The 56,122-nt window shown below is 65.4% G+C and carries 53 protein-coding genes and 1 riboswitch; of the genes, 16 read left to right on the forward strand and 37 right to left on the reverse strand.

Annotation, left to right across the window (positions count from 1 at the left end):
• Positions 1-627: sulfurtransferase (locus tag ABT24_RS02295; RefSeq protein WP_286737307.1), on the reverse strand; the 627-nt coding region annotated here is incomplete at its 3' end.
• A 206-nt stretch (positions 628-833) separates the two neighbouring features.
• Between ABT24_RS02295 and ABT24_RS02300 the strand changes: the two genes are divergently transcribed.
• Complete coding sequence (locus ABT24_RS02300) at positions 834-2,096, forward strand: sensor domain-containing diguanylate cyclase (RefSeq protein ID WP_276729611.1); 1,263 nt, start codon at positions 834-836, stop codon at positions 2,094-2,096.
• Between the two features lie 75 nt (positions 2,097-2,171).
• Here ABT24_RS02300 and clsB read toward each other — a convergent pair whose 3' ends face one another.
• The 14 genes from clsB to ABT24_RS02370 all read right to left on the reverse strand — a co-directional run bounded on the left by clsB (position 2,172) and on the right by ABT24_RS02370 (position 16,535).
• Positions 2,172-3,536 (reverse strand): cardiolipin synthase ClsB, encoded by a 1,365-nt coding sequence (gene clsB, locus ABT24_RS02305; protein WP_276729608.1) that lies wholly within the window; start codon positions 3,534-3,536, stop codon positions 2,172-2,174.
• A 23-nt stretch (positions 3,537-3,559) separates the two neighbouring features.
• Entirely contained in the window at positions 3,560-4,396 is an 837-nt protein-coding gene (locus ABT24_RS02310) for an endonuclease/exonuclease/phosphatase family protein (RefSeq protein WP_276729605.1), read from the reverse strand.
• A 12-nt stretch (positions 4,397-4,408) separates the two neighbouring features.
• On the reverse strand, positions 4,409-4,912 hold the full coding sequence (gene nudB / locus ABT24_RS02315; protein ID WP_286737308.1) for a dihydroneopterin triphosphate diphosphatase: 504 nt from the start codon (positions 4,910-4,912) through the stop codon (positions 4,409-4,411).
• 141 nt (positions 4,913-5,053) lie between these two features.
• Positions 5,054-5,713 carry a peroxiredoxin gene (locus ABT24_RS02320; protein ID WP_276729598.1) on the reverse strand — a complete coding sequence of 220 codons (660 nt, stop codon included), beginning with the start codon at positions 5,711-5,713 and terminating at the stop codon, positions 5,054-5,056.
• A 219-nt stretch (positions 5,714-5,932) separates the two neighbouring features.
• Positions 5,933-8,188 (reverse strand): sensor histidine kinase, encoded by a 2,256-nt coding sequence (locus tag ABT24_RS02325; protein ID WP_276729595.1) that lies wholly within the window; start codon positions 8,186-8,188, stop codon positions 5,933-5,935.
• Between the two features lie 36 nt (positions 8,189-8,224).
• Entirely contained in the window at positions 8,225-9,301 is a 1,077-nt protein-coding gene (gshB, locus tag ABT24_RS02330; RefSeq protein WP_276729592.1) for a glutathione synthase, read from the reverse strand.
• 19 nt (positions 9,302-9,320) lie between these two features.
• Entirely contained in the window at positions 9,321-10,613 is a 1,293-nt protein-coding gene (gshA, locus tag ABT24_RS02335) for a glutamate--cysteine ligase (protein WP_013107220.1), read from the reverse strand.
• Positions 10,614-10,694: 81 nt separating this feature from the next.
• Positions 10,695-11,465, reverse strand: a complete 771-nt coding sequence (locus tag ABT24_RS02340; RefSeq protein WP_276729693.1) for an extracellular solute-binding protein — start codon at positions 11,463-11,465, stop codon at positions 10,695-10,697.
• Positions 11,466-11,621: 156 nt separating this feature from the next.
• A complete protein-coding gene (locus ABT24_RS02345; RefSeq protein ID WP_276729589.1) occupies positions 11,622-12,494 on the reverse strand; it encodes an anti-sigma factor family protein in 873 nt (290 codons plus the stop codon).
• Positions 12,491-13,030 carry an RNA polymerase sigma factor gene (locus ABT24_RS02350; protein ID WP_276729586.1) on the reverse strand — a complete coding sequence of 180 codons (540 nt, stop codon included), beginning with the start codon at positions 13,028-13,030 and terminating at the stop codon, positions 12,491-12,493. Before ABT24_RS02350 ends, ABT24_RS02345 begins: the two co-directional genes overlap by 4 nt.
• Before the next feature lie 45 nt (positions 13,031-13,075).
• On the reverse strand, positions 13,076-13,534 hold the full coding sequence (locus tag ABT24_RS02355) for a nuclear transport factor 2 family protein (RefSeq protein WP_276729583.1): 459 nt from the start codon (positions 13,532-13,534) through the stop codon (positions 13,076-13,078).
• A gap of 168 nt (positions 13,535-13,702) precedes the next feature.
• Positions 13,703-15,103, reverse strand: coding sequence for an ammonium transporter (locus ABT24_RS02360; protein WP_276729691.1), 1,401 nt, complete (start codon positions 15,101-15,103; stop codon positions 13,703-13,705).
• Positions 15,045-15,383 carry a P-II family nitrogen regulator gene (locus tag ABT24_RS02365; protein ID WP_013124270.1) on the reverse strand — a complete coding sequence of 113 codons (339 nt, stop codon included), beginning with the start codon at positions 15,381-15,383 and terminating at the stop codon, positions 15,045-15,047. Before ABT24_RS02365 ends, ABT24_RS02360 begins: the two co-directional genes overlap by 59 nt.
• A gap of 36 nt (positions 15,384-15,419) precedes the next feature.
• Positions 15,420-16,535 (reverse strand): outer membrane beta-barrel protein, encoded by a 1,116-nt coding sequence (locus ABT24_RS02370; protein WP_276729579.1) that lies wholly within the window; start codon positions 16,533-16,535, stop codon positions 15,420-15,422.
• Between the two features lie 295 nt (positions 16,536-16,830).
• Here ABT24_RS02370 and ABT24_RS02375 point away from each other — a divergent pair, with 295 nt between their 5' ends.
• Both ABT24_RS02375 and ABT24_RS02380 read left to right on the forward strand, forming a co-directional pair.
• Positions 16,831-17,118: an accessory factor UbiK family protein gene (locus ABT24_RS02375; RefSeq protein WP_013107212.1), complete on the forward strand. Its 288-nt coding sequence runs from the start codon at positions 16,831-16,833 to the stop codon at positions 17,116-17,118.
• 9 nt (positions 17,119-17,127) lie between these two features.
• Positions 17,128-18,654 (forward strand): YifB family Mg chelatase-like AAA ATPase, encoded by a 1,527-nt coding sequence (locus ABT24_RS02380; protein WP_286737309.1) that lies wholly within the window; start codon positions 17,128-17,130, stop codon positions 18,652-18,654.
• Between the two features lie 273 nt (positions 18,655-18,927).
• Here the strand turns inward: ABT24_RS02380 and ABT24_RS02385 are convergent, their stop codons facing one another.
• The 3 genes from ABT24_RS02385 to ABT24_RS02395 all read right to left on the reverse strand — a co-directional run bounded on the left by ABT24_RS02385 (position 18,928) and on the right by ABT24_RS02395 (position 22,011).
• Entirely contained in the window at positions 18,928-19,689 is a 762-nt protein-coding gene (locus tag ABT24_RS02385) for a glycine zipper 2TM domain-containing protein (RefSeq protein ID WP_276729571.1), read from the reverse strand.
• 87 nt (positions 19,690-19,776) lie between these two features.
• On the reverse strand, positions 19,777-21,054 hold the full coding sequence (locus ABT24_RS02390) for an O-acetylhomoserine aminocarboxypropyltransferase/cysteine synthase family protein (RefSeq protein WP_276729568.1): 1,278 nt from the start codon (positions 21,052-21,054) through the stop codon (positions 19,777-19,779).
• 93 nt (positions 21,055-21,147) lie between these two features.
• On the reverse strand, positions 21,148-22,011 hold the full coding sequence (locus ABT24_RS02395) for an AraC family transcriptional regulator (RefSeq protein WP_276729565.1): 864 nt from the start codon (positions 22,009-22,011) through the stop codon (positions 21,148-21,150).
• 246 nt (positions 22,012-22,257) lie between these two features.
• Here ABT24_RS02395 and ABT24_RS02400 point away from each other — a divergent pair, with 246 nt between their 5' ends.
• The 3 genes from ABT24_RS02400 (at position 22,258) to ABT24_RS02410 (ending at position 28,155) form a co-directional block, all read left to right on the forward strand.
• Positions 22,258-23,760, forward strand: coding sequence for an efflux transporter outer membrane subunit (locus tag ABT24_RS02400; protein ID WP_276729562.1), 1,503 nt, complete (start codon positions 22,258-22,260; stop codon positions 23,758-23,760).
• Positions 23,761-23,826: 66 nt separating this feature from the next.
• A complete protein-coding gene (locus tag ABT24_RS02405) occupies positions 23,827-25,011 on the forward strand; it encodes an efflux RND transporter periplasmic adaptor subunit (RefSeq protein WP_276729559.1) in 1,185 nt (394 codons plus the stop codon).
• Between the two features lie 15 nt (positions 25,012-25,026).
• A complete protein-coding gene (locus ABT24_RS02410; RefSeq protein WP_013124262.1) occupies positions 25,027-28,155 on the forward strand; it encodes an efflux RND transporter permease subunit in 3,129 nt (1,042 codons plus the stop codon).
• Between the two features lie 259 nt (positions 28,156-28,414).
• Here ABT24_RS02410 and metH read toward each other — a convergent pair whose 3' ends face one another.
• A complete protein-coding gene (metH, locus tag ABT24_RS02415) occupies positions 28,415-31,153 on the reverse strand; it encodes a methionine synthase (protein ID WP_276729556.1) in 2,739 nt (912 codons plus the stop codon).
• Between the two features lie 44 nt (positions 31,154-31,197).
• A riboswitch (S-adenosyl-L-homocysteine riboswitch) is annotated at positions 31,198-31,277 on the reverse strand.
• Positions 31,278-31,347: 70 nt separating this feature from the next.
• On the opposite strand from metH, the gene ABT24_RS02420 reads away from it, so the two are divergent.
• The gene (locus ABT24_RS02420; RefSeq protein WP_276729554.1) at positions 31,348-31,947 is read left to right on the forward strand and encodes a Crp/Fnr family transcriptional regulator; all 600 of its coding nucleotides are present in this window, start codon (positions 31,348-31,350) and stop codon (positions 31,945-31,947) included.
• A 1-nt stretch (position 31,948) separates the two neighbouring features.
• On the opposite strand, the gene ABT24_RS02425 is transcribed toward ABT24_RS02420, so the two are convergent.
• The gene (locus ABT24_RS02425; protein ID WP_013107202.1) at positions 31,949-32,113 is read right to left on the reverse strand and encodes a hypothetical protein; all 165 of its coding nucleotides are present in this window, start codon (positions 32,111-32,113) and stop codon (positions 31,949-31,951) included.
• A gap of 27 nt (positions 32,114-32,140) precedes the next feature.
• A complete protein-coding gene (locus tag ABT24_RS02430) occupies positions 32,141-32,815 on the reverse strand; it encodes a class I SAM-dependent methyltransferase (RefSeq protein WP_013107201.1) in 675 nt (224 codons plus the stop codon).
• A 180-nt stretch (positions 32,816-32,995) separates the two neighbouring features.
• On the opposite strand from ABT24_RS02430, the gene lipB reads away from it, so the two are divergent.
• The 3 genes from lipB (at position 32,996) to ABT24_RS02445 (ending at position 35,206) form a co-directional block, all read left to right on the forward strand.
• Positions 32,996-33,667 carry a lipoyl(octanoyl) transferase LipB gene (lipB, locus tag ABT24_RS02435; RefSeq protein ID WP_276729550.1) on the forward strand — a complete coding sequence of 224 codons (672 nt, stop codon included), beginning with the start codon at positions 32,996-32,998 and terminating at the stop codon, positions 33,665-33,667.
• Positions 33,668-33,697: 30 nt separating this feature from the next.
• On the forward strand, positions 33,698-34,663 hold the full coding sequence (gene lipA / locus ABT24_RS02440; protein ID WP_276729547.1) for a lipoyl synthase: 966 nt from the start codon (positions 33,698-33,700) through the stop codon (positions 34,661-34,663).
• Positions 34,664-34,750: 87 nt separating this feature from the next.
• Positions 34,751-35,206 carry a DUF3429 domain-containing protein gene (locus ABT24_RS02445; RefSeq protein WP_013107198.1) on the forward strand — a complete coding sequence of 152 codons (456 nt, stop codon included), beginning with the start codon at positions 34,751-34,753 and terminating at the stop codon, positions 35,204-35,206.
• A 7-nt stretch (positions 35,207-35,213) separates the two neighbouring features.
• Here ABT24_RS02445 and ABT24_RS02450 read toward each other — a convergent pair whose 3' ends face one another.
• The 5 genes from ABT24_RS02450 to aceB form a co-directional block, all read right to left on the reverse strand.
• Positions 35,214-35,690 (reverse strand): transcriptional repressor, encoded by a 477-nt coding sequence (locus ABT24_RS02450; protein ID WP_276729545.1) that lies wholly within the window; start codon positions 35,688-35,690, stop codon positions 35,214-35,216.
• A gap of 38 nt (positions 35,691-35,728) precedes the next feature.
• On the reverse strand, positions 35,729-36,421 hold the full coding sequence (locus tag ABT24_RS02455; RefSeq protein WP_276729542.1) for a cupin domain-containing protein: 693 nt from the start codon (positions 36,419-36,421) through the stop codon (positions 35,729-35,731).
• A complete protein-coding gene (locus ABT24_RS02460; RefSeq protein WP_276729539.1) occupies positions 36,418-37,152 on the reverse strand; it encodes an SDR family oxidoreductase in 735 nt (244 codons plus the stop codon). The genes ABT24_RS02455 and ABT24_RS02460 overlap by 4 nt, the downstream gene beginning before the upstream one ends.
• Positions 37,153-37,281: 129 nt before the next feature.
• On the reverse strand, positions 37,282-38,484 hold the full coding sequence (locus tag ABT24_RS02465) for a GGDEF domain-containing protein (RefSeq protein WP_276729537.1): 1,203 nt from the start codon (positions 38,482-38,484) through the stop codon (positions 37,282-37,284).
• A gap of 231 nt (positions 38,485-38,715) precedes the next feature.
• Entirely contained in the window at positions 38,716-40,302 is a 1,587-nt protein-coding gene (aceB, locus tag ABT24_RS02470; RefSeq protein WP_276729534.1) for a malate synthase A, read from the reverse strand.
• A gap of 188 nt (positions 40,303-40,490) precedes the next feature.
• Here aceB and ABT24_RS02475 point away from each other — a divergent pair, with 188 nt between their 5' ends.
• Positions 40,491-41,396, forward strand: coding sequence for a LysR family transcriptional regulator (locus ABT24_RS02475; protein WP_276729531.1), 906 nt, complete (start codon positions 40,491-40,493; stop codon positions 41,394-41,396).
• 9 nt (positions 41,397-41,405) lie between these two features.
• Here ABT24_RS02475 and ABT24_RS02480 read toward each other — a convergent pair whose 3' ends face one another.
• The 3 genes from ABT24_RS02480 to ABT24_RS02490 form a co-directional block, all read right to left on the reverse strand.
• Positions 41,406-41,921 (reverse strand): peroxiredoxin family protein, encoded by a 516-nt coding sequence (locus ABT24_RS02480; protein WP_013107191.1) that lies wholly within the window; start codon positions 41,919-41,921, stop codon positions 41,406-41,408.
• A gap of 122 nt (positions 41,922-42,043) precedes the next feature.
• Positions 42,044-42,640 carry a phospholipase D family nuclease gene (locus ABT24_RS02485; protein ID WP_276729527.1) on the reverse strand — a complete coding sequence of 199 codons (597 nt, stop codon included), beginning with the start codon at positions 42,638-42,640 and terminating at the stop codon, positions 42,044-42,046.
• A gap of 74 nt (positions 42,641-42,714) precedes the next feature.
• Entirely contained in the window at positions 42,715-43,014 is a 300-nt protein-coding gene (locus ABT24_RS02490; RefSeq protein ID WP_013107189.1) for an SWIB/MDM2 domain-containing protein, read from the reverse strand.
• 663 nt (positions 43,015-43,677) lie between these two features.
• Here ABT24_RS02490 and ABT24_RS02495 point away from each other — a divergent pair.
• Positions 43,678-44,151 (forward strand): c-type cytochrome, encoded by a 474-nt coding sequence (locus ABT24_RS02495; RefSeq protein ID WP_013107188.1) that lies wholly within the window; start codon positions 43,678-43,680, stop codon positions 44,149-44,151.
• Positions 44,152-44,207: 56 nt separating this feature from the next.
• Here the strand turns inward: ABT24_RS02495 and ABT24_RS02500 are convergent, their stop codons facing one another.
• The 3 genes from ABT24_RS02500 to ABT24_RS02510 are packed head-to-tail and all read right to left on the reverse strand — an operon-like array spanning position 44,208 to position 47,241.
• Positions 44,208-45,065, reverse strand: coding sequence for a PhzF family phenazine biosynthesis protein (locus tag ABT24_RS02500; RefSeq protein ID WP_276729519.1), 858 nt, complete (start codon positions 45,063-45,065; stop codon positions 44,208-44,210).
• Positions 45,040-46,251: an aminotransferase-like domain-containing protein gene (locus ABT24_RS02505; protein ID WP_276729517.1), complete on the reverse strand. Its 1,212-nt coding sequence runs from the start codon at positions 46,249-46,251 to the stop codon at positions 45,040-45,042. The genes ABT24_RS02500 and ABT24_RS02505 overlap by 26 nt, the downstream gene beginning before the upstream one ends.
• Positions 46,252-46,254: 3 nt before the next feature.
• A complete protein-coding gene (locus tag ABT24_RS02510; RefSeq protein ID WP_276729514.1) occupies positions 46,255-47,241 on the reverse strand; it encodes a DMT family transporter in 987 nt (328 codons plus the stop codon).
• 67 nt (positions 47,242-47,308) lie between these two features.
• Between ABT24_RS02510 and ABT24_RS02515 the strand changes: the two genes are divergently transcribed.
• From ABT24_RS02515 to ABT24_RS02530, 4 genes are all read left to right on the forward strand, one after another.
• Positions 47,309-48,778 (forward strand): aminotransferase-like domain-containing protein, encoded by a 1,470-nt coding sequence (locus ABT24_RS02515; protein ID WP_276729512.1) that lies wholly within the window; start codon positions 47,309-47,311, stop codon positions 48,776-48,778.
• A 102-nt stretch (positions 48,779-48,880) separates the two neighbouring features.
• Positions 48,881-49,576 carry an ABC transporter permease gene (locus ABT24_RS02520; RefSeq protein WP_276729510.1) on the forward strand — a complete coding sequence of 232 codons (696 nt, stop codon included), beginning with the start codon at positions 48,881-48,883 and terminating at the stop codon, positions 49,574-49,576.
• Complete coding sequence (locus ABT24_RS02525; RefSeq protein ID WP_286737310.1) at positions 49,573-50,331, forward strand: ATP-binding cassette domain-containing protein; 759 nt, start codon at positions 49,573-49,575, stop codon at positions 50,329-50,331. Before ABT24_RS02520 ends, ABT24_RS02525 begins: the two co-directional genes overlap by 4 nt.
• Entirely contained in the window at positions 50,295-51,137 is an 843-nt protein-coding gene (locus tag ABT24_RS02530; protein ID WP_276729507.1) for an ABC transporter substrate-binding protein, read from the forward strand. Before ABT24_RS02525 ends, ABT24_RS02530 begins: the two co-directional genes overlap by 37 nt.
• 3 nt (positions 51,138-51,140) lie before the next feature.
• Here ABT24_RS02530 and ABT24_RS02535 read toward each other — a convergent pair whose 3' ends face one another.
• From ABT24_RS02535 to ABT24_RS02555, 5 genes are all read right to left on the reverse strand, one after another.
• Positions 51,141-52,256, reverse strand: coding sequence for a 3-deoxy-7-phosphoheptulonate synthase (locus tag ABT24_RS02535; RefSeq protein WP_276729503.1), 1,116 nt, complete (start codon positions 52,254-52,256; stop codon positions 51,141-51,143).
• Between the two features lie 3 nt (positions 52,257-52,259).
• The gene (locus tag ABT24_RS02540) at positions 52,260-53,183 is read right to left on the reverse strand and encodes a restriction endonuclease (RefSeq protein WP_013107180.1); all 924 of its coding nucleotides are present in this window, start codon (positions 53,181-53,183) and stop codon (positions 52,260-52,262) included.
• Positions 53,184-53,189: 6 nt separating this feature from the next.
• Positions 53,190-54,989: an aspartate--tRNA ligase gene (gene aspS, locus ABT24_RS02545; RefSeq protein WP_276729499.1), complete on the reverse strand. Its 1,800-nt coding sequence runs from the start codon at positions 54,987-54,989 to the stop codon at positions 53,190-53,192.
• Positions 54,990-55,070: 81 nt separating this feature from the next.
• On the reverse strand, positions 55,071-55,709 hold the full coding sequence (locus ABT24_RS02550; protein ID WP_013107178.1) for a DUF502 domain-containing protein: 639 nt from the start codon (positions 55,707-55,709) through the stop codon (positions 55,071-55,073).
• 87 nt (positions 55,710-55,796) lie between these two features.
• Positions 55,797-56,069: an FmdB family zinc ribbon protein gene (locus tag ABT24_RS02555; RefSeq protein WP_276729496.1), complete on the reverse strand. Its 273-nt coding sequence runs from the start codon at positions 56,067-56,069 to the stop codon at positions 55,797-55,799.
• Positions 56,070-56,122: the final 53 nt, after the last annotated feature.

Genomic DNA, 56,122 nt, shown 5'->3' on the forward strand with positions numbered 1-56,122 from the left:
GTGCGCCACTTCGGGTCGGGTGGCGAGCAGGGCGTCGTCGAGTTGCGGGGTGAACGTGCTGGGCGTCGGCGCGGGCGTGGGCTGGCGGGTGAGCGGCAGGGCGGCGGCCTGCCAGGCGGTCATGCCGCCGTTGAGAATGGCAAGATGCTTCAGTCCCAGCCATTTGAGCGTCCAGTAAACGCGGGCGGGCGCGCCGAAATCGCTGGGGTCATCCCCGCTGGCGACGAGCACTACGGGTGTTTCGGCGTTCAGGCCCAGTCGCCGGACGAGAGCGGTGAACCGAGGCAGCGGCAGGAGCTGGCCCGGATTGCTGGAGGGGCCACGCCAGTCGGCATAGGGAGCGGCAAGTGCTCCGGGAATGTGCGCCACGTTGGCCGCTGCCGCATCGTCGCGAAGGTCGATGATGCGCACCTGCGTAGGTTGAGTGGCCAGGGCTTGCGCCGAGATCAGCGGGCCGAAAGTCTGCGCCGTGCCCGGCGCGGATGGCGCGGATGGCGCTGCGCTGACGCCTTGTTGCAAGGCCCAGGCGGCGAGCAGCCAGCCCAGGGCGCAGATGCGGCACAGACGTGACCAGGCGGAACGGCGAGGGGGGTGAAGAGAAGAAGGGGCGGGGGACGGCGTGTTCATGCACCGCATTCTGGAAGTCCGGCGGCGAAAACGGAAATACAGAGTTGTCATGCGCATCCAACCGCAGGGCATATGAGATCAGCCCGCCGGACCATGCGCTCTGCGCAGTGCTAACCTGTTTTCTCATACCCATCGCAGAGTGGAACCCATCATGCACGCCCCAAGCCATCCAGACCGGGTTACGCATCCGGCGCCTGAAGTTCGTCATGGCTGACCCCGACCAGGCGGATCGCCCCAGCGCAGAATGGATCGACCAGTTGCCAGCCTGTGTAGCGATGCTGGTGGGCGATACCGTGCGTTACGCCAACCCCGCGGCGCTGCGGCTGTTGCGGGCGCGCCAGCCGTCCGACGTCATCGGGCGTGAGGTCGATGTTTTCATTCACCCGCTCGACCTGCACCGCGCGCTAGCGCGGCTGCGTCACGCCGAGGGTGGCGGCATCAACCCGGTCACTGAAATTCGCGCCTACACCTGCGACGGCCAGCCGCTAATGCTGGCCATGAGCAGCGCCATCGTGGTGGTGGACGATGAACGCGCGGTGCTGGCGACCTTTCTCGACATGACCGAGCGCGCCGCGATGGAGCAGCGCCTGCGCCAGACCGACGAAGATTTCCAGCGCATGATGAACACCATGCAGGATGTGTTCTACCGCACCGATGCGCAGGGCATTACCCGCTACGTCTGCCCGGCGGTGAAAAACGTGCTGGGCTACACCGCCGAGGAAATCATCGGCCTGCCCGCTGCGGCCTTCTATCCCGACTTGTCAGAGCGCGACGCCCTGGTGGCCGAGATCCGCAAGCACGGTGCGGTGCATGATTTTCCGGGGCGCATGCGGCGCAAGGACGGGGTGATCATCGACATCTCCATCAGCACCCAGGCCTTGCGCGACGAGCAGGGCAACTACGCCGGGGTCGAAGGCATCTGGCGCGACATCAGCGAGCGCAAGGCGCTGGAGCGTCGGCTCGAACATCTGGCGACCTTCGACAGCCTGACCGGCATCCACAACCGCTCCAGCATTCTGGGCATTCTCGAGCGGTTGTTGCAGCGCAGGGCGCCGCTGTCGGTGCTGTTGCTCGATCTCGACTATTTCAAGCGTATCAACGATGGATTCGGCCACGCCGCGGGCGACCGGGTGCTGTGTCGCTTCGTCCGGATCATCGAGGGCGAAAAGCGCAGCCGCGACTTTTTCGGACGGCTGGGCGGCGAGGAGTTTCTGTTGATTCTCGACGGCGCGGATGAGGCCGAGGCGGGGCAGATCGCCGAGCGTCTGCGCGCTTCGGTCAGCGCCGAGGCCATCGCCTTGGCCGAGGGCGAGGCGGTGGCGCTCACCGTCAGCATCGGCATGACCCAGTCGCGCCCGGGCGATCAGCGCACCGCCGATGTGCTGGTGCGCGCCGACCGAGCGCTCTACCGCGCCAAGCAGATGGGGCGCAACTGCGTGTGCGGCGAATCGTCCCAAGGGGGCGCCTAAGAAACACGCCGGGCCGCCCCAAGTGTTTCGTTGCCCCCTGGGGGAGAGCCGCGTGCAGCGCGGCTTTCGGGGGGGCTAATATTCGTTTTTCACCCCGCCGGCCAGGGCGACAAAGGCCCGCGCGGCGACGGCCACGAACGGCCGCAGCCACCACGGCGCCCGCGTGCGCAGACGGTCGGGCGTGTTGATGGGCAGCGACTGCGCGATCTGGCTTTCGATATGCGCGCCCAGTTCCAGCGCGAAGGCGCGGTCGAGCACGGCGAGATTGGCTTCGAGATTGACCAGCAGCGATAGCGGGTCGATGTTGGAGCTGCCGACCGTGGCCCAGTCGGCATCGACCACGGCGACCTTGGCGTGCAGATAGGCGGGGGTGTATTCATAGATATGCACCCCGGCGCGCAGCATTTCGCCGTAGAGCGCGCGCGCCGCCCACGCCGCCATGCGGTAATCGATACGGCCTTGCAGCAGCAGCTCGACGCGCACGCCGCGTGCCGCCGCATTTTTCAGCGCCTGGCGAAACTCCAGCCCCGGATAGAAGTAGGGGCTGACGATGAGCACGCGGTTGTGGGCGCGGTTGATGGCGCGGATGTAGCTGTGCTCGATGGCGCGGCGCTGCGAGAAGTTGTCGCGCACCACCAACGCGGCCAGGCTTTGCGCGAGGGTCTGCGGAGTGGGGCGGGGTGCGGGTGTGCGGGGCGCGGCCGCTGTGGCGCTGCTGGGCGGCAGTGGCGCGCCGTCTTCGTCGGCCACGGGCATGTCGCTGCCCCAGTCCAGCAGTTCCTGCCAGTAGGCGCGGCGGTTGGGTGAGGTGTCGAACACGCCGGGGCCGGGCAGTTTGCGCAGGCGGCGCTGCAGGCTGCCGGTGAGCACGGTGCGCAGCCATAGTCGCTGCATCACCCACTGCGTCTGGCGCGCGAGATGGCCGTGGTATTGCACCGCATAGTCGAGCCGGGGCTGCGCGCTCCAGCCATGGTGAATATCGAGTCGGTCGTCGATGAGGTTGATGCCGCCGATGAAGGCGGTGTGCGCGTCCACCACGCACAGCTTGCGGTGCAGCCGCCGCCAGCGTCCGCGCTGCACCACATCGAGCCATTTGCGCCAGGGACGAAACACCATGAACTCCACCCCGGCTTCGGTGAAGAGGCCGGAGAGCGCCTCGACACTGCGGCTCGAACCCAGCCCGTCCACCAGCACCCGCACCTGCACGCCGCGCCGCGCGGCGTCGCACAGCGCGCTGGCCAGAGTCATCGCGGCCTCGTCGGTATGAAAAATGTAGGTCTGCAGCCAGATGCTTTCGCGGGCCTGTTCGATGGCCTGTTGCATGGCCGGGAATAGCGCGCTGCCGTAGGGCAGCAGCCGCGGGGCGGCGCCGCCGGTCCAGCGCAGCGGTTCATCGAGAGGGTGGGGCAGCGAGTCGGCTTGCAAGGACGGGGCAGGCAAGGGGCTGCGCTCGGGCTACGCGCTCACGCGGCGATGGGCGCGGACGCAGCGGCGGCCGGGTCGTGCAGGGGCGACTCGGGGCAGTCTGGCTGGTCGCAGCGCAGCGAGGCCAGCAGCGGCGCGTGGTCGGACAGCCGCGCCCAGGCGCGACCCCAGCCCAGACCGATTTCGCTGGCACTGAAGGCCCGGGCGTAGATGCGGTCGAGCGGCATCAGCGGCAGCCGCGCGGGATAGGTGCGCACGCGCTTGCGCCACGAGGTCTTGCCATTGGTCTTGAGTGGCGGCTCGCTCACATCGACCAGGCCTTGCTGCAGCAGTTGCGGGCCGATGCGGCCGTGCCAGTCGTTGAAATCGCCCGCGACGATGAGCGCCGCCTGCGCGGGCACCCGCGCCGCGATGTAGTCGAGCAGGCGATCGGTCTGGCGCTGTCGGCTGGCGGCAAACAGCCCGAAATGCACCACGATGCAGTGCAGCGGCCCGCCCTTGGGCAGCGCCACCTGCACATGCAGCAGGCCGCGTTGCTCGAAGCGGTGGTCCGATACATCGCAGTGGGCGATGTCGATGATGGGATAGCGCGAGAGCAGCGCATTGCCATGTTCGCCATGCCGGGTGCAGGCATTGGTGCGGTAGGCCGCGTGCATGTTCAGCGCCTGCGCCAGAAAGTCGTGCTGCGGCAGCGCGGGCCAACCGCTCAGTCGGCGCGCGTTGCGCTGATGCAAAAACTGCACCTCCTGTAGAAAAACCAGATCGGGCTCAAGCCCCTGCAGCGCCGTCTGCAACTCCAGAATGCTGGCGCGCTTGGCCGGGCCGTGGCCGAGCACGCCTTTGTGGATGTTGTAGGAGGCGACGCGCAGTTCCATGACCGGGCCTGTTCAGCGCGAAGGAAAGCGCCGCGGCAACTGGCGGATCGCGTCGGCGTTCGAGGCCGAAAAGCAGCGCTTGGCCGCCTCCTGCCACGGCAGCCAGGCCCATGCGCGGTGTTCGCGTGCGGCCAGGGTGACGGGAGTGCCTGCGGGCACTTCGAGGCTGAACACATGCTCGGTGTTTTTCCAGATGCCCGCCGGGTAGCGATGCCGCCACAGCGGATAGATTTCGTACACATTGGCCAGCCGCCAATCGCGCAGCGCGGATGACGGCACGGCGCTGCCGCCTACCTGGATGCCGGTTTCTTCGGCCACTTCGCGCAGGGCGGTGTCCATCAGGGGTTCGCCAGGGGCGTCGATGCTGCCCGTCACGCTTTGCCAGAAGCCGGGCTGCAGCGCGCGCTCGATCAGCAGCACATCGAGTACGGGAGTGTGAATCACCACCAGCACCGAGACCGGAATCTTGCGTCCGGTCTCGGACGGGGAGAAGGGGGACTGAGTCGTTGCATCCATGACCCGCATCTTAAGGAAGTCAGGCTGCAAACGCTTGCTTGCCGCGCCCTCGTTTCTTGCGACCTTTGCGCAAGACAAAAACCCAAGCCCCGGCGGGCAGGGGCTTGGGTCTTCAGGCAACGGGGAGTTCCCGTTGATGAATTACAGCGTCTTCTTGGAGAAGTACCAGTCGGTCACTTCCATGCCCAGGGAAGCGCCCTTGGCCACGCGCTCTTCAGCGGCGGCGGAGGTCTTCGGCGGGGGCACGATGACCTTGTCGCCCGGGCACCAGGCTTCCGGCGTGGCCACGCCGTGCTTGTCGCTGGTCTGCAAGGCTTGCAGCAGACGCACGAACTCGTTGATCGAGCGGCCGTTGCTCATCGGGTAGTACACCATGGCGCGCAGGATGCCGTTGGGGTCGATGAAGAAGGTGGCGCGCACGGCCTGGGTGTCGGCGGCGCCGGGGTGGATCATGCCGTAAGCACGGGCCACGTCCATCTTCAGGTCTTCGATGATGGGGAAGGGAATGTCCACGCCGAAGTGCTGCTTGATCGAACGCACCCAGGCCAGGTGGGCGAAGATCGAGTCGATCGACAGGCCGAGCAGCTCGCAGTTCATCGACTTGAAGGTCTCGGCTTCACGGGCGAAGCCCATGAACTCGGTGGTGCACACCGGGGTGAAGTCGGCGGGGTGCGAGAACAGGATCAGCCACTTGCCCTTGTAGTCGGCCAGGGTGCGGGTGCCGTGGGTGGTGACGGCGGCGAAATGGGGCGCCGGCTCGTTGAGACGGGGCAGGCCGAAATTTTCAGTGGTTTGTTCCATGGTTGAGGTCCTTGTTGTGGGAAGAAAACATGCGGCGGGTGTGCCGTTGAGAAAGAAGTCTAGGGAAAACCCGAAAATTGATCCAATCGATTGTCACAATCGAACAGTTAGGGAAAACATATAACGAAACTGACGCTCTGAAAAACTGAATGAAAGGCATTGTGCGAGGCCTGATCGACTTGGTTGTGACAGGCCGCTAACCCGCGTTGGCGACGGGGCCTAAATAGCGTGAACAGGCCCTAAGGGAAACACCAATTCCACCCAGGTGCCGCGGCCCGAAGGCGGCGCGGCGCTTTCCGCGGCTTCGTCGGTGGGCGCGCTGGACGGGGTGCGGTCGATGTTGCGGCGCCAGGCGATCTGGCCGCCCAGGGCGCGGGCGCGGATCTGCATGCTGGTCAGGCCATGTCCGGTGGCGGCATGCTGCGGATCGATGCCGATGCCGTCGTCGAAAACGTCCAGCCGCATACGGGTCGCATCGACGATGCTCAGTCGCACTGAAACGCGGCTGGCGCGGGCGTGGCGTATGGCGTTGCTCACCGCCTCTTGCAGCAGGGCGCGCAGGTGGTATTGCTGCGCGGCATCTTGCGGGGGCAGGCGAGCGGCGCTCAGCCCACCGATGAGTGGAGGCGGCCAGTCGAGCGCCATACCGGCTGCGGCCAGACGTTGCGCGGTTTCCGAGCGGATGTCGGCGGCGAACTCTTCCCACGGCTGCACCGCCTGCCGCAGCCCGCGCACGATGGCGCGTAACTGGTCGATGGTGGTCATCAGCATGGCCTGCTCGCGCTCGCCGTGCACCAGATGGCGCAGGGTGAGCAGCTTGGCGCCGATGTCGTCGTGAAGATCGCTGGCGATGCGGTCGCGCTCTTGCTGCACGCCGGTCTCCAGCGCGTCGCGGCCCGCCGCGGCCTGGTTGAACAGGGTCACGAGCGAGGTGGCCAGGTCGGCGTCGTTCACGGTGAACAGGCGCTGGCCGGCGCTGCGACCCTGCAGACGGCGCGCGGCCAGACCGCCTGCCGGGGCGATGCGCAGCTCCATGCCGTCCTGCGCCAGACCGGGGGCGGTGTCGGCCTCGCTTGGCGGCATCGGCAGGTTGTGCAGCGGCTGGTACAGCCGGTCGAGCAGGCCGAGCCAGCGGCGCTCGCGCTCCAAGGTCTGCGCGGTGAAGGCCACCGAAATGATCTCGGGCAGCAGCTTGTCGATGGGCGGCAACTCGCCCTGCATCATGCGGCCCCACAGCCATTGCCGCATCGGCAAATACAGCAGCCCGGCCAGCAGCAGGGTGAGGATGAGTGACAGGTCGTGGCGCCAGTTCAGCAGCAGCACCAGCAGCATGTCGAGCACGACGATCAGCCCCAGCCCCAGCACCCACAGCAGCAGCCGGTAGGCCCAGCGGTCGAGGTCGAACAGGTGATAGCGCCCGACCCCCAGCGCCAAGCCGAGGTACATGGCGAGAAAAAAACCGAAGGCATAGCCCTGCTGCATCGGCGTGAACACCCCGATCATTCTCGAACCGAAGGTGAAGACGACAAAGGTGAACGCGCCCAGCATGGCCGAGAGCATGAACCAGCGCAGCGCGGCGCGGTCGGCCGCGCGCATGGCGCTGCGCCGCCACTGCACCACGGCCAGCGCCACGGCCAGCAGGATTTCGAGCAGCAGCGGAATGCGCACTCCCCAGCTCACGTTGGGCGCCAGCCGCGCGGCATCCATCGCCCACCAGCCCACCACGATGATGGGCACGGGCCAGAGCCACTTCGCCGCAGCCAGTCGCGCTGGGTACACCAGAAACAGCGCGGCCAACGCGCCGCCGAACCCCAGCGCGCCCAGATGATTGATGGCCGATAGCAACTCGAACAGACCGCCGGGCAGCGCCAGTTCGCGGGTGCTGTAGATCGCGGCCGAGTATGTGTTGGGTAGAAACAGCAGCCCCGAGAGCGCCAGCAGCCGCCCCGGCCAGCCCTTGGGTTTGAGCGCATAGACCCAGGCGCCGACGAGCAGGGCCACGCCGCCGCAGAGCAACTGGAACCAGAACACGAAAGGCAGACTGGCGAGCGGACGGTTGGGTAGGGGTGTGACGGCCTGCTCGAAGACCTGTCCGGCAGGGTCTTGCCAGCTCAGTAGCAGGGGGCGCGCCTGCAGCGCGGCGATCTGCGTTTGACGCTGAAAAAAGCGCTCGACTTCGGCGTAAGTGTCGAAATAGTCAGGCTCTTCGATCAGGTCGCTGGGCTGCAAGGCCACGCGCTGCCCGCCCGCGCTGATCGACAGCAAGCGCGAGCCTTGAGCGATGGCCGCGGCGGGGCCGTTGCGAGCGACATGCAGCACCTCGATGCCCGGGCTGTACGCATCGGCGCGGGACGAAAGGGTGAGCCCCAGCCAGGGTTGATTGAGGGCGATGTACAGCGCCGTGGTGACCCCCGCGAGGGTCAGCAGCAAGGCCGCCATCAAAATGCGGGCAGAACGGGTTTGCGGCATCTGCATGATGGGCGGATTGTCGCCCACCGCGCGCCTGCGGCGTCAATCGGGGCGGGATCGGGTGACGGCGGCTTCGAGCGCGGAGATGAAGCGCGCGGCCACATCGCAGCCGGATTGCTGGGTGATTTCCTGAAAGCAGGTCGGGCTGGTGACGTTGATCTCGGTGAGCTTGTCGCCAATGATGTCGATGCCCACCAGCAGCAGACCGCGTGCGGCCAGCACCGGCCCCAGCGCGCGGGCGATGGCCCAGTCGGTCTCTGAGAGCGGCTGCGCCACGCCCAATCCGCCAGCGGCCAGATTGCCGCGTGTCTCCCCGCCTTGCGGAATGCGCGCCAGGCAATAGGGCACGGGCTCGCCGTCGATGATGAGCACCCGCTTGTCGCCCTGCGCAATGGCGGGCACGAAGCGCTGCGCCATCACGGTGGTGGCGCCAAAGGCGGTGAGGGTTTCGATCACCACGTTGAGGTTGGGATCGGGGCTGCCATCGGCCTGCTGCCGCAGGCGAAAGATGCCCGTGCCGCCCATGCCGTCGAGCGGCTTGAGGATGATGTCGCCATGCTCACCGTAGAACGCCTTGATTTCGGCCGCGCGGCGGCTGACCAGAGTGGGAGTAATGAACTGCGGAAACTCCAGAATGGCGAGCTTTTCCGGGTGGTCGCGCAGCGCCCGGGGGCTGTTGAACACCGCCGCACCTTCGCGCTCGGCCTGCTGCAGCAGATGGGTGGCGTAGAAGTATTCGCTGTCGAAGGGCGGGTCTTTGCGCATGAGCACCGCATCCACCTCGCGCAAGGCCAGTGGGCGCTGGTCGAGCACGCGGTACCAGTCGTGCCCCGACGTGGCCCCGGTGAGTTCGATGCGGCGGCAGACGGCGGTGACTGGCGCTGCAATCTCCCCCTCCCAGCCTCCCCCACTGCGTGGAGGAGGAGCGGGAGGAGCGCTTTCTCCCTCCTGCGCCGTGGAAAGGGTTGGGGTGGAGGCTCCGCCCCTCCAGTGCAGATCGGCGGCTTCGCAAACCCAGAGCACATGGCCGCGCGCCTGCGCCTCGCGCATCATGGCGAAGGTGGTGTCCTTGTAAATCTTGAAGGACGCGATCGGGTCGGCGATGAACAGCAGCTGCATGATGTTGTCGGGCCGAGGCTCAGCCCAGCTCGGTCTCGGGGTCGGTGCGCTCCAGCTCGTAGCTGGCGGCCACCATGGCCAGACGGGCGATGACGCCGTACATATAGAAGCGGTTCGGCCCGTTGGTGCCGGGGGCCGCTTCCGGGTGGGTGACGTTGAACTGTTCCTCGAATGCCAGCGGCACGAAGTGCATGCCGGGGGCGTTGAGATTTTCATCCGGCCCGCGGTCGGCGTGCACGCGGTAGAAGCCGCCGACGACATAGCGGTCCATCATATAAACCACCGGCTCGCACACGGCCTCTTGCAGCCGCTCGACGCTGGGCACGCCTTCCTGAATCAGCACTTCGCTGACTTCCATCCCTTCCTTGACCACGCTCATTTTGTTGCGGGTCTTGCGGTTGAGGTCTTTCACCTCGCTGGGGTCGCGCACGGTCATCACGCCCATGCCGTAGGTGCCCGCGTCGGCCTTGACGATGACAAAGGGCTTTTCCTGAATGCCGTATTCCTTGTACTTCTTGCGCACCTTGGCCAGCACGCTGTCGACCGCTTCGGCCAGACAGTCTTCGCCGTGGCGCTCGTGGAAGTTGACCTTGCCGCATTGGGCGAAGTAGGGGTTGAGCATCCACGGATCGACGCCGATGAGCTTGGCGAATTTTTTCGCCACATCGTCATACGCGTGGAAGTGCTTGGACTTGCGCCGCACGGCCCAGCCGGCATGCAGCGGTGGCAGCAGGTATTGCTCGTGCAGACCCTGCAGGATGGGGGGGATGCCGCCCGACAGATCGTTGTTGAGCAGGATGGTGCAGGGGTCGAAGTCTTTCAGCCCGAGGCGCAGTTTGTTGCGGATCAGCGGCTCCACCACCAGCTCGCCGCCCGACGGCAGCTTGAGGTGCATGGGTTCGGTGACCGTCTCGTCGAGCGACCCGAGACGCACGTTCAGCCCGGCCTGACGGAAGATGCGCATCAGGGTGTGCACGTTTTCGAGGTAGAAGGTGTTGCGGGTGTGGTTCTCGGGAATCACCAGCAGGTTCTTGGCCTCCGGGCAGATTTTCTCGATGGCGGCCATGGCGGCCTGCACCGCCAGCGGCATCATCTCCGGGGAGAGATTGTTGAAGCCGCCGGGATAGAGGTTGGTGTCGACCGGCGCGAGCTTGAAGCCGGCGTTGCGCAGATCGACCGAGCTGTAGAACGGCGGGGTGTGCTCCATCCATTCGAGGCGGAACCAGCGCTCGATGGAGGGCTGCGCCTCCAGGATGCGCTGTTCGAGTTCGAGGACGGGATCGCCCGAGGAGGTGATGAGATGCGGGATCATTGTTCTGTTTGCAAAAGCGGGGACAGCCCCGATTCTTGCAGACGCAGCGCAAACGCGCTGAGCTCCCGCATCTGCCCCGGTTCAGGCGCCGTTCGTCATCCAGCCCCAGCGCTGAAAAATCGCCGCGCCTTGCGGGCTCTGCAAAAAGGCGATGAACTGCTGCGAGGCGGGCAGCTGTTTGCCGCGCGTGGTCGGGGCGATGCCGGTGTCGCGGTAGATGCGGTAAGGCTCTTCCACCGCCACCTGTTCGGCCAGCTTGGGGTTGGAGACCTGCCAGATATTCCAGATCAGCCAGGCGTCGATGTCGGGCTGGTCGATCCAGGCCTGGCGGGCCAGCGCGCTGTTGGCTGGATAGGCGACGATGTTCCTGCGCAGCGCGCGCACGGTGCGGATGTCGCCCAGGCGACCGGCGGCGTCTTCCCAGACCCCGTTCTGTCCGGCGCCGTTGACCACGAGCACCTTGATGCCAGGTTTGAGCAGATCGGTGAAGCCGGTGATGTGCTTGGGGTTGCCCGGGCGCACCAGAATGGAGAGCGGCCGCAGGTAGAGCGCAGTGACGTCGGCACTGTCGAGCTGGCCGTTCATGGCGGTGACGAAGTCGCTCATCATGGTTTCCGATCCGGAATAGATCAGGTCGGCGTTGGCCCGGGCGGCGTCGATCCACTTCGGGGTGGGGCCGGCGGTGACTTCGACCTTGATGCCCGTGGCTTTCTCGAAGGCCGTGGCCGCTTCTTTCATGGCGGGCGCCGGGCCGCCCGGGCCGTACACCTTGAGCGACGGGGCGTTGTCCGCCAGGGCCAGCGGCGTGGCCGAGGCCAGCAGCAAGCCGGCGCCCAGCAGGCTGGTGCGCAGCAGGGCGCGGCGTCCGGCGTCTGGGGTTTGGCCAGCGGTCGGGTTGGGTGAGGTGGGTTGGGTCATGAGCACTCCTGAACGTCGAAAAAAACCCGGTCGATCGACGCCAGAGCGTCGGTCTGCAGGGCGAGGGGAATCGAAAGCTGCGTCGCGAAGTCAGGCTTGCGGCGCGGCAGTGGAACCTGGCAGGGCGGATGGATCGTCGGCGGTGTAGCGCTGATAGAGCACGCGTGCTGCGTCGAGCAATTGGGCGCGGGGCAGATCGCCGGTCAGCGCGTAGCCCCATTGGCGATCCACCCAATAAAAGGTGGACGCCGGTTTTCCGGGCACGATGCGAAATGAAATCTCGGCGGTGGGCTTGGCCATGCCGCGCAGATAGACCGTGACGCGGTGGCCTTGCGCGTCCTGGTACATGAGCTGTGCGGCGGGTTTTCCCGGCATGCCGGGCAGCAGGCGGCCGCCCATGAGCACTAGGCCGCCGGGCAGGGTGTCGGGCGCCACGATGGGTCGCTGCAAGCGGCGCGACAGCCAGGTGGTCAGATCGCTGCCTTCGCGTACTTCCACCGGGCGGCGCGCGTCCGGGGTGTAGACGGCGTAGGCGAGTTCGGCCTGATGCACGAAGTGCTGCATGCCTTCGCTTTCGTTCTGCGCGGTGACCACGGGGCCGTTTTGCTGCAGCGCCTCCCGGGTGGCCAGGCTGCCGGCCGCCGCGCCCACGCCGATCCACAACACCACGGCTGCCGCGCGTACCCAGGGGCGCGCAGGCGGCGCGAGAGGTTGCAACAGGCGCGCGGGCACTGGCTCGTCGAGCATGGGAGCGAGTGCCTCGCGCAGCGCCAGGTTCTGCGCCTGCAGGGCGGCGATTTCCGCGCTCACGGAGCTTCGCGCGCCGTGCGGTGGCACATCGCCATTCAGGGCCAGCCGGGCTTCGTATTCCAAATAGCGCTCAACCTCGGCGCTGCGGGCCGCGTCGAGCTGGCCGTCGGCGTAGGCCATGAGGGTGTCGCGGTCGGGGCGTTGCGGATTCATCCCACACTCCTTTGCCCATCGATGACGCGCAAGGCAGGGCGCTGCGCTCCTTCACCGTTGGTGAGTTGCCAGAGCTGGCTGCGGGCGCGCGACAGGCGCGACATCACCGTGCCGGTGGGCACGCCGAGCGCCTTGGCCGCCTCCGTATAGCTGAGCCCTTCCACGGCCACCAGCAACAACACCTCGCGAAAGGGCACACTGAGGCGCTGGAGGGCGGCCAGCAGTTCGAGGGCTTCGAGGTGCAGCTCTTGCGTTGCGGCTTGCACTGGATGGGCGGCGTCTGGCAGATCGTCCAGGGACTCCGTGGCCTGCGCATTGCGCACGGCGCAGTGATCGACGAACAGGTTGTGCATGATGGAAAACAGCCAGGGCCGCACACTGCCCACCCCGCGCCAGAGCCCCCATTTGTTGACGGCGCGCTCCAGCGTGTCCTGCACCAGATCGTCGGCGTCGGCCATGCGTCCGGCGTGGAGCACGCGGGCATAGCGCCGCAGGTGCGGGATCTGCTCGGTCAGCAGTTGGTGGCGGTCGGCCATGGCGGCGGGAATGGGTGCGTGCGGGCGACGAGAATCAGTATCCGATCAGTATCCGCCTTTGCTGGCGAGCTTGGGGTCGATCTGCCAGATTTCATCGACCAGCTTGCCGCTGCGATAGGTGAGCACGTAGCGCACGGGAATGGCCGTTTTGCCCTGGAACACGACATCGGCCGTGACGGTGGCGCCCTTCGGGTTTGCCGCTTCCTGCAGATGCGTGATCTCGGCCTTGAGCGGGCCGTTGGCCTTGGTGAACTTGGTCCAGGTGGTCTTGATGGTGTCGGCGGCGGCGTAGCGGCCATCCAACGGGCCGCCGACCCATTCGAGCACGGCGTCCGGGCCGTAGCTGGCGGTGATGGCGTCCACGTTGCCTGCGGCAATCGCTTCGATGTGCGCGCGGGCGGCCTCGACGGGAGTGTCGGCGTAAGCCGACGGCGCGATCCAGAGCGCCGAGAGGGCCAGTGCCGCGGCGGCGAGGGTGGGGGTCAAGCGAGTGGCGGGGTTCATCATCAGCTCCGTTTGGGGTGGGGATGCTCCATAGACGGCCCGGCGCGGCGATTATTCCGCTGTCGAAAAAAAACCGCCCCATCGGGGCGGTTGGAACATCCTGGGGACAGGATGAGGAGACGCCTTCGGGTGCTGCGGCTGGCCGCCGCACCGTCCGGAAACTTTGACTCAGAGCACTTGCTCGCCGTGCAGGCTGATGTCCAGACCTTCGCGTTCCTGCTCTTCGGTGACGCGCAGGCCGATGACCCTGTCGATGACTTTGAGGATGATGAAGGTGACGATGGCGTCGTAGACGATGGTGAAGCCCACGCCCTTGGCCTGGATCAGGATCTGGGCCATATTGCCTTCCAGGGCGCCGGCGGTGCCGCCGATGGCCTTGACCGCGAACACGCCGGTGAGCATGGCGCCGACGATGCCGCCGATGGCATGCACGCCGAAGGCGTCGAGCGAGTCGTCATAGCCGATCATTTCCTTCATGTAGACCGCAGTCCAGAAGCACACCACGCCAGCGATCAGGCCGATGGCCAGCGCGCCGCCAGGGCCGACAAAGCCGGACGCCGGGGTGATGGCCACCAGGCCGGCAACCGCGCCGGAGGTGATGCCCAGGATGGTGGGTTTGCCGCGGGCAATCCACTCGGCGAACATCCAGCCCAGTGCGGCAGCAGCGGTAGCGATCTGCGTGGCAGCCATGGCCATGCCGGCACGGTCGCTGGCAGCTACGGCGGAACCGGCGTTGAAGCCGAACCAGCCCACCCACAGCAGCGAGGCACCGATCATGGTCAGCACGAGGTTGTGCGGCGGCATGGCTTCCTTGCCGTAGCCGATGCGCTTGCCCATCACCAGCGCAGCCACCAGACCGGCGATACCGGCGTTGATGTGCACCACGGTGCCGCCAGCGTAGTCAAGCACGCCGTCGCCGCCGAGGAAGCCGCCACCCCACACCATGTGAGCGATCGGGGCGTACACGGCCAGCAGCCAGATGCCCATGAACCACAGCAGGGCCGAGAACTTCATGCGGTCTGCAAACGATCCAACGATCAGCGCCGGGGTGATGATGGCGAAGGTCATCTGGAAGGTCATATAAGTCGACTCAGGAATGGTCGGCGCCAACGGGTTGGCCGAATCCAGGTCCATGCCGCCCAGGAAGAATCGGCTCAATCCGCCGATGAACCCATTGCCCGGCGTGAACGCCAGGCTGTAGCCGATGATCATCCACAGCACGGTCACCAGACAGGTGATGGCGAAACTCTGCATCAGCGTGGCGAGCACATTCTTCTTGCGCACCATGCCGCCGTAGAACAGCGCCAGACCGGGAATGGTCATCATCAGCACCAGCGCGGTGGAGGTCAGCATCCAGGCGTTGTCGCCGGAGTTGATGAAGGCGGCCGGATTTGAGGCGGCAGCGGCCGGGGCGGTCTGCGCCCAGGCGCTGCCCATGCCGAGCAGCATCGCGCCGAGCGCTGCGGGAATAGCGAGACTTTTTTTCATGTCGGATTCCTCATGGAGGGAGTCAAAGGGCGTCGCCGCCGGTTTCACCGGTGCGGATGCGAACGACCTGTTCGAGCGCAGAGACGAAGATCTTGCCGTCGCCGATCTTGCCCGTGCGGGCTGCGGTTTCGATCGCTTCGATGGTGCGTTCGACCAGGGCTTGCGGCACGGCCGCCTCGATCTTCACCTTGGGCAGAAAATCGACCACGTATTCCGCGCCGCGGTACAGCTCGGTGTGGCCCTTTTGCCGACCAAAACCCTTGACTTCGGTGACGGTGATGCCCGTCACCCCGATGCCCGACAAGGACTCGCGCACCTCGTCGAGCTTGAACGGCTTGATAATGGCCGTGATCATTTTCATGTGTGGCTCCTTCAGAGGGCCCGAAGGCCCGTGGGATCAGAACGAGTAAACGGCCATCAACTCAAGCGAGCTTTGCTTGGTGGTGGGGGAGCCGTCTTTTTTGGTGAAGATCGCGGTGTCGGACTTGTCTTGGCGCACTTCGGCGGACAGCTTGACGTTTTTCATCGGCGTGTAGTTCACCGCCAGAGTCAGCTCCTTGAGCTTGTTGGCGGTGCCGTTGGTTCCAGAGACCATGCCGTCCTTGTCATCGACGTATTCGCCGCGCGCTGCCACGCCCCATTCGCTCGTCAACGCGTAGGTGGCATACAGCGCCAGGCCGTTGGACTTGCCGGTGCCGGTGCCGCCGCTCGCCAGGGGCACGTCATCCTTGGACAGCAGGTCGACGTTGGCGCCCAGGGTCAGCGCGCTGTTGACATTGAAAGTGCCGACAAGATCAAGCAGTTGCAGCACGCCGTTGGTCGAGCCGCCGAACAGCGGCGACTGGCCGCGGTAGTAGTCCGCCATGTAGGAGAACATGGAGTTCGGGCTACCGCTTGCGCCCAGTTCAATGGTCTTGGAAGTGTTGCTCGGCTGCGGGCTGACCCAGCCGTTGTTCACGCCGCCAATCAGGGTCAGCGCAGGCGACACGGCGTAGCTGGCGCGCACGCCGGTGAGCGAGCCGGGTTCCATGTCCCAGAACAGAATGCTGCGCGACACCGTGGCGTTGCCCATTGGGTTGGTGACCTCAAAGCCGGCCAGCGAGCCGAACTTGCCGCCCATCAGGGTGAGTCCGCCGGTGGCATATTGCACGAAGGCGTTGTTCAGGTAAAACGAGTTGCTGCCGTTCAGTGCCTTGGCGTCGTTGCCGCCGAGCACGGTGACTTGGCCACCGAAACCTGAGCTGGGCAGGTAAGCCACAGTTGCGGCGGCGCCGTTGGCATTGAAGCCATTGGGCTTGGTGTCATAGGCGCGCAGCAGGGTCGACGAGGTGTCGAAGTCGTCGTAAGTGCCATAGACATAGCCGGTAATGCTCAGGTCAGGGGTGGCGGCGAGCACCGCACCCAAGCTGGGAGCGGCAGGCGCTGCGGGGGCGGGGGTGGTTTGTGCCGACGCTGCGCCCGCGGTGCTGGCCAGAACTGCGGCGACGGCCGCGGCGATTGCGATTTTGTTCATCCAAGTTTCTCCTGTGCGTGCTGCCGGGCAAGACGCCCACCATCAAATGCCAGGGAGCATCTGCAGCTTTCGTGCCAGGTTTGTGAGGCGATGTCACATCGTTGTGACTGGTTTGGCGTCCACGGAGAACGGAATTCATGCACCGGTTCAGTGCGGCCGGGAGAATTGGCGCCGCATGGGTGCATTCGGTGGCCGGTCAATCCTTGGCAAGACGCAAGAACGCAATAGCCTGCTGCATGTCGGGCGGGGGAAATCGGTCACAATGCGCACCAGGAGTCATTTCAGGAGTTCCACCATGAACGACAGCTTTCGCCAACGCAATACCGCGTTTTTCGACCAGATCGGCCGCTTGATCGAACAGTCGCCGCTGCACGATGCGCAGCGCAATTTGCGCGCACTGGCGCATTCCGCCGCGGGGCGGCTCGATCTGGTGACGCGCGACGAGTTCGACGCCACCCAGCGCATGCTGCTGGCCGCGCGCCAGCAGATCGATACCCTCGAAGCCCAGGTGCGCGAACTGCAGGCCCGGCTGGACAACGGGTCGCAGAGCGCGCCCGCGTCGCCCGAAGACGCCTGGCGCTGACCCGCGCCCATGTCGCTGGCGCAAGTCGCCAGCCGGGCGCTGCTGGGCATGGAGGCGCCGCCGGTCACGGTGGAGGTGCATCTTTCGCCCGGTTTGCCCGGCTTCACCATCGTCGGGCTGCCCGAGGCCGAGGTGCGCGAGGCACGCGACCGCGTGCGCAGCGCGCTCATCAATAGCGGGCTGGGTTTTCCGTCGAACAAGCGCATCGTCGTCAACCTGGCGCCGGCCGATCTGCCCAAGGAGTCCGGCCGCTTCGATCTGCCCATTGCCATCGGGCTGCTGGCAGCGCAGGGGCTCATCCCGGCGCAGCGTCTGCAAGGGCATACTTTCGCAGGAGAGTTGTCGCTCACCGGGGCGTTGCGCCCTACGCGGGGAGCGCTGGCCATGGCATGTGCGCTTGGGGCGCAAGGGGACGACGAGGCGGCTGAGCCTCGGCTGGTTTTGCCTCAAACCAGTGCTGAAGAGGCGGCTTTGGCGCAAGCCGCGGCTGTTTTTGGTGCGCGTGATCTGCAGGAGGTGGTGGCCTATCTGCTCGAACAGGACGGCGCCGCGCAGCCGGTGATATCTGCCAAGGTTGAGGCCGCGCCTGCCGACGCGCCCGACATGGCCGAAGTGCGCGGCCACAGCGCGGCGAAACGCGCGCTGGAAATCGCCGCCGCCGGGGGACATCATGTGCTGATGGTGGGGCCGCCGGGCAGCGGCAAGTCCATGCTGGCGCAGCGCTTTGCCGGGTTGTTGCCCGCCTTGACCCGTGCGCAGGCGCTGGAGAGTGCGACGGTGCTCAGTCTGGTGGGACGCTTCGATCCGACACAATGGGGGCGACGTTTTGTGCGCAGCCCGCATCACACCGCGTCGGCGGTGGCGCTGGTGGGCGGCGGCGCGGGGACGATCCGGCCCGGCGAAATCAGTCTGGCCACGCAGAATGTTCTTTTCCTCGACGAACTCCCCGAATTCGACCGCGCCGTGCTGGAGAGCCTGCGCGAACCACTGGAGACCGGGCGCATTCATATTTCCCGCGCGGCGCGGCAGGCCGAGTTTCCGGCGCGGTTTCAGCTCATCGCGGCGATGAATCCCTGTCCCTGCGGCTATCTGGGGCATGCCACCAGGGCCTGCCGCTGCACGCCTGACCAGGTATCGCGGTATCAGGGGCGTATCTCCGGCCCCTTGCTCGACCGCATCGACATTCAGGTCGAAGTCGGCGCCATTGCGCCTGACGCGCTGCTGCAGTTGCCGCAAGGCGAAACCAGCGCACAGATCGCCGCTCGTGTGGCCATAGCCGCTGATCGGCAGCAGTCGCGGCAAGGGGCACTCAATGCCCAGTTACAGGGCGCTGAACTCGATGAGCACTGCGCCCTCGACACCGCCGGCAGCGCGTTTCTGAGCCAGGCCATCACCCGGCTGGGGTGGTCTTCGCGTGCGGCGCATCGGGTACTGCGGCTGGCGCGCACCATCGCCGATCTGGCCGGGTCGCAGCGCATCGGTTTGCCTAATCTGGCCGAGGCCATGCAGTTGCGCCGCGCCTTGGCATCGGAGTGATCTGAGCACAAAAAAAAGCCAGGTGCTTTGCGCACCTGGCTGGAAATGCCCGGATCGGGGGGAGAGTCTGTAGAGCAGACTACCGGGCAACTTGGAGGGCCACAGGATCGAGCATGAACTCAAGCCACGTAGCACCAGTTCTGTTCAGGAAAAAAGCAAAAAGTTCAGCCCATTTTGTAACGCTCTATCTTTCCCGTCAATCATCCGCGAACAGTGTGGCGACCCCCCGTAAACAGGCGGTGTTTGGCCGTTAAGAAATAGCGTGGGCAGACTTTATTGAATCGGGTTGAGTCCGCCGTCGGCGCCAATCTGCACACGCTGCCCCACGGGCGGGGCGACCTTGAGCTGCATCGTCTGTACCTGACCGTTGTCCAGGCGGACTTGCACGTTGTAGACAGTCTGCGCATCCACCCGTTTGGCGATTTCGTTGCCCGCGAGGCCGCCGCCGATCGCGCCAGCCACGGTGGCCAGCTTGCGTCCGTCACCGCCGCCGACCTGATTGCCCAGGATGCCGCCGATGAGTCCCCCGGCGATCACGCCCACCGGGTTGGTCTGCTGCGACTGCACCTGCACCGGCGTGACCGCAGTCACCGTGCCGCAGTTATTGCAGACGGGCTGTTGCGGTGCGGCCGGAATAGGCGCGGTTTGCGGTGCAACTTGTTGAGGAGCGAACTGTTGCGGCGCGAAGGTCTGCGGCGCGGCCGTCTGTTGTGCCACGCGGGAGGGTTGCGGGGCGACTACGGGCTGTTTGACCACAGGCTGGGGCGCGGGCGCCTGGGCCGATTCGGCGGCGGACCTTGGGGCGAGGCCTGTTGCCACGACTGGCGCGCTGGCCGGTTGCGACGCAGCGGCCAGTGGTTTGGTGGGGACGGCCACCGCTGAGGCTGCGGCGACTTCGGGTTTGCTGCCCGAGCTATCGCTGAGCTTGTAAAGCACCGCGGCCAGCAAGGCCACGATGACGGCGCCCATGACGAAAACCGCGATCCAGACGCCTTTTCCCGTCGTGGCTGGGCCTTGCGGAGGAATGGATGACATATTGCTCTCCCGTGATTCCGATGAAATGTGTGCGTGGTTAACGCGGCAGACCGCCTATTTGACGACAGCCGCCCGCAGCGCTGCACATCAGTGGCCGCTGGCCTCCAGCGCCTGATCCAGGTCGGCGATCAGGTCTTGCTGATTCTCGATGCCGATGGACAGCCGCACCATGTCCTCGCTCACCCCGGCAGCAGCCAGCTCCTGCGCGTTGAGCTGGCGATGCGTGGTCGTGGCCGGATGGCAGGCCAGCGACTTGCAGTCACCGATGTTGACCAGCCGGGTGAACAGCTTGAGCGCATCCTGAAAACGCGCCCCGGCTTCGCGACCGCCTTTGAGCCCGAAGCTCAGGATGCCCGAGGCGCGTCCCTGCATCAAGCGCTGGGCGACGTCGTGATCGGGATGGTCCACCAGCCCGGCGTAGCGCACCCAGGCCACCCGCGGATGCTTTTGCAGGTGCGTGGCGATGTGCAGCGCGTTGGCGCAGATGCGGTCCATGCGCAGCGGCAGGGTTTCGATGCCTTGCAGAATGAGAAAGGCGTTGAGCGGGGACAGCGCCGCGCCCATATTGCGCAGCGGCACCACGCGGGCGCGGGCGATGAACGCGGCAGCGCCGAACTGCGCTGTGTAGCTCACACCGTGATAGCTCACATCGGGCTCGACCAGCAGCTTGAAGCGGTCGGCGTGCGCGGCCCAGTCGAACTTGCCGGAGTCGACGATGGCTCCGCCCATGCTGTTGCCGTGGCCGCCGAGGTATTTGGTCAGCGCGTGCACCACGATGTCGGCGCCGTGCTCGAACGGACGGCAGAGGTAGGGCGAGGGTACGGTGTTGTCCACGATCAGCGGCACGCCATGGGCGTGCGCCACCGCGGCGAGCGCGCCGATATCGGTGACGTTGCCCAGCGGATTGCCGATGGTTTCGCAAAACACCGCGCGGGTGCGGGCGTCGATCAGCCGGGCGAAGGCATCGGGGTCGCGCGGGTCGGCGAAGCGCACCTCCAGCCCTTGCCGCGGAAAGGTGTGGGCGAACAGGTTGTAGGTGCCGCCATACAAACGGCTGCTGGAGACGATGTTGTCACCCGCCTCGGCCAGGGTTTGAATCGCCGCGGTGATGGCAGCCATGCCCGAGGCCACCGTCAGCGCCGCCACGCCGCCTTCGAGCGCTGCGACGCGCTTTTCCAGCACGTCGTTGGTCGGATTCATCATACGGGTGTAGATATTGCCCGCGACCTTCAGATCGAATAAGTCGGCGCCGTGCTGGGTGTCGTCGAAGGCATACGACACCGTCTGGTAAATGGGTACGGCGACCGAACGGGTCACGGGATCGGGGCTGTAGCCGGCGTGGACGGCCAGGGTTTCGAATTTCATGGGGAGGTCTCCGGTCGATATGGGTCAAAGCCCAATGTGGGTCAAAGCCTAATGGGCATTTGACGCAAATCCAAGGATCGAATCGTTTGAAGCTTATGCCTCTTGATCTGCAGCGACGCGAGGATTCAAGGCCGCCTGCTTGCGCTGCTGCGTCTGGAAGTAGGCCGATGGCGTGGTGCCCAGCGCCTGGCGGAAGGTCTTGATGAAGGCGCTCACACTGTCATACCCCAGAGACAGCGCCACATCCTTCACCGCCCGGCCCGTGGCCAGCCATTCCAGCGCCTGGGTCAGCCGCGCCCATTGACGCCATTGGGCGAAGCTCATGCCGGTTTCCAGCACGAATTTCCGGCTCAGCGAGCGGGCGCTGATGTCGGCCCAGCGCGCCCACTGCTCCAGGGTGCGCGGGCTGGCAATATTGCCCAGCAGGGCGCGGGCGATGCTCAGCAGCCGGGCGTCCTGCGGCCAGGGTAGTTGCAGCGGGCGGGCGGGCGACTGGCGTAATTCATCGAGCAGCACCAGCAGCAGACGCATGCGGGTGAGATCGAGCGGGGCGTCGTGCGGCCAGCTCAGCGCCTTTTGCAGCACCAGCGCCACCAGCGGGTTGACCGGGTAGCTCGTCGGTTCGGCCGGCAGATCACCGCAGAACTGCGGCGTGAGAAAGGCGCCGAAACCCGCGGTCGGCCCGTAAGACTGCACCGCGTGCTCCACGCCGGGCGGCATCCAGCCGATGGTCTGCGAGGGGGAAAGCTGGCGACCCTGCGCGGTTTCAACAATGACCAGACCCTCGGTGAGCAGAAACAGCGTGCCGCGGGCGTGGCAATGGGTCTGCGGGTCCATGGCGAGCTGATTGCGCACATTCACCGCGATCAGCTCGGCGCCGCCCAGGTGATTGATGCGGTCGAGCAACTCGGCCTTGCTGCATTCACCATCAGTGGACGTCGGCGCGGTGTGGGGCATCGTGGCGTTTGTGTGGCGTGTTTGCGATATTCATTGGCATACTAAAGCAACCCGGCCATATCGTCCTCCCCTAGCATCCGCCTCGTTCGTCCCATGCAATCGGGGGAGCGCGCCCGGCAGGAATCGCAAGCGCATCCTAGAATCAGTCGGCTTTTGATCCGCAGCGCCCTGCTCCCGGGCGCATCGCGCGGTGAAAATCGTCAGGTTTTTCTCCCCCCATTGCCTTCCGCCTCTCCGGACCGCCTTATGCAGAATTTGCCCGCGACCCCTCGCGTTTTATGGATTGCCCTTGGCGCCGCCCTGCTTGGCGGCTGCACGACGGTCGGCCCCGATTTCCATACGCCCAAGGCGCCCTCGGTTCAGCAATACACCCGCCATGCCTTGCCCGCGCAGACCGCATCGGCCCCCGGCACGCTGGGCGGGGCGCAGCGCTTCCAGACGGTCGAGCGCATCGCGCCCGACTGGTGGCGGGTCTATGGCTCTTCCCGCCTCGATAGCTTGGTGGACGCGGCGCAGCGCAGCAGCCCGACGCTGGCCGCCGCCGAAGCCACCCTGCGCCAGGCGCAGCAGACTTACCAGGCGCAGGCCGGTTCCACGCTCTATCCCACGGTCAATGGCAAGCTCGGCGCCAACCGCAATCAGACCAATGCGGCGTCTGTCGGACAGAGCAGCAGCGCCACAAACATTTTCAACCTGTACAACGCCAGCATTGCGGTCAATTACAACTTCGACCTGTTCGGCGGCAACCGCCGCGCGCTCGAAGCTCTGGCCGCGCAGGCCGACTATCAGCAGTACCAGCTCCAGGGGGCCAAGCTGACCCTGGCGGCCAATGTGGTCACGGCGGCGTTCACCCAGGCGCAGCTTGGGGCGCAGATCGACGCCACCGAGACCATCCTCAAGGCGCAGCAAAACCAGCTCGATATCGCCCGCAAACGCTTCGCCCTCGGCGCGGCCGCCCGTACCGATGTGCTGACGCTAGAAACTCAGGTGGAGCAGACGCGCGCCAGCGTGCCGCCGCTGCGCAACAAGCTCGAGCAGACCGATCATCTGCTGGCCGTGTTGCTCGGCCAGGCGCCGGGCGCGGCCGATATTCCCCGTTTCACCCTGGCCGACTTCACCTTGCCGCAAACGCTGCCCGTCGTCGTGCCGTCCGCGCTGGTGCAGCAGCGCCCGGACATCCAGGCCAGCCAGGCGCTGTTGCACGCGGCCACGGCCCAGTACGGCGTGGCAGTCTCCAACCTTTATCCGCAGATCAATCTCAGCGCCAGTCTGGGCACTCAGGCGCTCACCATGGGTGCCTTGTTCGGCCCGGGCTCAGCGGTTTGGTCGCTGGCCGGCAGTCTGGCTCAACCCCTGTTCAATGCCGGTTTGAAGGCCGGTGCAAACGCGGCCGAAGCCAGCCTGCAAGCGGCCGGAGCCAACTATCAACAGACCGTGCTGCAAGCCTTGCGCAATGTGGCCGATGCCCTGCGCGCACTCGACAACGACGCGCAGACGCTGCAGGCGCAGGCCGCAGCCGATACGGCAGCGCAAGAGTCGCTCAAGCTCGTCGACCAGCAATACCTGCTGGGCGCCGCCAGCTATCTGCAGTTGCTCACCGCGCAGCAGCAGGCGCAGCAAACCCGCATCGGCCTGATCTCGGCCCAGGCGCAGCGTCTGGCCGACAGCGCGGCGCTCTATCAGGCCATGGGCGGCGGTGTGCTGGATGAGCAGAGCGCCCCAGTCGCCGCTGCGTCGGCCAGCAAGTAAGCCTTCAATATTCCCTCGGCATTCCCGATCAGCCCCCCTACAAAAGCCAGTACACGGAGTTCACAGATGACCAAAGGCACCACCAAGCGCATGATCATCATGCTCATCATCGCCGCCGTCCTGATTGGGGGGATGGTGTGGTTCCAGCACTTCAAGAGCACCATGATTGCCAAGGCGATCAAGGGCATGTCCAACCCGCCGCAGACGGTTTCGACCATCGTGGCGCAGGAGTCATCCTGGCAGCCCACGGTCGAAGCGCTCGGTAATTTGCGCGCCAGCCAGCAGGCCTCGCTCAGTCCGCAAATCGCAGGAGTGGTCACCGCCATTCATTTCCGCTCTGGCGAGAAAGTGCGCGCAGGCCAAGTGCTGGCGCAGATCAACGACGCCCCGCAGCGCGCCCAGCTCGCGCAGCTGCAGGCGCAGGTGGGGCAGTTGCAGGCCCAGCTCAATCTGGCGCAAATCACTCTGGCGCGAGACGAAGCGCAGCTCAAGGTGCAGGCCATCAGCCAGGCCGTGGTTGACACCGACCGTGCCAATGTGACCAGCGTGCAGGCCCAACTCAAGGCGCTGGCCGAGCAGATCAATGCGCAAAAGGCGGTGCTGGCGCAGGCCACTGTCACCGCGCCGTTCGCGGGCGTGCTGGGCATTCGGCAGGTCAACCTCGGCCAATATCTGGCGCCGGGCACGGCGGTGGTCACGCTGCAGGCGCTCGATCCGATGGACATCGACTTCACCGTGCCGCAGAACCAGATCGATCTGGTGCATGTGGGCATGAAGGCGGAGCTCACTACCAACGCGGCGCCCGGCAAAACCTTCGAAGCCAAGGTCATTGCGGTCGAGCCGCAGATCAACACGGCCACGCGCAACCTCACGGTGCGCGCCCGCATTCCCAACCCCAAGGGCGAGTTGCTGCCCGGCGTGTTCGCCACGATACGACTGACCGATGGCGAGCCGCACAACTACATCACCCTGCCTAACGCGGCCGTGGCCTACAACCCGTATGGCGCGACGGTCTTTCTGGTCAAGGATGAAGGCAAGGGCGCCGACGGCAAACCCAAGCTGGTGGCCGAGCAGCGCTTCATCACCACCGGGCTGACGCGCGGAGATCAGGTGGCCGTGCTCAGCGGGCTGAAGGCCGGTGACACCGTGGTGACCGCCGGGCAGCTCAAGCTGCGCAATGGCGTGCCGGTGCTGATCAACAACAGCGTGCAGCCGTCGGACAACCCCAACCCGCAAGTGCCCAATTCCTGAACCGGCTAGAGCGCGATGAACAAGAAATTCACAGACATCTTCATTGATCGTCCGGTACTGGCCATGGTGGTCAGCCTGGTGATTTTGGTGCTCGGCCTGCGCTCGGCGGGCTTGCTGCCGGTGCTGCAATATCCGTACACGCAGAACGCCGTGGTCACCGTCACCACCACCTACCCCGGCGCCGACGCCAATCTGGTGGCCAGTTTCATCACCACGCCGCTGGAAAACGCCATCGCGCAGGCCAACGGCATCGACTACATGACGTCGAGCAGCGTGCAGAGCAGCAGCACCATCACCGCCAACCTGCGGCTGAACTACGACCCCGACAAGGCGCTCACCGAGATCAATACCAAGGTGAACTCGGTGCTCAACCAGCTGCCCGCCGCGGCGCAGAAGCCGGTGCTCACCGTCTCCATCGGGCAGACCATCGACGCCATGTACATCGGCTTTTACAGCGATGTGCTCAAGCCCAATCAGATCACCGACTACATCACCCGTTCGGTGCAGCCCAGGCTGCAGTCGGTCGACGGCGTGCAGACGGCGGAGATTCTGGGCGCCAAGAATTTCGCCCTGCGCGCCTGGCTCGACCCCAACAAACTCGCGGCCTACGGCCTGACTGCCGCCGATGTGTATTCGGCCTTGGCCGCCAACAACTATCTCTCGGCCACGGGCAATACCAAGGGCCAGATGGTGCAGATCAATGTGTCGGCCAACACCGATCTGAAGTCGCTCAGCGGCTTCCGCAATATGGTGGTGAAGACGGTTGACGGCCAGGTGGTGCGGCTCGATCAGGTGGCCAACGTCACCCTCGGCTCGGACGACTACGACAGCTCGGTGGCCTTCGATGGCAAGTCCTCGGTGTTTGTCGGCATTCAGGTGGCGCCCGGCGCCAATCTGCTCGACGTCGTGGCCCGCGTGCGCAAGGTCTTCCCCGATATTCAGCAGCAATTGCCCGCCGGATTGAAGGGGCAGATCGTCTATGACTCGACCAAGTTCGTCACCTCCTCCATCGACGAGGTGATCAAGACGCTGGTCGAAGCCGTGCTCATCGTCACCGCCGTGGTGTTCATCTTCCTCGGTTCGCTGCGCTCGGTCATCATTCCGCTGGTGGCCATCCCGCTGTCGATCGTGGGCACCTTCACCATCATGCTGGCGCTGGGCTACTCGATCAACCTGCTCACCCTGCTATCCATCGTGCTGGCCATCGGATTGGTGGTGGACGACGCCATCATCGTGGTCGAGAACATCAGCCGCCACCTCGAAGAAGGCATGTCGCGGCATGACGCCGCCGTGCGGGCCGCGCGTGAACTGGCCAACCCCATCATCGCCATGACCATCGTGCTCGTGGCGGTGTATGTGCCCATCGGCTTCATGGGCGGCCTCACCGGTGCGCTGTTCACCGAGTTCGCCTTCACCCTGGTGGGCACCGTGGTGATCTCGGCCATCATCGCGCTGACCCTGTCGCCCATGATGTGCTCCAAGCTGCTCAAGGCGCCCGATCCGCAGAGCCATAGCTGGCAAGACCGGCTGGTGCTGTTCCTCGATCACAGCTTCGACCGGCTGCACAACCGCTACGAGCGCACCCTGCACGGCTCGCTCAACTTTCTGCCGGTGACGGCGGTGATGGCGGTCATCATTCTGGGCTCCATCTATTTCCTTTACTCCACCTCGATGTCGGAGCTGGCGCCGCAAGAAGATCAGGGTGTGCTCATCGCCATATCGTTCAACAGCCCGACGGCTACGCTCGACCAGCGCGCGCTCTATGCCAAGCAGGTCTATGACGTGTTCAAGACCTTCCCCGAAACCGACCATGTGTTCCAGCTCAACACCCCCAGCCAAGTGATTGGCGGCATGGTGCTCAAACCGTGGAACGAGCGCACCCGCACGGCCACGCAGATGCAGCCCGAGCTACAGCAAAAGCTCAATCACATCGCCGGCAGCCAGATCGCCGTGTTCCAGCCGCCGCCGCTGCCGGGCTCGCGCGGCCTGCCCATCCAGTTCGTCATCACCACCACCGAACCGGCGGACAAGCTCTACGAGGTGTCGCAGAAATTCCTGCAAGACGCGCTGAAATCCGGCAAGTTCATCTTCCTGCAGTCTGACCTGCGCATCGATCTGCCGCAGACCCGCCTGCACATCGACCGCAATATGGCCGCGCAACTCGGCCTGACCATGCAGGACATCGGCTCGGCGATGTCGGCCATGCTCGGTGGCGGTTACGTCAACTTTTTCGAACTCGACGGCCGCTCCTACAAGGTCATTCCGCAGGTCGCGCAAAAGTACCGCCTCAATGCCAGCCAGCTGCAGCACTACTACATCCGCACGGCCAGCGGGGCGATGGTGCCGCTGTCCACCGTGGTGCACCTGACCTCGAGCGTGCAGCCCGAAACCATCAACCACTTCCAGCAGCTCAACTCGGCCACCATTCAGGGCGTTTCCCTGCCCACCATCGCCCAGGGGCAGGCGCTGGACGATCTGGTGACCCTCGCCAAGCGCACCCTGCCGGTCGGCTATAGCTACGACTTCGCCGGGCCGTCGCGCCAGTTCGAGCAAGAGACCGGCGGGCTGGTGCTGACCTTCGGCTTCGCCATGATCATCATTTTCCTGGCGCTGTCGGCACAGTTCGAGAGCTTCCGCGATCCGGTCATCATTCTGGTGTCGGTGCCCATGGCGATCTCGGGCGCGCTGCTGTTCATCAACCTGGGCATCGGCCACGCCACCCTCAACATCTACACCGAGGTCGGGCTGGTGACGCTGATCGGCTTGATCTCCAAACATGGCATTCTCATCGTCGAGTTCGCCAACAACCTGCAGCGTGAAGGGCGAAGTAAACGCGAAGCCATCGAACACGCCGCAGGCATGCGTCTGCGCCCGATTCTGATGACCACTGCCGCCATGGTGCTGGGTGTCATGCCGCTGATTTTCGCCAGCGGAGCGGGCGCGGTCAGCCGTTTCAACATGGGCCTGGTCATCGCCACCGGCCTGTCCATCGGCACCCTGTTCACGCTGTTCGTCGTGCCTGCGATGTACATGCTGCTCGGCGCCGACCATAGCCACGAGGCCCGCGCCCAGGCGCTGCGTGAAGCGGAGGCGAATGACCCGCTGGCGCATCCGCCCGGCGGCGGCGCCTCTACGGCGCACTGAGCATCATTGAAAAAACCGGCTTTTCGCCGGTTTTTTCTTGCATTCCCAATGGTCTCGCTCTGCCAGAAAAGTCTTTTTGGGGGCGACCGTGATGCAGAGGAGCTCGTGTCACGTTCTCCTGCTGCCGCATGTCATCTCGCGCATCGATCTGTGTGGCTGACGCACAAGACCGTGCGGCTAAAGCGGGCCGAGAACGGCGGCACAGTGCCAAAAGAGTTGCTCTGGACTGAGCCGCAACAACTCGACGCAGCGACTTGATTCAGACCTTGGCAGGCTCCAACGCCTGAATCGCCACCGACTCCAACGGCCGACCGGCTCTGCGTTCCCAATCGGCCTTCTGGTCTTCACCTACCGCGCCGACATTGAAGTATTGCGCCTGCGGGTGGGCGAAATAAAAGCCGCTCACGCTGGCTGCGGGCATCATGGCCCAGCTCTCGGTCAGCGACATGCCGATGTCCTGCGCCTGCAGCGCGGCGAACATCTCCCCTTTCACCGAGTGTTCAGGGCAGGCGGGATAACCCGGCGCCGGGCGGATGCCCCGATACTTCTCGGCGATCAACTCGGCGTTGCTCAGCGATTCTTCGGGCGCATAGGCCCAGAACTCGGTGCGCACGCGCTGGTGCATGCGCTCGGCCAATGCCTCGGCCAAGCGGTCGGCCAGCGACTTGAGCATGATGGCGGAATAGTCGTCGAGGTCGGCGAGGAAGGCTTTCTCCTTCGCTTCCACCCCCAGTCCGGCGGTCACGGCGAACATGCCGATGTAGTCCGCCGCCACGCCCTTGGGCGCGATGAAGTCGGCCAGCGCGCGGTTGGGGCGGGGTACGCCGTCCACCACCGGGCGCTCGGTCTGCTGGCGCAGGCCATGCCACACCATCAACTCGCTGCTGCGGCTCTCGTCGGTATAGAGTGCGATGTCGTCATCGTTCACACTATTGGCCGGCCACAGGCCGATGACGGCATTGGCGGTGAGCCAGCGGCCTTCGATCAGACGCTTGAGCATGCGCTGCGCGTCGCTGTAGACGCGGCGAGCGGATTCGCCCACGATGTCGTCGGTGAGGATGTCGGGAAACTTGCCCGCAAGATCCCAGGTCTGGAAGAAGGGCGCCCAGTCGATGCAGGCCGCGATCTCGGACAGGTCGTAGTTGCGAAACACCCGCCGCCCGATGAACTTGGGCACCGGCGGCGTGTAGCCCGACCAGTCGATTTTGGTTTTGTTGGCGCGGGCGGCGGCCAGCGGCACCAAGGGCGTCACGCGCTTGTTGGCGTGCAGAATGCGCACCTTTTCGTAGTCGGCCTCGATCTCGGCGATATAGGCCGCTGCCTGATCGGACAGCAGGCTCTGCGCCACGCCCACGCTGCGCGAGGCGTCGGGCACATACACCACCGGCCCTTCGTAATGCGGGGAAATTTTCACCGCGGTGTGCACCCGGCTGGTGGTGGCGCCGCCGATGAGCAGGGGCATCTTGCGGCTGCGGAAGTAGTCGTCGCGTTGCATCTCGGCGGCCACATGCTGCATTTCTTCGAGGCTCGGGGTGATGAGGCCGGACAGCCCGATGATGTCCGCGCCTTCTTCACGCGCCTTGGCGAGGATGTCCTTGGCGGGCACCATCACGCCCATGTTCACCACTTCGAAGTTGTTGCACTGGAGCACCACGGTGACGATGTTCTTGCCGATGTCGTGCACGTCGCCCTTCACCGTGGCGATGACGATCTTGCCCTTGGCGCGCACATCGCAACCCGCGGCCTGCATTTCCAGCTTCTCAGCTTCGATGTAGGGCAGCAGATGGGCCACGGCTTGCTTCATCACCCGCGCACTCTTGACGACCTGGGGCAGGAACATCTTGCCCGCGCCGAACAAGTCGCCGACCACGTTCATGCCGTCCATCAGCGGGCCTTCGATGACGTGCAGCGGCCGCCCGCCTTCGGCACGGATGGTCTGCCAGACTTCTTCGGTGTCGTCGACGATGAAGTCGGTAATGCCGTGCACCAGCGCGTGGCTCAGACGCTGGCGCACCGGCAGCTCGCGCCAGGCCAGCCGGGCGGTATCGTCTTTGGCCGCGCCCTTCACCGCTTCGGCCACTTCGAGCAGGCGCTCGGTGGCGTCGGGGCGGCGGTTGAGCACCACGTCTTCCACGCGCTCGCGCAACTCGGGGTCGAGGTCGTCGTAAACGCCCATTTGCCCGGCGTTGACGATGCCCATGTCCATCCCGGCCTGAATGGCGTGATACAGGAACACGGTGTGGATGGCCTCGCGCACCGGCTCGTTGCCGCGGAAGCTAAAACTCACGTTGGACACGCCGCCCGACACCTTGGCACCGGGCAGGTTCTGCTTGATCCAGCGCGTGGCGTTAATGAAATCGACCGCGTAGTTGTTGTGCTCCTCGATGCCGGTGGCGATGGCGAAAATGTTCGGATCGAAAATGATGTCTTCCGCCGGAAACCCCACCTGATCGACCAACAGGCGATAGGCGCGCTCGCAGATCTGCGTCTTGCGCTCGAAAGTGTCGGCCTGCCCCTGCTCATCGAACGCCATGACCACGGTGGCCGCGCCATAGCGGCGCAGCAGCCGCGCCTGGCGGATGAACTCGGCCTCGCCCTCTTTCATGGAGATGGAGTTCACCACCGCCTTGCCCTGCACGCAGCGCAGCCCCGCCTCGATCACGCTCCACTTGGAACTGTCGATCATCACCGGCACACGGGCGATGTCGGGCTCGGAGGCCATGAGGTTGAGAAAGCGCACCATCGCCGCCTTGCTGTCGAGCATGGCTTCGTCCATATTGACATCGATGATCTGCGCGCCGTTTTCCACCTGCTGCCGTGCCACGGCCAGCGCCTTGTCGTACTCCCCGGCGAGGATCATGCGGGCGAAGGCTTTGGAACCCGTCACATTGGTGCGCTCGCCGATGTTGACGAACAGCGAGCCGGGGCCGACGATAAGCGGCTCGAGGCCGGAGAGTTGCAGCGGGGGAAGGGCGGGGGCGGTTGCGTCTTGGGGCATGGGATCTCGATCAGTTGTCAGCCTTCGTCACCGCGCGGGGGAAGAAGGGATGAGCGCCGTTGAGACCCCAAGCCTGACCCCTGCCGCACACTTCATGGCAGGCGCTGCAACGCTCCTTGGAGCGACGTATTGTAAATATCAATAGGAATGAGGTGCACCGGGCCTACCATGCATTCGTAACCCCATCCATCGCCATGCCCGATCGCCGTCCGTCCCAACAGTCCGTCCACGCCACCTGGGCGCCGCGCATTGCGCAGTTGCTGCTGCGTCAGCCCGGCCACCGGCTGACCGCGGAAGATGCCGTACTCATCGCCAACCAGATGCAGGTGCGCTGGATGCAGGCGGGCACGCGCTTCATTCAGCAGGATGACGACACGCATGACGGCACCATTCTGATGCTGCTGTATGGCGAGGTGAGTGTGGAGAAAGCGCCGCAGCACCAAGGCGACAGTCTGGTGGTTTCCATCGCCAAGGCCGGGCAGATGTTCGGGGAAATGGGCGTCTTGCTCGATGCACCGCGCAGCGCGAGTTGCGTGGCCTATTCCGATGTGGCCCTGGCCGAACTCAGCCGCGAAGCGCTGGAGCGGCTGCTGGTCGAGCATCCCGCAACGGCGGCGCGACTCGCTCTGGGCATCGCCAGCCGTCTGGCCGAGCATCTGCGCGACACCTCGAACAAACTCACTTCGATGTCGCGCCTGGTCAGCGCCATGCACCCGGCCATCCGCGCGCAGATGCTGGGGCCGAAGTCGGGTTTTTCGCCCAGCCAGCTCGACGACCCTGCGGCGCCGGACTGAATCAAAGCCGCCCCACGGCTTCCGCAGCCAGCCAGCTCACCACGCTGGCGAGCAAAAACACCAGAAATCCGATGTTGTTTTCCATCCCCAGGCGCTCGGTGAAAAACCGGCGCAGGCCATAAACGGCAAAGGGATAAATGATGACGGAGACGAAAAATCCGGCCACGGCAAGCGTCCTGAAATCGCGGGGAATTTATTGTGTCGCGTCCGGCGGGCTGAAGGTGTGTGCGGCTGTAAAAGCGCGTTGATAAACGAAAACCGAGGCCGGCGGCGCGTTGCGCCAGGCCAGCCCGGCGCGTCGCACCTGCAGACCGAGTTCTTCGCGCAAGGCGCGCGAAACCGGGCTGGCATGACCGTAGGTGAACTGCACAAAGCAACCGCCGGGCCGCAGCACGGAAAACGCCTCGTTCAGAATAGAGCGTTGTGTGGCACGCGGCATGGAAAGCAGGCCCAGCCCGCTGATCACCGCATCCGCCGGGCCGCCCAGCAGGTAGCCCGAAGCCTGTGCCGCGGTACGCAGCGCGCAGGCATCGGCCTGGATCAGCTGCAGATCAGGAAATCGCTGCCGCAGAAGACCGTGCAACGAGGCGTCGCGCTCGACGACCAGCAGATTGGCGCAGTGCAAACCGTGCTCGATGAGAGCGCGGGTGAAGGCGCCCGTGCCCGCGCCGAGCTCGATCACCCGCTGCTGGGCCGGATCGCTTTCGGGCAGCAGCGAAAGCGGCTTGAGCATTTTCTGGCTGAGCTGCCGCCCTGAGGGCAGCACGGCGGCCACACCCATGGGGTCGCGGGCCCAGGCGCGCAGGAAGGTGCGAATTTGCTGCCCGGCGCGCACAGGGCTCACAGGGCTGGGGGGAGTGATACTCATGCGGATACAGGACAATTCCTGAGAGTGGATCCAAATCGTGCCGTCCAGAACTCCGACGCACGCGGCGCCGAGCAAATAGCCAAGACGAACGAAGGATTTGATGCCGGTTCAGTGCCGGTCTTGGGCTTATCTCCCTGCTGTTTTTATAGTGTGAATGCCGCAACTGAGCGCAACCTTAGCATGAACTCCAACCTCGCAGAACCCACCGCCGTGCACGTTTTGAATTGGCAATGGCTGGGCCGACAGGACTATCTGCCGACCTGGCAAGCCATGCGGGCGCTGACCGATGCGCGCGACGCGACTACGCCCGACCAGATCTGGGGCGTGGAGCATCCGCCGGTGTTCACTCAGGGCCAGGCCGGTCGGCCCGAGCATCTGCTCGATGCGCACGGCGTTCCCGTCGTGCAGACCGATCGCGGCGGGCAGATCACCTATCACGGCCCCGGTCAGGCGGTGATCTATTTGCTGCTCGACCTTCGCCGCCGCCGCTGGATGGTGCGCGAAACCGTGCAGCGCATCGAGGAGGCGGTGATCCGCACCTTGGCGCGTTGGAGCATCGAAGGGGTGCGCCACCCCGGCGCGCCGGGCATCTACCTCGCGTCTAGCGAGAAGATCTCGGCCCTCGGGCTCAAGGTGCGCAACGGTTGCACCTATCACGGCGTGGCCATCAACGTGGCGATGGACCTGCAACCGTTCACCTGGATCAACCCCTGCGGCTACGCCGGGCTGCGCACCCTCGACATGGCGAGTCAGGGCGCGAATGCTGCCGTGGAGCAAGTCGCTGCAACCTTTGCCGAGGAATTCGCCGCGCTTTGGCAGACGCAAGGCGGCGGGCCTACCATGAAGCCTTGAGCGTTTTTTTCGCCTACTGCGCCCTTTTACATGACCTCGCCGACCCCACCGCTTGCCGACCCCACGATCAAACAAAAAGGGCAGGCCAAGACCGCCCGTATTCCCATCAAAATCGTGCCCGCTGGCGATGCACCGCTGCGCAAGCCCGACTGGATTCGCGTCAAAGCGGCGGCGCCTTCGTCGCAGTTCTACGCCATCAAAGGGCTGTTGCGCGAGCACAAGCTGGTGACCGTGTGCGAAGAGGCCAGTTGCCCCAACATCGGCGAATGTTTCGGCAAGGGCACGGCCACCTTCATGATCATGGGTGACAAATGCACCCGCCGTTGCCCCTTCTGCGACGTCGGCCACGGCCGCCCCGACCCGCTCGACCCTGAAGAGCCCGGCAATCTGGCGCGGGCCATCGCGGCCATGCGACTGCGCTATGTGGTCATCACCAGCGTGGACCGCGACGATCTGCGCGACGGCGGCGCGCAACACTTCGTGGACTGCATCCAGACGACCCGCGCGCTATCGCCCACCACGCAGATCGAAGTGCTCGTGCCCGATTTCCGCGGCCGTCTCGACAAGGCGCTCGATCTGTTCGCCGCCGGGCTTCCTGATGTGATGAATCACAACCTCGAGACCGTGCCGCGCCTCTACAAACAGGCCCGTCCCGGCGCCGATTACGCCCACTCGCTCAAGCTGCTGGCCGATTTCAAGGCGCGCTATCCCGGCATTCCCACCAAAAGCGGGCTGATGGTGGGTCTGGGCGAAACCGACGATGAAATTCTCGACGTGATGCGCGACATGCGCGCGCATGGCATCGACATGCTCACCATCGGCCAGTATCTCGCGCCCACCGGGCACCATCTGCCGGTGGCGCGCTATGTGCACCCCGACACCTTCGCGATGCTCGAGCGCGAAGCGCTGGCGATGGGGTTCACCCACGCCGCCGTCGGCGCGTTGGTGCGCAGCAGCTATCACGCCGATCAGCAGGCGCATGCGGCCGGTATCTGAACCGATTTCTTGCGCCAGCGCACCGCGCTGCGAGTTCGCGGCAGCGACAATCCGGGTTCAAAATTCATTCGTTCTGGAGATCGCCTGATGAAGTTTCCCGCCTATGCGCTGGGCCTGGCTGGGCTCATTCCCTTTATCGCTCTGGGCCTTGCCGCGTGGATTGCGCCCGAGACCTCGCTGACCGCCGTGGTGGTGATTCAGGCGCAATACGCTGCGGCCATTCTGGCGTTTCTCGGCGCGCTCTACTGGGGCGCAGCGCTGGTGCTGCCCGAAGGTCAGGTGCAACGTCCTTGGCTGCTGCTGGGCTGGGGCGTGGTGCTGCCGCTGTGGGCCTGGCGCATGACCTGGGCGTCGAACTGGGTGTACGGCATGACCGGGCTGTTCATCGGCCTGGCCATTGCTTATGCGGCCGATGTGATGCTGCGCAAGCAGCTTCCGTGGCCGTCGTGGTTTTTGCAACTGCGCCTGTGGCTCACGCTGGGCGCGCTGCTTGGTCTCGGTTTGACGCTGGCCCGGCTTTACACCCTCAAGCCTGCGGGCTGAACAAGCGCTAATCGTCCTGGGTTGCGGCGGCGCAGGCCGCGCACAGCCCTTGCACTTCCAGCCGCGCGTGCCGGGCGACAAAACCGGTGGCCGCTACGGCCTTGGCAATGGCGGCATCCACCGCGTCGCTTTGCAGTTCCTCCACCCGGCCGCATCGGGCGCATAGCAGCAGGTGCGCGGCGTGCGGCGTGTCAGGGTGGTTGCAGCCGACAAAGGCGTTCAGGCTATCGACGCGGTGAATCAGCCCCTGCTCCAGCAGGAAATCGAGGGCGCGATACACCGTGGGCGGCTTGGCCGCGTGATCCTCGGTGGACAACTGCGCGAGCAGGTCATAGGCCTTGACCGCCTCGGTGCGCGATTGCACCAGCTCCAGCACCCGACGCCGCAGCGGGGTGAGTCGCACGCCGCGGGCGGTGCACAGGGCTTCGGCATGCGACAAGGCCTCATGAGAGGCTTCCTGGTGGTGATGGCGATGAGCGGTCATGCCTGCAAGTATGCAACAAGCCGCGCGACCGGGCGGTATCAGCCCTGTTCCGGCAGATGGCCCACTTTCACGAAAATGGTGCAGCCTGACCGGCTGAACGGGGCATGCTGGCTCAGGTGCGGGCTGCGCATCCAGGTGCCTGCCGGATACCGGCCGTGCTCGTCTTCGAACACGCCTTCGATCACATAGATTTCTTCCCCGCCCCAGTGCCGATGCGCGGTGAACACGGTGCCGGGCGCCCACTGCACCAGCGCGGCATGCTCGCCCGCAAAGTCGGACAGGGGTTTGACGCTCAGCCCTTGCACCAGACCGGGCAGCCAGGGCGCGCGATGCGTGTCGATCACCACACGCTCACCATCGTCGGGCTGCATGTGACGCAATTTCACCAGCAGGGTGCAGCCCTGTTCGGTGAACGGCGCGTGGCGCGAGCCAGGAGGGTTTTTCAGATAAGTGCCCACCGGGTAAACGCCGTGCTCATCGGCAAACGTGCCTTGCAGCACCAGAATTTCTTCGCCCAGCGGGTGCAGGTGTGCGGCAAAACGCGCGCCCGGCGCGTAGCGCACCAGCGAGGTGGCGCGCGCGGCCTCACCGCCGTCACGCTCGATCAATTTGCGTTGCACGCCGACTGCGGGCGAATCCACCCAGGGCAGGGCGGTCGTGTCCACCACTTCAGCGCGGGAAAAGTCGGCACGCAGCAATGCGGGGGCAGCGGGGTCGAGCACGGCACTCATGGCGAAACCTGTTTGGTCGGCAGGATCAGCAGTTCCTGCGGGTTGACATGCGGCGGCTGGGCGAAGGCATAAAGCAGCGCTTGGGCGATGTCGTCGGCATGCAGGGCTTCGATGGCATCACGCCGGGTCTTCATTTGATCTTCCGGAACGTTGTGGCCCCAGTCGGTGTACACCGCCCCGGGCTCGATCAGAGAAACCCGGATGCCCTCTGGCCCCAGCTCCTTGCGCAGCGCGTCGTGTAGGCCCACGACGGCGAACTTGGTGGCGTTGTAGACGGCCCAACCTTCAATGCCGCGCCGCCCGCCCACGCTGGAAACCGTGTTGATCATCGCGCCGGGGCGGCCACGCAACAGCGGTATGGCTGCGCGCGTGCAATACAGCACCCCCCAGAGATTGGCGTCGATGGTGGCCTTCCACTCCTCGGTGCGGCCGTGCTCGAAGGCGCCGTGATAACCCACGCCCGCGTTGTTGAACAACAGGTCCAAGCCGCCGAACCGGGTTTTGACCGTTTCGAACAACTGCTGCACCTGACCTTCGTCGCCCACATCGGTGGCGACGACCAGGGCGCGGCTGCCCAGTTCATCGGCGAGGGTCTTGAGCTTGTCGGCAGAGCGCGCCGCGAGCACGACGGACATTCCTTCGGCCACCAAAGCGCGCGCGGCGGCTGCGCCAATACCACTAGAGGCGCCGGTGATGACGGCGACTTGATCTTTCAGGGAACGGATATGCATGGGGATCTCTTTTTTTGTCGAAGCCAGATGCTAGATCTGCGCACTGGCGCTTTGCAGTGCGGCGCCAAATCCACGCGCGCGCTGTGCGGGCATGTCCGCTGGGTCGTGCACAAATGGCGTGATCGGGTTTTAAGCCGTCGCGAGGCTGGTGACTTCGTCCACGAAGGGGTCGGCCAGATGTACGCGGTTGCGCCCGGCCGATTTGGCTGCGTACAGCGCGCGGTCGGCGCGAATCAGCAGATCATCGAAAGCGCTGTCTTCTGCCGCGGCTTGCGCCACGCCGATGCTGATGGTGATCGACAGCTCTTCAGGCTGCAGAACCCACGCCGCCGTGTGCTGGCGCAGCCGCTCGGCGGCGGCTTGCGCCGAGGGCAGTTCGGTTTGCGGCAGAAACACCAGAAACTCCTCGCCGCCCATGCGCGCCACATGATCGCTCGGCCGCGTGCCTTCGCGCAGCAGCGTGGCCAGGCCGGTCAGCACCCGGTCGCCCACGGCGTGGCCGTATTCGTCGTTGATGCGCTTGAAATGATCGATGTCGATCATCAGCACGCAAAACGGCAGGTCTTTGTGGCGGTAGGACGCCCATTCGCGCTCCAGCAACTGTTGCGCGGCCCGCCGGTTGAGCAGCCCGGTGAGCGGGTCTTTCAGCGCCAGATCGTGCAGTCTGCGTACCAACCGGGCCATCAGCATACCGCCGTAGATCAGGCTGAGAAACGAGGCGACGAGCAGCAGCGTGAGAGTGAGCAATTCGTTGAGCAGGCCATCCTCGCGGTAGTCCAGCGCCTGGCCGTTGCCAGTGAACACGGCAAAGGCGCGCCACAGCAGCGTGGCCGCAATGAACAGGGTGGGGCCATGCAGCAGCAAGGTGACAGGGCGGCCGAATTCCTGCGCCATGCTGGCGTGCACGCCCCAGACGCCGCGGGCCGCGATCCAGGCGATGAGCAGGCAGACGATGGCAATGCGCCACTCTTCCATCGCCACGGACGTGCCCGTCAGCCCGATGCCCAGAATCGCCAGACCGATGATCAGCGCGTGCTCCCGCAACCGGCCCGGACGGTCGAAAAACAATTCGCTGGCCCGTCGCGCCGCCGTGGCCGAGATGACGAGCAGCACATCCGCCAGCTGATAGCCCAGCACTTGCGGCACATTGCCGCGCAAAGCCAGCAGCAAGATGGACAGCGCGCCCAGCCCGCAGAACGCGGCCCAGTAGTAGGCGCTCTGGCGCGCCAGCCCCGCCAGCCGGGCCACCGCCAGCCAGGCCGTGGAGAACACGACCTGCTGCACAGCCACTGCCAGCAGCAGCCACTGGACGATGGTGAGGGTGTGGGGCATGAAGGGCGGTAGGCGAAGGCGCCGAAGCGGGTCAACCCCTCTTCAGCATCGAACGTGAGATCGCATTTTGCGCTGCCTTGGTGTCGGAGATCCCCCGGATTTCCTAGCGATGTATTTTTCCAACGCTACTTTCCGCAGGATCGTCTGCGCCGTACAGGCCAAAATGTAAAACAGCCGCCAGGGTGGGCGGCTGTGCAGGGGCTATTGGTTATTACTGGCCCGATAGTGCGTTCAGCTCAGTTCCTCATACAGCGGCAGGGTGAGGAAGTCGGTGAACGTGGCGCTAGTGGCCATCTGCTCGAAGATCTGCGCGGCCTTGTTGAACTGGCCCGTCGCGCCGGTGGCTTTGACCTTGGCGAGTTCCTCCGGGATGATCGCGCGCACCAGATCGGCAGTGACTTTGCGGCCGTCGCTCAGAACACCCTTGGGGCTCTGAATCCATTGCCACACCTGGCTGCGCGAGATTTCGGCGGTGGCCGCGTCTTCCATCAGATTGTGGATGGGCACGGCGCCGCTGCCCGCCAGCCACGCGCCGAGGTAGTGAATGCCGACGTTGGTGTTGTTGCGCAGCCCGGCTTCGGTGATGGGGGCTTCCGGGCGGAAGTCCAGCAGGTCGGCGGCGCCCACCTTGACATCGTCGCGAGTCTTGCCGATCTGGTTGGGCGCATCGCCCAGCACGGCGACGAACTCCTCCATCGCCACCGACACCAGCCCCGGATGCGCCACCCAGCCACCGTCGTAGCCGTCGGTGGCGTCGCGGCGCTTGTCCATGCGGATGCCCTCCATGGCCTTGGCGTTCTTCTCCGCGTCGTTCTTGATGGGGATGAGCGCGCTCATGCCGCCAATGGCTGGCGCGCCGCGCTTGTGGCAGGTCTTGAGCAGCAGCAGGGCGTAGGCACGCATGAACGGCACCGTCATGGTGATCTGCGAACGGTCGGCCAAGCAGAAGTCGTGATCCACTTTGAACTTCTTGATGGCGCTGAAAATGTAATCCCACCGGCCCGCGTTCAGCCCGGCGCTGTGCTCGCGCAACTCAAACAGAATCTCGTCCATCTCGAACGCGGCGAGGATGGTTTCGACCAGCACGGTGGCCTTGATGGAGCCCTGCGGCAGGCCCAGGGTGTTCTGCGCCAGCACGAAAACCTCGTTCCACAACCGCGCTTCCAGATGGCTTTCCATCTTGGGCAGGTAAAAGTAGGGGCCAGCGCCGCGGGCCAGCAGCTCGCGGGCGTTGTGGAAAAAGAACAGCCCGAAATCGAACAGGCTGCCGCTCACCCGCTGGCCGTCCACCAGCAGATGTTTTTCGTCCAGATGCCAGCCGCGCGGGCGAACCTGCAGGGTGGCGATGGTGTCGCCCAGCGCGTAGGTCTTGCCGTTCTGCTCCAGGTGGATGGTGCGGCGAATGGCGTCGAACAGATTGATCTGCCCTTCGATCTGGTTGGCCCAGTTTGGCGTGTTGGCGTCCTCGAAGTCGGCCATATAGCTGTCGGCGCCCGAGTTGAAGGCGTTGATGATCATCTTGCGATCCACCGGGCCGGTGATCTCCACGCGGCGACGCTGCAGCGCCTGGGGCAGCGGGGCGATTTTCCAGTCGCCCTCGCGCACCGCCCGAGTCTCGGCGAGGAAATCGGGTTTTTCACCGGCGTCGAGGCGGGCAGTGCGGGCCGCACGGGCCGCCAGCAGGGCCTGACGACGCGGCTCGAAAGCGCGGTGCAACTGGGCGACGAAGGCCAGCGCGTCAGGAGTGAGGATGCGGTCGAAGCCCGGCTGCAGCGGGGCGTTCAAGGTGACGCCCTGAGGGGCGGAAGGGGTTGTCATTTGGCGATCTCCGTGAGTTTGGGTGAAGGTTTGCGGCTGCCGCGTCGCAACGGATTGCGCAGCGCGTCGGCAGCCGCCCATCTTTTTGGGATGCTCAGAGTTTATGCTGCACCGCGGCATAAATCTATCCGGCTGGCGCCGAACATGCGCTAGATTGATGACTTTTACCGACCCAATTTCCGGCGAGCATGGACAAACTCAAACAGTTGGAGACCTTTGTCGCGGTGGCGACCAAAGGAAGTCTGACCGCTGCGGCGCATGCCGAAGGCGTGGCGCCAGCCATCATTGGCCGTCGCATCGATGCGCTGGAAGCGCGCTTGGGCGTCAAGCTGCTGGTGCGCACCACACGGCGCATCAGCCTGACCGACGAGGGCAGCGCCTTTCTTGAAGATTGCCAGCGCCTGCTGGCCGAGCTGCAGAACGCCGAGGCCAGCGTGAGCGCGGGCGGAGTGAAGGCCAGCGGCCATCTGCGCATTACCGCGCCGGCGGGTTTTGGCCGCCGCCACATCGCGCCGCTGATTCCCGGGTTTCTCGACCAGCATCCCGAGGTGAGTCTGTCGCTCGACCTGACCGATCGTCTGGTCGATCTGGTCAACGAGGGCTACGACTGCGCCGTGCGCGTGGGCGATCTGGCCGATTCTTCGCTGGTCAGTCTGCGGCTGGCCGACAACCGGCGCGTGTGCGTGGCCGCGCCCAGCTATCTGCAACGTCACGGCACTCCGGCCACACCGTCCGATCTCGCCCGTCACCAATGCCTGGCGTATTCCTCCGTGAGCAGCCAGCCGCGCGGCTGGATGTTCCAGGCCGAGGGCGAGATCCTGCATGTGCGCGTGGCGGGTCGCATGGACTGCACCGATGGCGCCGTGCTGCACCAGTGGTGTCTCGAAGGCCGGGGCATCGCCTGGCGTTCGCTGTGGGAAGTGGGCGCCAGTCTGGAGCAAGGCAAGCTCGTGGCGCTTCTAGAAGACTTTGCCGCGCCGCCCAACGGCATCTTCGCGGTGTTCACCCAGCGCAAGCATCAGCCCCTGCGGCTGCGCCTGTGGCTGGACTATTTAAAACACCATTTCACCCAGCCGCAGCGGGCGCCGGTGTGAAACCGGGGCTCAAGCCTGCCGCGCCAGCAGATTGTCGATGAGCTGGTGCAGCTCGGCGAAGTTGGGCGTGCCGACGTACTGCTTGACGATATGGCCCGACTTGTCGATCAGAAAGCTCGTCGGCGTCAAGCGCACATCCTTGAAGGCCTTGGCCGCCTGCCCGCTGGCATCGAAGGCCACGGTGAACGGTAGCTGTCGCTGCTGCACAAAGTTGCGCACAAACTCAGGGTTGTCGTAGCTCATGGCCACGGCCACGAGGTCGAAGCCTTTGGGGTTGAGCTGGTCGTAGGTCTTCACCAGCTCGGGCATTTCCCCCACGCAAGTGGTGCAGCTCGTTGCCCAGAAATTCACCAGCACCACCTTGCCGCGATAAGCCGAAAGATCGACCGTTTTGCCGTCGAGCAGGCTGAAGCTCGCGTTGGGCGCCTCGGGTTTCTGATCCAACGCCGACCAGCCGAGATAGCCGCCCACGGCCAGAACGGCCAGCACGATGACGGCGATAAGCGATTTGGACAGGGGTTTCATGAAGGCGCCTACAAAAGAAATTCAAAACAAATACAGAAGACCGATTTTAGGCCGCTCAAGCCCTGCGGCATGCAACCCCGCGCGCCTCACGGCAATTCCGGGTATTCGCAAACAATCCGGGTTCAATACGGCAACACAACCGGCTGGCTCAGCGCCCAGTTGCGTTGCCAGTCGGCCAGATACTGCGCAGCCAGCTCGGGCGCATTCCACATCACCAAGACGTTCTCGGCATTGCGATGCGCCGCGGAGTAGGTGTAGTTGAAGCTGCCGGTCTGCACCGTGCGCCGGTCGATCACCATGTATTTGTCGTGAAAGATGGGATAGACGTCGACCGAGCGCACGGCAATGCCCGCGTTGCGCAGAATGCCCAGCGCGTGCCGCGCGTAGCGGGCGTCTTCATCGAAATTGCTTTTCCAGTCCACCAGCACCTGCACTTGCACGCCGCGTTTTTTCGCCTGGACCAGCGCCCGCGCCACGTCGGACGAGGTGAACAGATAAGCGGCCATCTGAATGCTGCTATGCGCCTGATCGATGGCCTGCAGCACCAGCGCCAGCGCGCCGCCCGAAGGCGAGAAGGCGCTGGAGACAGCGGCCTGTGTCGGCAGGGCGAGGGCTTGAGGCGAGCGGGCCTGCGCTGGCAGCGTGCAGGCGGCAGCGAGCAGGGCGCAGGCCAGCAAGCGGGCGCAGGGAGAACGGGTGGCAAAAGCTTTGAACGACATGATGAATGCGCATGAAAAAGCCCGGCTGCGCCGGGCCTGGACCGCGGGCGTTTTCGGCCCGTGGTGTGGTCAACTCATTTCAGATGCGCGCTGACCAGTTTGGTCATTTCGAACATGCTGACCTGATCCTTGCCGAAAATCGGCTTGAGCTTGGCATCTGCGTTGATCATGCGCTTGTTCGCTGCGTCTTGCAGATTGTGCTTCTTGATGTATTCCCACAGTTTTTTCACCACTTCGGTGCGCGGCAGCGGCGTGGTGCCCACGACGGCGGCCAGATGCGCCGAAGGGGTGAGCGGTTTCATGAACGCCGCGCTGGGCTGACGGGTTGTTTTAGCGGCGGCCGCCTTTTTTGCCGCGGGTTTTGCAGTGGTCATATTGAGTGCACTCCGAGAAGTTGAGCTTGTTATCCACTGGCGTGTCAGCGGCCCGTTGGGGATCGCTGCGCGCCGTGCAGATTCACCGTTGTCATGGATTGCGGGCTGGACGGTCCGGCCCGCTAAAAAGTTGAGCCGATCCATGCCTTCCGGATCTGCATGACTGCGCCCCGATCGGCGCCAACGTGCCGGAGGATCGTGCTCAACCAGCCGCATATTAAGCCGAGCGCGAGGGCGTCCGACGCAGCATGTGCGTTTTTAGCGTTTTGCGCGTTGTTTTGTTGTCTTGTTGGCGCCTGAAGCGCCCCCCCGAAACCCGTCGCTTCGCTGGGCTCTCCCCTCGAGGGGCAAGAAACTCATGAGAAAACGCAGGGCCGCCCCAAGTTTTCTTGTCCACCTCGCGGCTTGCAAGCCGCTCGGATTCGACTCCGTCCAAGCTGCCGCAGGGCAGCTTGGAGCCGCGGGCCTCATCCCCCTCGGGGGGCCTGACGCGAACGCGGCAGGTCTGGGGGCGCTCTTGGGGCGGCCCGGCGAGTTTGTTCAGAGCGCACGGGGGAACTGCGACTGTGCTCTGCAGCGAGGGTCACTTTTGCTTACACTCGCTGCGCCAATTGGCCCTGCGTTTTTCCGCCCATCCGTTTTACTCAGCCAGGAGTCTGTTTCATGAACCCAGCCTCGTTGCATCCCAAAAAGCTGTTCGCCGCCGTGCTTGCCTGTGGTCTGTTGGCCAGTGTGCCGGCGCAGGCGCAGTTCGCCAAACCGCAAGACGCGGTGAAGTACCGTCAGTCCGCCTTCATCGTGATGGCGGCGAGTTTTGGCCGCATCGGCGCCATGGTGCAGGGCAAGGCACCGTTCGATGCCAAGGCCGCGCTGCAAAACGCCGAAGTCGTGGCCTTCATGTCGCATCTGCCGTGGCAGGCTTTCGGCCCCGGCACCGACTTGCCTGATTCGCATGCCAAGCCTGAAATCTGGAAAGAGATGGACAAGTTCAAGGCCGATGCCAACAAGCTGCAGGAAATGACGCCCAAGCTGGTGGCCGCCGCCAAGACCGGCAAGCTCGACGAGATCAAGGTGGTGTTCGGCGAAACCGCCAAGACCTGCAAGGCTTGCCACGACGCGTTCCGCGAAGAACTCTGAGCGTTTTCTGGGGTTGTCCAGTCCCGCACAAACCCGCCGTCGGCGGGTTTGTTTTTTCAGAGCGTGAGCGTGCCAGTGATGAGGGGTTGCACCGCACCACCGACCCAGACCTGCCCGGCGGCATCGCGTTCAATGTGCACCCGACCGGCGCGTCCCAGCTTCGCGCCTTGCGCCGCTACATAGGCCGAAGGCAGTACGCCACAGCCGATCAGCCACTGCGCCAGGCTGGCGTTGAGGCTGCCGGTCACGGGGTCTTCGGGCACGTTCAGCGCTGATCCGAAGAAGCGCACTTCGATTGCGGCGTCCCCTCCCGCAGCGTGCCGCCCCGCCATGCCGACGTTCACTCCCAGACGTTTGAGCGCGGCATGATCGGGCTCCACCGCGAGCACACGTTCGGCGCTGCGCAACCAGAGGCAGAACCAGCGCGGCCCGTTGTCCAGCCAGGCGCTGCGCTGGATGTCGTCGCGCTCCAAGCCCAGGGCTTGGGCCACGTTGTGCAGCAAAGTGGGTTCGATGGGGATTTCGCGCATCGGCGGCGCCGCAAAGGCGAGTTGCTTCGCGCCCGATGCATCAGGGGCCGCGACGCGAACCTCCATCAGGCCGACGCCGCATTGCTGGATTACCACGCCATCGCGTCTGGGCTTTCCTCCCAGCTGAAGCCAGGCGGCGCAGCTGCCCAAGGTGGGGTGCCCGGCAAAGGGCAGCTCTCCTCCCGGCGTGAAAATGCGCACGCGGTAGTCGGCCTCAGGCGCGCTGGGCTTCAGCAAAAACGTGGTCTCCGACAGCCCGAGCCAGCAGGCGATCGATTGCAGGGTGGCCGCATCGAGGTCGTCGGCCTGGTCCACCACGGCCAGGGGGTTGCCGCGCAGCGGCGCGGGGGCGAAGACGTCAAGCTGCAAGAACGGATGGGTCATGGCGGGGTTCTGGCGGGTGTGTCGTGGAGAAGACTTCACCCAGGCGGGCAATGGCGGTCTCGATCTGCGCGGGCGTGGCGGTGGCGTAAGACAGCCGCAGCGTATGGCGCGGCGCGGCGCCCGCGGCGTAGAACGCCGTGCCGGGCACATAGGCCACTTTGCGTTGCAGCGCCAGCGACAGCAGCGCGGTGGCGTCGGCGCCTTGCGGCAGAGACAGCCAGATGAACATGCCGCCTTGCGGAGCGTCCCAATGCACGCTGCTGGGCATGTGGCGGGACAGGGCGGCGAGCATGGCGTCGCGCTGCGCGCGGTACAGAGCGCGGATGTGCGGCAGTTGCGCATCCAGCAGCCCGCCTTCGAGCACCTTGAGCACCAGCCTCTGCGTAAGACTGGAAGTCTGCAGATCGGCGGCTTGGCGCGCCAGGGCCATCTTGGCAATCACCTCGTGCGGCCCATGCACATAACCCAGACGCAGCCCGGGAGACAGCACTTTGGAGAAGGTGCCCAGCACAAGGCTCTGGCCGGGAAGCTGCGCCGCCACTGGCGCGGGCGGCGGGCCGTCGAACCACAGTTCGCCGTAGGGGTTGTCTTCCACCAGGGCGATGGGGCGGCCCCGCAAGGCCCGCGCCCATTGTGTGCGCCGCGCAGCCGTCATGGTCTGTCCGGTGGGGTTACGGAAGTTGGGCTGCAGGTAGACCATGCGCGCGCCGCCATGCGCCGGGTCGTCCAGCGTCGGCAGCGCGCCCCCGGCGTCTTCGTCGAGATCGGCAAAGCGTGGGCCGTAGGGCGCGAAGGCTTGCAGCGCGCCGAGGTAGGTCGGACGTTCCACCAGCACGGTGCTGCCGGGGTCGATGAGCACACGTCCCACCAGATCGAGGCCTTGCTGCGAACCGCTGGTGATGAGCACTTCGTCGGCCTGGGCCTCGATGCCCTGTGCGCGCAAGTGCGCGGCCACCCACTCGCGCAAAGGGGCAATGCCTTCGCTCGGGCCATACTGCAGCGCCCCCTGGGCCTGCGTGTCGAGGACCTCCACACAGGCCGCGCGCAAGGCCTGCACCGGAAAGCTCTCCGGCGCGGGCAAGCCGCCGGCCAGCGAGATCATGCCGGGCTGCTCGGTGAGATTGAGCAGCTCGCGGATAGGCGAAGGGGTGTAGTGCGCGCTGCGCTGCGACAGGGTGAAGGTCATGCGTCAACTCCGGGAGTCAGGGATAGGACGAGGAACGGGACGAGGAACAGGACGCGACGCATCATGCACTGGCATGCGCCGCGCGACAAAAACGACGGCCAGCACCGCACCGGCGAACAACAGGGTGGTGGCATCGAGCACTTCATGCAGCAAGGCCGCCGCGGCCAGCATCGACAAGAAAGGCTGCAGCAGTTGCAACTGCGAGATGCGCACGGTGCCACCCAGCGCAAGAGCCCGGTACCAGGCCAGAAAACCCAGCCACATCGACACCACGGCCACATAGGCGAAGCCGCCCCAGGCCGAGAGCTGCACCGGGGCTGCGGGTCGTAGCCACCACGCCGTAGGCACGCTGATGGGCAGACTGAGCACCAGCGCCCAGCCGATGACCTGCCCGGCAGGGCGAGACCGCGTGAGGTGGCCGCCCAGGGCATAGCCCACCGCAGCCGACAGCATGGCACCCACCAGCAGGCCATCGGCCCAGTGCAGATTCAAGGCGAAGCGTCCGGTGCCGTGCAGCAGGGTGTAGGCCATCACCAGGGCCGCACCCAGAAAGGCGCAGAGCCAGAACCCGGCAGACGGCCGCTGGCCCGCCAGCAGCGCGCCGAGCGCTGCGGTAAACAAGGGCAGCAGCGCCAGAATGAGCGAGGCATGCACCGCATCGACTTCGCGCAGGGCGATGGAAGTCAGCAGCGGAAAACCGAACACCACGCCGCCGGCCATCGCGGCCAGCAGAGCCCAGTCGCGGCGGCCGGGCAAGGGCGCGTGTTGCCACACCAGCCAGACGGCTGCGAGCACGCCCGCAACGGCCGCGCGACCGAGCGCCACGAACTCGGGCGAGAGTTGCGGCGCCTGCGTCGAGCCGACGGCCAGACGCGTCATCGGCAGCGAGAGCGCAAACAGACCCACGCCCAGCAGGCCCAGAGCCAGCGCTTCGCCCTGCGCGGAGATCGGTGGCTGCTTTCGAACGGCGGGTGTGGGTGGTGTGGACATGGAACGCAGCTTAGGGTTCAATGCGATACACCACCAATACACTTGATGAGTACAAAACAGCCTCTGTATGGATGAGATCGCCAATACAGTGAACTTGGGTCCCGAGGCGGGGACGCTGCAGCGCCATGCGGCGACCACCTTGGCGGAGCAGCTCAGCGCCCAGTTTTCCGCCCGCATCCGCAACCGCTTGCTGCCCCCGGGCAGTCGCTTGCCGTCGGTGCGCGAATGCGCCCGGCGGTACGGGCTGAGCACGCAAACCGTGGTCGCGGCGTATGACCGGCTGCAGGCCCTCGGGCTGGTGGAGGCGCGCGCGCAGCGTGGGTATTTCGTGCGGGCGCCCGGTGACACGCCCGTGCTGGCGCGGCCTCGCGCCACGCAGGCCGATGCCGCTGCGCCCATGTTGGCGCCGACGCACGCCACCGCGCTGGTGCGCGGCATGTTTCATCAAATGGGGGCGGGCGCTGCGGTGGCGCTGCGCGGCGCGCCCGGTTCCGGCGTGTTGCCCGCGCCGTGGCTGGAGAGTGCGGCGCTGGGCGCGGCCTTGCGGCGCATCGCCCGCGCGAACGAACTGGGGCAGGCGTCGCTGCACTATGGGGATCCGCTGGGCGATCTGGCCTTGCGCGAAGCCTTGTCGCGGCAATTGGCCGGCTTGTCTGTGCAAGTGCCGCCGCAGCAGATTCTGACCACCAATGGCGCATCACAGGCGCTCGATCTCGTGTTGCGCGCACTCACCCGCCCCGGCGACGCGGTGCTGGTCGAAAGTCCCGGCTGGGCGATGCAGTTTGCGCAGATGGCGCACCACGGGCTCAAGCTGCTGCCCGTTCCGCGCGGGGCCGACGGCCCCGATCTCGACCTCCTCGATCAGTTGGCCCGCGCCCATGCGCCGCGCCTGTTCATCTGCGTGAGCGTGCTGCACAACCCCACCGGCCAGAGCCTCAGCGCGGCCAGCGCGCACCGCGTGCTGCAACTGGCGCAGCGTCACGGCTTTCAGGTGGTCGAAGACGATGTCTATGCCGCGCTCGCCGAGCCCAGCAGCCCGCGCATGAGTGTGCTCGATCAACTGCAGCACACCATTTATCTCAGCGGGTTCTCCAAAATCCTCGCGCCCGGCTGGCGTGTGGGCTTTGTCGCGGCGGCGCCCGCCGTCATCGACCGTCTGGTCGATCAGAAGTTGCTCGCCGTGCTCACCACGCCCACGCTCACCGAGCGGGCGCTCGCCCATGTGCTGGGACAGGGGCAGTTGCGGCGCACCACGCAGCAGGTGCGCGACCGGCTGGACGCGGCGCGTGCACGCGCGGTGCGGCTGGCCGAGAAAGCGGGCTGTCGCTTCGTCACCCCGCCACGCGGCCTGCTGGGTTGGGTGGACACCGGCGTGGACACGGCCACGCTGTCACAGCGCCTGCTCGACGCCGGTTATTTGCTCGCGCCCGGCCACCTGTTCGACCCGCAGCAGCAGCCTTCCACCCGCATGCGCATCAACTTCACCCAGACGCAGGACGAGGCGTTCTGGCGTGCCTTTGCCGCTGCGCGGCGCTAAAGCCGTATGCGGTCGCCAACACGGCGGACAGCGCGATGAAAGAAACGGCGCGTTGCGATAGTATCCAAATGTACATCGCTCTTTCGCTCATTCCTTCCACCCATGTTCTCCCAGGTCTGGCACTTGCTGGTCGCGGGCGATGCGGCCACTTGGCACATCGTCGGCGTGTCGCTGCGCGTCAGCGGCGCCAGCGTGCTGCTCGGTCTGCTGCTGGGCTTGCCGCTGGGTGCGTGGCTGGCGGTGCATGCGTTTACCGGGCGCGGCGTGGTGGTGGCGCTGCTCAACAGCCTGCTCGGGCTGCCTTCGGTCATCGTCGGTCTGCTGGTGTATCTGCTGTTGTCGCGCAGCGGGCCGCTGGGTGAACTGGGGCTGTTGTTTTCCGTGCCGGCCATGGTGCTGGCGCAGACCATACTCACCACGCCGCTGATCGCCGCCGTCACGCGGCAGATCGTTGCCGAATCCTGGCGGCTGCACGGCGACACGCTGCGTTCCTTGCGCCTGGGAGCGCTGCAGCGCGTGCGTTGGCTGCTGTGGGACTGTCGCCATGCCTTACTGGTGGCCGCCCTGGCCGGGTTTGGCCGCGCCGTGTCCGAGGTGGGCGCGGTGATGATTGCAGGCGGCAATATCGAGGGCTACACCCGCACCATGACCACGGCCATCGCGCTGGAAACCAGCAAGGGCGACCTGCCGTTGGCGCTGGCGCTGGGCGCGGTGCTGATGACGCTGGTGCTGGGGGTCAATGCGGCTGCGGCCCTGTTGCGGCAGTATGCGGCGGCGCGCTATGGGGAGGGCGCATGAACGGCTCTTGCGGCGCTGGCGTGGCTTGCGCGGCGCTGTTTCCCATCAGCCTGCAGGGCGTGGGTTTGCGCCGCGGGACGAACTGGGTGCTGCGGGGTCTGGATCTGCAGATCGCGCGCGGCGGCATCACCGCGGTGGTCGGGCCCAATGGATCGGGCAAGACCAGCCTGTTGCGCCTCATCCACGGCCTGGAGCGGCCCACCTGCGGTCGCTTGCTCTTTGCTGGACAGGAGCCGCCGTTGGAGGGCATGGCCTATCCGGGGCAGGCCATGGTGTTTGCACACACGCCCATGCTGCGCGGCACGGTGACGGACAACCTGCGCCTGGCCTTGACCGGGCGCGGATCAGACCCCGGTTTGATCGAGGCCGCGCTGATCCGCGCCGGGCTGCAGAGTCGGGGGCGGCAAAGCGCCGCCAGCCTGTCTTCCGGCCAGCGTCAGCGGCTGGCGCTGGCGCGCGCCTGGATGATGCACCCCGCGCTGCTGCTGCTCGACGAGCCGTGCAGCCATCTCGACCCGCAAGCCAGCGCAGCCATCCTGCAAGACGTGCAGGAACTCGCCGCGCAAGGCATCACCGTGGTGCTCAGCACCCACCGCCCAGAGGAAATCGCGCTGGCGCAGCGCGTGCTGCGGCTGGATCACGGCCAGTTGCAGACTTTTTGCGCACCTCAATCACTCAACCCACAGCGCCTCGGCGCCATTCCCCCAGGAGACTCCGCATGTTCACGCGATTGCATTTGCCATTCATCCGTCTGATCGCCGCTGCGGCGCTCGGACTCGCGTCGCTCGCCGCCGGGGCGCAGACGCCGCCCAGCATCGTCGTCGCCTCGACGACCTCCACCGAGCAATCGGGCCTGTTCGGCCACATCCTGCCGCTATTCACCCGCGCAACAGGCATCGCGGTGAAGGTGGTGGCGGTGGGGACGGGACAGGCGCTGGACATCGGCCGGCGCGGCGATGCCGACGTGGTGTTCGTGCACGATCGCGCTGCGGAAGACCGCTTCGTCGCCGAAGGCTGGGGCGTGGACCGGCGTGACGTGATGTACAACGATTTCGTGCTCGTCGGGCCCAAGTCCGATCCGGCCGGGGTCATGCAAGTCAAGACCTTGTCGGAGGCCTTGCGCCGGATCGCTTCGAGCCAAGCCCTGTTCATTTCGCGCGGGGACAAGAGCGGCACGCATGCCGCGGAGTTGCGCGCGTGGAAGCAGGCCGGAATCGACCCGGTGGCGGAGGGCCGGGGCAAGTGGTACCGCGAAATCGGCGCGGGAATGGGACAGGCGCTCAACACCGCAGCGGCGCTGAACGCCTACACCCTGAGCGACCGCGGCACCTGGCTGGCGTTCAAGAACCGCGGTGACCTGACCATCGTGTTGCAAGGCGACAAGGCGCTGTTCAATCCTTACGGCGTGATGCTGGTCAATCCGGCCAAGCATCCGCAAGTCAAGGCGGCGCAGGGCCGCGCCTTCATCGACTGGATCACTGGCCCGGCAGGCCAGCAGGCGATCGCCGACTACAAAATCGGCGGCGAGCCGCTGTTCTTTCCTGACGCAAAAAGCCAGTAAATCTCAGAGTTCGCGCCGCTTGCGCACCGCATCGGCCAGAACGCGCAACAACGGCACGGTGTCGTCCCAGCCCAGGCAGGCGTCGGTGATGGACACGCCCGGCGTCAGCGGCTGACCCGGCTTGAGATCCTGCCGGCCTTCGCGCAGGTGGCTCTCGACCATCACGCCCAGGATGCGCCGCTCGCCTGCGGCGATGCGCTCGGCGATGCTGGCGGCCACCTCCATCTGCTTGCGCGGCTGCTTGGCCGAATTGGCGTGCGAGCAGTCGATCATCACCTGTTCGCGCTGCCCGGCTTTGGCCAGCGCGGCGCAGGCAGCGTTGACTGATGCGGCGTCGAAGTTCGGCGCCTTGCCGCCGCGCAGGATGACGTGGCAATCCGCATTGCCGCGGGTTTCGAAAATCGCCGCCACGCCCATCTTGGTCATGCCCATGAAGGCATGGCCGCTGGCCGCCGACACCATGGCATCGGCCGCCACCTGCACCCCGCCGTCGGTGCCGTTCTTGAAGCCCACGGGACAACTCAGCCCCGAAGCGAGCTGGCGGTGGCTCTGGCTTTCGGTGGTGCGCGCGCCGATGGCGCCCCAGGCGATCAGGTCGCTGAAATACTGCGGCGACAGCAGATCGAGAAACTCGGTGCCCGCCGGTAAACCCAGCGAATTGATCTCCAGCAGCAACTGGCGCGCGCGCTGCAGACCCTCGTTGATGCGAAAGCTCCCATCCAGCCGCGGGTCGTTGATATAACCCTTCCAGCCCACGGTGGTGCGCGGCTTCTCGAAATACACCCGCATCACCACAATGAGCGCGTCGCTCAGATCGGCCGCCGTGGCTTGCAGGCGGCGCGCATAGTCGATGGCCTGATCGTGATCGTGTATGGAGCATGGCCCGACCACAACCACCAGCCGGTCATCGCGCCCGTGCAGCACATTCGCGACTGCGGCGCGGCCTTGCTCGACCACGGCCTCGATCTGCGGCGTGACCGGCAGTTCTTCCAGCAGCACCGCAGGAGAGATCAAAGCCCGCACCGCCTTGATGCGGGTGTCGTCGATGCGAGTGGTGTCGAGCGTGCCGTCCAGCGCGCCGGCCTCGTGGTCATGGGTGGGATCGTCGATTCGGGGCATGGGTCAATCTTCCGCGAAAAAGTCGGAGTCGATACGTTTGAGTTGATAGGTGGCCGCCACCGAGACGCCGAGATCATGTTCGATCATCAGCTCGGCCAGCCGTGGGCCATCGATCAGCACGACTTTGTGCTGCGGGCTGCGGCGGGCGAACTGTTGCGCGTTGTCGGTGAACAGCCCCGTGGTGATGAACACGCCCTTGTTGGCGCCACGGCTGACCAGGGCGCCCAGAAAGTCGCGCAGTGGCGGCTCACCCACTGAGCCCTGCCAGCGTTTGGCCTGAACGTAGATGGAATCAAGGCCCAGCCGGTCTTCGGCGATCACGCCATCGATGCCGCCATCGCCCGAGCGTCCGACCGCCTGACCCGCTTCGGCATGGCTGCCGCCGTAACCCATCTTCAATAACAGCTTAATCACGACGCCCTCGAAGAAGCCGGGATCGCAACTTTTCAATCGTTCCAGCAACTCGGCGCTCAGCGCTGCATTGGTTTCGTTTGAGATGAGCTTAAAGCGTTCTTCGGGCGGAAGTGTGGGCTCTGTTTCGACAAAATCCACTGCCGATTCAGCGCTAGCGGGCACTTGCTCTTTGCGCCATGCTCGATAGCCTGTTTGCGCCGCGCGGAAATAAGCCTCGGCACCACCGCGCAAGGCAGCGGCTCCAGGCTCTGTGATCTGCCAGACGCCTTTTTCTTTCAAGAGGAATCCCGCCTTGACCGAATCCACCGAAAAGAAATGGAGATACATGCGCCAACGCGGCAGGCCGTTGCTCTCGATAATCTCTTGCGCCCAGTCGTCAAACTCAAGCTGTTGAGCAACTCGGGCGGCCACGTCCCGGCTACGCAGCTTCCCATCAGCTTGCTGCAGCGCCTGCATGGCGGCGAACATGACCCGCGAGCCAAGCGCTTCAGAGCGGGAAAAGAGCTTGCTCATGCAGCCTTACGCTACCGGCTGCGGATTGCGCAGTCGGATGTGCAACTCCTTCAACTGCTTCTCATCCACCGGGCTGGGCGCGTTGGTCAGCAGGCACTGGGCGCGCTGGGTTTTGGGGAAGGCGATGACGTCGCGGATGCTCTGGGCGCCGGTCATCATGGTGACGATGCGGTCCAGGCCGAAGGCGATGCCGCCGTGCGGCGGGGCGCCGTATTGCAGGGCGTCGAGCAGGAAGCCGAATTTGGCGCGGGCCTCGTCGGGGCCGATCTTGAGCGCGGAGAACACCTTGCTCTGCACTTCGGCGCGGTGGATGCGCACCGAGCCGCCGCCGATTTCCCAGCCGTTGAGCACCATGTCGTAGGCCTTGGCGATGCACTTCTCGGGGGCCGTGTCCATCAGTTCTTCATGGCCGTCTTTTGGCGCGGTGAAGGGGTGATGCACGGCGGCCCAGCGCTGGTTGTCCTCGTCGAACTCGAACATGGGGAAATCGACCACCCAGAGCGGCTTCCAGACGTTGTCGAACAGGCCGTGGCTCTTGCCGAAATCACTGTGGCCGATCTTGACCCGCAGGGCGCCGATGGCGTCGGCCACGATCTTGGACTTGTCGGCGCCGAAGAACAGCAGGTCGCCGTTTTGCGCGCCGCTGCGCTGCAGGACGGCGGCAATCGCCGCGTCGTGCAGGTTCTTGACGATGGGCGACTGCAGACCATCGCGGCCCTTGCTCACATCGTTGACCTTGATCCAGGCCAGGCCTTTGGCGCCGTAGATCTTGACGAACTCGGTGTAGGCGTCGATCTCGCTGCGGCTCATCTCTCCGCCGCCGGGCACGCGCAGCGCGACCACGCGGCCACCGGGGGTGGTGGCCGGGCCGGAGAACACCTTGAAGTCCACGTCGGCCATGACGTCGGTGAGTTCGGTGAACTCCATCTTGACGCGCAGATCGGGTTTGTCGGAGCCGAAGCGGCCCATGGCCTCCGCATAAGTCATGACCGGGTAGGGGTTGGCGAGCTCGATGTCGAGCACGTCTTTGAATACGCCGCGGATCATGGTCTCGAACAGATCGCGGATCTCCTGCTCGCTCAGGAAGGAGGTCTCGCAGTCGATCTGGGTGAACTCGGGCTGACGGTCGGCGCGCAGGTCTTCGTCGCGGAAGCACTTGGTGATCTGGTAATAGCGGTCGAAGCCCGCGACCATGAGCATCTGCTTGAACAGTTGCGGCGATTGCGGCAGGGCGAAGAACTCGCCGTCGTGCACGCGGCTGGGCACCAGGTAGTCACGCGCGCCTTCGGGCGTGCTCTTGGTGAGCATTGGGGTTTCGATGTCGATGAAGCCCTGGCCGTCGAGGAAGCGGCGCACCGCCATCGCGACCTTGTAGCGCAGCTTGAGGTTGTGCTGCATCTGCGGACGGCGCAGGTCGAGCACCCGGTGGGTCAGCCGCGTGGTCTCCGATAGATTGTCGTCGTCGAGCTGGAAGGGCGGGGTGACCGAGGCGTTGAGCACGGTGATGTCGTGGCACAGCACCTCGATCTTGCCCGAGGTCATGCCCTCGTTTTCGGTGCCTGCCGGACGCGGCCGCACCAGCCCCTGCACCTGCACGCAGAACTCGTTGCGCAGGCTCTCTGCGGTGGCAAACATGGCGGCGCGGTCGGGGTCGCACACCACCTGCACCAAGCCCTCGCGGTCGCGCAGGTCGATGAAAATCACCCCGCCGTGGTCGCGACGGCGATGCACCCAGCCGCACAGTGAAACAGTTTGCCCCAGTTGGGCTTCGGTCACCTGACCGCAATATTGGCTACGCAGACTCATGTTGGAGAGGTACTTTCGGAAAACGATCCTGCGGCTTCGGCGCGCAGGGGGCAGGAAGGGAAAGGATGGGAGCGCGGGCGCTCAATGCACTTGCGGATTGTTCGGCCCGCCCGGCACGACCACACCCATGGAAATGATGTATTTGAGCGCAGTGTCCACGCTCATCTGCAGCTCGATCACTTCGCTACGCGGAAACATCAGAAAAAAGCCGGAGGTCGGATTGGGTGTGGTGGGGACGTACACACTGACATGATCGCCCTGCAGATGCCCCGCAACCTCGCCGCCCGGCGTACCGGTCATAAAGGCGATGGTCCACGAGCCCTGATGCGGATATTGCACCAGCAGGGCTTTGCGGAAAGCGTTGCCGCTGCTGGAAAACAGCGTGTCCGACACCTGTTTGACGCTGCTGTAAATGGTCTTGACCAGTGGAATGCGCGCCATCAGCCCGTCCCAGCGGGCCAGCCACCACTGCCCCACCATATTGGCCACGGCCAGACCGGTGAGGAAAATGGCCGCCAGCACCAAGACCACGCCCACGCCGGGAATGTTCACCAGTTTGTCCAGCGCCGGGGCTAGGCCGGGCGCCACCGTGCTCAGCGCGCTGACCATGGCCCGGAAGATGCCGTCGAACACGGCCAGCAACTGCCACAGCACCCAGATGGTGATGGTCAGCGGCAGCCAGACCAGCATGCCGGCGATGAAAATACTTTTCAGGCTCATGGAATGAAACAGCCTTCCGGGGCGCGGAAGGCTTGGGGTTGAGTAAGGGGGCAGGGCGGGTGGATCAGAGCCCTGGAGAGAATGAATTTAATGGCAGGCACACGAGGCGCCGCAGGCCGGGGGCGCGGCACTGTCGGAGGAAGACGCTGCAGCCGCTGTCGATGTTGCCGCCGCGCCGCCGCCCTTGAAGTCGGTGGCGTACCAGCCCGAGCCCTTGAGCTGGAAACCCGCCGCGGTGAGCTGTTTGTGCAGCGCAGGCTTGCCGCAATGCGGACAGACGGTCAGCGGGGCATCGGACATTTTTTGCAGCGCGTCTAGGGTGTGGCCGCAGGCATCACATTTGTAAGCGTAGATCGGCATGGTGGAAACCTCGTCAAAATAGGGGCGCCAGGAAAATCGGCGCTTCAAGTCCA

Origin of the sequence: Thiomonas sp. SCN 64-16 (assembly GCF_001725585.1) — a bacterium.
GTDB lineage: Bacteria > Pseudomonadota > Gammaproteobacteria > Burkholderiales > Burkholderiaceae_C > Thiomonas > Thiomonas arsenitoxydans.

Bases quoted from the DNA above. Each gene is read 5' to 3' on its own strand.
- ABT24_RS02300 (WP_276729611.1), top strand. From the start codon at position 834: ATGGCTGACCCCGACCAGGCGGATCGCCCCAGCGCAGAATGGATCGAC.
- ABT24_RS02310 (WP_276729605.1), bottom strand. From the start codon at position 4,396: ATGGAACTGCGCGTCGCCTCCTACAACATCCACAAAGGCGTGCTCGGC.
- nudB (WP_286737308.1), bottom strand. From the start codon at position 4,912: ATGGATGCAACGACTCAGTCCCCCTTCTCCCCGTCCGAGACCGGACGC.
- ABT24_RS02320 (WP_276729598.1), bottom strand. From the start codon at position 5,713: ATGGAACAAACCACTGAAAATTTCGGCCTGCCCCGTCTCAACGAGCCG.
- ABT24_RS02325 (WP_276729595.1), bottom strand. From the start codon at position 8,188: ATGCAGATGCCGCAAACCCGTTCTGCCCGCATTTTGATGGCGGCCTTG.
- gshB (WP_276729592.1), bottom strand. From the start codon at position 9,301: ATGCAGCTGCTGTTCATCGCCGACCCGATCGCGTCCTTCAAGATTTAC.
- gshA (WP_013107220.1), bottom strand. From the start codon at position 10,613: ATGATCCCGCATCTCATCACCTCCTCGGGCGATCCCGTCCTCGAACTC.
- ABT24_RS02345 (WP_276729589.1), bottom strand. From the start codon at position 12,494: ATGAATCCGCAACGCCCCGACCGCGACACCCTCATGGCCTACGCCGAC.
- ABT24_RS02350 (WP_276729586.1), bottom strand. From the start codon at position 13,030: ATGGCCGACCGCCACCAACTGCTGACCGAGCAGATCCCGCACCTGCGG.
- ABT24_RS02355 (WP_276729583.1), bottom strand. From the start codon at position 13,534: ATGAACCCCGCCACTCGCTTGACCCCCACCCTCGCCGCCGCGGCACTG.
- ABT24_RS02365 (WP_013124270.1), bottom strand. From the start codon at position 15,383: ATGAAAATGATCACGGCCATTATCAAGCCGTTCAAGCTCGACGAGGTG.
- ABT24_RS02370 (WP_276729579.1), bottom strand. From the start codon at position 16,535: ATGAACAAAATCGCAATCGCCGCGGCCGTCGCCGCAGTTCTGGCCAGC.
- ABT24_RS02375 (WP_013107212.1), top strand. From the start codon at position 16,831: ATGAACGACAGCTTTCGCCAACGCAATACCGCGTTTTTCGACCAGATC.
- ABT24_RS02380 (WP_286737309.1), top strand. From the start codon at position 17,128: ATGTCGCTGGCGCAAGTCGCCAGCCGGGCGCTGCTGGGCATGGAGGCG.
- ABT24_RS02385 (WP_276729571.1), bottom strand. From the start codon at position 19,689: ATGTCATCCATTCCTCCGCAAGGCCCAGCCACGACGGGAAAAGGCGTC.
- ABT24_RS02390 (WP_276729568.1), bottom strand. From the start codon at position 21,054: ATGAAATTCGAAACCCTGGCCGTCCACGCCGGCTACAGCCCCGATCCC.
- ABT24_RS02395 (WP_276729565.1), bottom strand. From the start codon at position 22,011: ATGCCCCACACCGCGCCGACGTCCACTGATGGTGAATGCAGCAAGGCC.
- ABT24_RS02400 (WP_276729562.1), top strand. From the start codon at position 22,258: ATGCAGAATTTGCCCGCGACCCCTCGCGTTTTATGGATTGCCCTTGGC.
- ABT24_RS02405 (WP_276729559.1), top strand. From the start codon at position 23,827: ATGACCAAAGGCACCACCAAGCGCATGATCATCATGCTCATCATCGCC.
- ABT24_RS02410 (WP_013124262.1), top strand. From the start codon at position 25,027: ATGAACAAGAAATTCACAGACATCTTCATTGATCGTCCGGTACTGGCC.
- metH (WP_276729556.1), bottom strand. From the start codon at position 31,153: ATGCCCCAAGACGCAACCGCCCCCGCCCTTCCCCCGCTGCAACTCTCC.
- ABT24_RS02420 (WP_276729554.1), top strand. From the start codon at position 31,348: ATGCCCGATCGCCGTCCGTCCCAACAGTCCGTCCACGCCACCTGGGCG.
- ABT24_RS02430 (WP_013107201.1), bottom strand. From the start codon at position 32,815: ATGAGTATCACTCCCCCCAGCCCTGTGAGCCCTGTGCGCGCCGGGCAG.
- lipB (WP_276729550.1), top strand. From the start codon at position 32,996: ATGAACTCCAACCTCGCAGAACCCACCGCCGTGCACGTTTTGAATTGG.
- lipA (WP_276729547.1), top strand. From the start codon at position 33,698: ATGACCTCGCCGACCCCACCGCTTGCCGACCCCACGATCAAACAAAAA.
- ABT24_RS02445 (WP_013107198.1), top strand. From the start codon at position 34,751: ATGAAGTTTCCCGCCTATGCGCTGGGCCTGGCTGGGCTCATTCCCTTT.
- ABT24_RS02450 (WP_276729545.1), bottom strand. From the start codon at position 35,690: ATGACCGCTCATCGCCATCACCACCAGGAAGCCTCTCATGAGGCCTTG.
- ABT24_RS02455 (WP_276729542.1), bottom strand. From the start codon at position 36,421: ATGAGTGCCGTGCTCGACCCCGCTGCCCCCGCATTGCTGCGTGCCGAC.
- ABT24_RS02460 (WP_276729539.1), bottom strand. From the start codon at position 37,152: ATGCATATCCGTTCCCTGAAAGATCAAGTCGCCGTCATCACCGGCGCC.
- ABT24_RS02465 (WP_276729537.1), bottom strand. From the start codon at position 38,484: ATGCCCCACACCCTCACCATCGTCCAGTGGCTGCTGCTGGCAGTGGCT.
- aceB (WP_276729534.1), bottom strand. From the start codon at position 40,302: ATGACAACCCCTTCCGCCCCTCAGGGCGTCACCTTGAACGCCCCGCTG.
- ABT24_RS02475 (WP_276729531.1), top strand. From the start codon at position 40,491: ATGGACAAACTCAAACAGTTGGAGACCTTTGTCGCGGTGGCGACCAAA.
- ABT24_RS02480 (WP_013107191.1), bottom strand. From the start codon at position 41,921: ATGAAACCCCTGTCCAAATCGCTTATCGCCGTCATCGTGCTGGCCGTT.
- ABT24_RS02485 (WP_276729527.1), bottom strand. From the start codon at position 42,640: ATGTCGTTCAAAGCTTTTGCCACCCGTTCTCCCTGCGCCCGCTTGCTG.
- ABT24_RS02490 (WP_013107189.1), bottom strand. From the start codon at position 43,014: ATGACCACTGCAAAACCCGCGGCAAAAAAGGCGGCCGCCGCTAAAACA.
- ABT24_RS02495 (WP_013107188.1), top strand. From the start codon at position 43,678: ATGAACCCAGCCTCGTTGCATCCCAAAAAGCTGTTCGCCGCCGTGCTT.
- ABT24_RS02500 (WP_276729519.1), bottom strand. From the start codon at position 45,065: ATGACCCATCCGTTCTTGCAGCTTGACGTCTTCGCCCCCGCGCCGCTG.
- ABT24_RS02505 (WP_276729517.1), bottom strand. From the start codon at position 46,251: ATGACCTTCACCCTGTCGCAGCGCAGCGCGCACTACACCCCTTCGCCT.
- ABT24_RS02510 (WP_276729514.1), bottom strand. From the start codon at position 47,241: ATGTCCACACCACCCACACCCGCCGTTCGAAAGCAGCCACCGATCTCC.
- ABT24_RS02515 (WP_276729512.1), top strand. From the start codon at position 47,309: ATGGATGAGATCGCCAATACAGTGAACTTGGGTCCCGAGGCGGGGACG.
- ABT24_RS02520 (WP_276729510.1), top strand. From the start codon at position 48,881: ATGTTCTCCCAGGTCTGGCACTTGCTGGTCGCGGGCGATGCGGCCACT.
- ABT24_RS02525 (WP_286737310.1), top strand. From the start codon at position 49,573: ATGAACGGCTCTTGCGGCGCTGGCGTGGCTTGCGCGGCGCTGTTTCCC.
- ABT24_RS02530 (WP_276729507.1), top strand. From the start codon at position 50,295: ATGTTCACGCGATTGCATTTGCCATTCATCCGTCTGATCGCCGCTGCG.
- ABT24_RS02535 (WP_276729503.1), bottom strand. From the start codon at position 52,256: ATGCCCCGAATCGACGATCCCACCCATGACCACGAGGCCGGCGCGCTG.
- ABT24_RS02540 (WP_013107180.1), bottom strand. From the start codon at position 53,183: ATGAGCAAGCTCTTTTCCCGCTCTGAAGCGCTTGGCTCGCGGGTCATG.
- aspS (WP_276729499.1), bottom strand. From the start codon at position 54,989: ATGAGTCTGCGTAGCCAATATTGCGGTCAGGTGACCGAAGCCCAACTG.
- ABT24_RS02550 (WP_013107178.1), bottom strand. From the start codon at position 55,709: ATGAGCCTGAAAAGTATTTTCATCGCCGGCATGCTGGTCTGGCTGCCG.
- ABT24_RS02555 (WP_276729496.1), bottom strand. From the start codon at position 56,069: ATGCCGATCTACGCTTACAAATGTGATGCCTGCGGCCACACCCTAGAC.